Genomic DNA, 53,362 nt, shown 5'->3' on the forward strand with positions numbered 1-53,362 from the left:
TGCCTAAGCCAATAGCCGCAGACAGCATACCGCAGCCTGCTTATTCTTTTATTGTGTCAAAACAAATAAGTTAAACCTGAATAGCCGATTTATAGGCTGTTCGCAATAAAAACATTTTCGAATGAAACCATTAATCAGTATTATTATGGGGTCTACAAGCGACCTCCCGATCATGGAAAAGGCTTGTCAGTGGCTGGAAGCCTACCAGATTCCCTTTGAGGTAAATGCCCTTTCCGCACACCGCACGCCGGAAGCTGTCGAGATCTTTGCCAAGGGGGCTAAAGCCCGCGGCATCAAAGTGATTATTGCCGGAGCCGGTATGGCTGCGGCACTGCCGGGCGTCATCGCTGCCTCTACCCCTCTACCCGTTATCGGCGTGCCTATCAAGGGAATGCTCGATGGACTTGATGCCATGCTTTCCATTATCCAGATGCCTCCAGGCATTCCTGTAGCTACTGTAGGCGTCAATGGCGCTAAGAATGCTGCTATACTCGCCGCTGAAATGATCGCTCTAGGGGATGAGAAAATAGCCGAAAAGGTGGATGCCTGGAAGGCTGGCCTTGGCGAAAAAATAGAAAAGGCAAACAAGGACCTGGCTGAAATAAAAAACTATAAATTTAAATGTAACTGATCCAACAAACTTTAATTACATTGATTCTAAAATAATATTCATGAGTTTGGACTTATTCAATTATCATCGTCGGGAGACGAACGTCATCCATGTAGGTACTCTGGATATGGGCGGAAATAATCTTATCCGTATCCAGTCCATGACGACAACCAGTACTGATGACACTGAAGGCTCCGTAGCACAGGCTGAACGCATCATCAAAGCTGGTGGAGAACTGGTCAGACTGACGACACAGGGCAAACGGGAAGCAGAGAACCTGAAAAATATCAAAGCAGGATTACACGCTGACGGCTATGATACGCCTCTCGTGGCTGATGTCCATTTCGTGGCTGACGTTGCCGATGTGGCTGCCAGATATGCTGACGGCGTGCGGATCAACCCGGGGAACTATGTCGATCCTGCGCGCAGATTTATTAAAAAGGAATATACTGATGAAGAATACGCCCGGGAACTCAGGAAAATTGAAGACCACTTCATTCCGTTTCTGAATGTCTGTAAAAAGAACTGCACAGCCATACGTATCGGCGTCAACAACGGTTCTCTCTCTGACCGTATCCGGAATCGATATGGAGATACCCCGGAAGGTATTGTCGAAAGTTGTATGGAATTTCTCCGCATCTGCCAGAAAGAGCATTTCGAGGATGTAGTCATCTCCATCAAGGCTTCCAATACGGTCGTCATGGTACAATCCGTGCGCCTGTTGGTATCCCAGATGGAAAAGGAGAAGATGAAATATCCTCTCCACCTGGGGGTAACTGAAGCCGGAGACGGTGAAGACGGGCGGATAAAAAGTGCCGTAGGCATAGGAGCACTGCTGGCGGATGGCATCGGCGATACCGTGCGGGTGAGCCTGAGCGAGGAACCTGAGGCGGAAATACCGGTAGCCCGGCATCTTGTCAATTACATCATGATGCGTTCAGGACATGTGCTGATCCCCGCAGGCCAGGCGAAAGAATTCAACTGGTTGAACCCGGTCCGGCGGCCGACGAAAGCGGTGGAAGATATTGGAGGAGATCAGGTACCTGTCGTCATAGGAAAAAGTACTAAAGCGGACTACTGGTATGTCGGCTCAACTCTCCCCGGCCACCCTGCACCTCAGCAGAAATATATCATAGATTATAATCTGTTCGGAGAACTACAGGAAAAGGGCAAACTGGCAGAATGGGAGAAAAACGGTACAAAAATCTATCCGATCTTCCCGGTAAATGCCATGCCTTTCATGGCAATGATAAAATCACCGTTAAAATTCTTAGTCCTCCAGTTCGGAACTCCGGCATCCGAATATCTGACATGCCTGAAATACCACCCGGAAACCGTGGTGGTCTGCATGAGCCACCACCGGAACCGCCTGGGTGACCAGCGTGCCCTCGTACATGAGATATGGGCTGCAGGCTTGAAGAATCCCGTCATCTTTTCTGAGATGTACAGCCATTCCCAGAGCGAAAAAGAAGATTTCCAGATTGAAGCAGCGGCAGATATGGGAGCACTGATGATGGATGGCCTCACAGATGGGATATGGCTGTTGAATGACGGTGATCTGCGGGATGAGGACATTGTGTCCACCGCCTTTGATATTCTGCAGGCGGGCCGCTTACGCACCTCCAAGACCGAATATATCAGTTGCCCGGGATGTGGCCGTACCTTATACGACCTTCAAGGCACGATCGCAAAAATCAAGGCAGCCACCAAGGATATGAAGGGCCTGAAAATAGGCATCATGGGTTGCATTGTCAATGGTCCTGGAGAGATGCACGATGCGGACTATGGATACGTCGGTGCCGGTTTCAACCGGATCTCTCTCTACCGAAAACAAGTATGTGTAGAGAAAAACATACCTGAAGAAGAGGCGGTAGACCATTTGCTGGCGCTCATCAGAAAAGACAGGGAACCACAATCCTGACCTGAAGTCCCCTTGAAGGGGACTTCAACTTCAAAAAAGAAAAGACGGGGAACAGCATGTTTACAAGAAATCTGTTTTGAGAATATGAGAATACAAGAACTCATGAAAAATGTCCGTTTCGACGAGATCAAACCAATATTGGAACAGTCGGAACTAAAATCACAGAATCTTCAGGTGTATGAGAACACTTTCCATACATTACGGGACATTCAGCCCACCTTTGACTATTTTGATATGGCCGTAGGAATAAAAAGGATGAACGGACGTGTAATGGTGACTAATACCCACATCGGATCTATCAGTGATCTGGCGGGCAGGACCATAACCATCAGTCCCAAAGACCATTTTACACTGCCGGAAATAGCAGCACACCTCCTCTACCAGATTACGGCACACGGGTATGACACCGACCGTTATAAAGACCATCTGGAGGATTGGGATGATGACATGATGACGGATACTGACGGAAAATAAGTTTTTTCTTCATTTAAGGCGACTATCGTCACTGACTCTCACGATCATAGTCGATCCTCATCGATATGGTGCATTTTGACCCCCCGAAATGGTTCATAATGATATACCAAAATGCACCATAATGCACCACGATGAATCTGCTAAACATTACCCAGATAGATATACTTGATGCCTGCATGGGCGGCAATGTCCCTGGCAGCATAAAGGTCCGCCAGCGGTGTAGGACCATTATCCTCCATCTTGAACATTGGAAAACAACGGCTGAAATGCAAGGGACAGTCTGCAAATCCGTTTTTTACCAGCCACTCACATAACCGCAAGATAAGATGAGGATCAGTATTGACACCAGGCACGAGGAGATTTGTAATTTCCAGATGTACACCGGCTGCCAGAAAGATTTTCAGAGCCTCAAGGACAGGTTCCAGAGTGGCCCCGTTCCATTCCCGGTAGATTTTATCACTGAAAGACTTCAGGTCAATATTAGCGGCATCAATGTAAGGAATGAGCCAACGAAGAGGCTCTGGATTAACATAGCCGGCAGATACCAGGACATTATAAAGATGATGGCGATGCGCCAGTCGGGCTATATCATGGACATACTCAATGTAAGTAAGCGGTTCGGTATAGGTATAGGCAATCATTGGAAGGTGGTGTTGTAAAGCTATATCGACAATACTCTCAGGTGAGTATTCACCGTTAGGTACGTCCTGGGGAGAAGCCTGTGAAATATCAAAATTCTGACAGTTCTTACAACGCAGATTACATCCTGTACAAGCCAGGGAGAGGCATCTGGTACCAGGATGAAAGCGTAATAGCGGTTTCTTCTCTATAGGATCATCAGCCAGTGCGCAAGGCCGGCCATAGACCATGGAATAAAGCCGGCCACCGATATTTTTCCGGCTTCTGCAGATACCGGTATGTCCCTCTGCAATCAGACATTCATGCGGGCAGAGCAGGCAACGGACTTTACCAGCATCCTTCTCCCGAGAAGTCTCGACAGAAGCCTCGTCAGCCGTAGCCCTGGTACACGCAGGAGACATCCTGCCCGGAACCACGACTTTCTCATAAAATCTTGCTTCGTGTAACCTCATTTCTCATCCTTCCTTGTTCCCATCGATTTCTCACTGAAAATAATGGCATCATAGGTATAAAGTTCGGCATCTTTCCAACCGTCCCAGCCTATTCCCGCCTTATCCTGAGCACAATGTCCAAGAAATTCCTCCTTTGTCCAGTTGACTTCATCAGCTACCTGTGGCAGGAAAGTCCCACTATGGAAACCTTTCCGCATGTAAATGCCCTGTTTCCCATATTGGAACTCACTGATATGAGTAATCCTGTGAAGTGGTGTGAGAACCGATATTTCGATCTCAATTTGCGGAAACTCATCCTTGCTGACCGGTGGGAAACGAGGATCTTCAAATGCAGCAGCCCTTGCCATTTTCCAGATGACATCAGCCAGAGGAATATCTTCACCGAAATGGCCGATACAGCCCCGGAGATGTCCGTTTTCATTCAGTGTTACGAAAGCCCCGCACCTGCGCATGAGTCGGGCAGAGAGGTTTGCTGGAGGAGTCGCTGAATCCGAAGAAATACTGTTCCGGGCCAGAATCAGCAAGTTTTTTTTCTCCTCAGCTGTCAGGAATTCATCAGAAGAAGAGTCCTTGACGGCAACATCATTCCCCTTGATGGTCTGGCAGAGCGCATAATATCCTACCACTTCTTTCTTTTCTCCGTATGGAGAATCGCCGGAATTCAAATAAAGGAGTTGGTGGAGTTGCAAATCCGGATTCCCTTCACTCATCATCAGCAACACGGCAATGCCACATTGTCCACAAGCACTGGTAGCCAGATTATGAAAACCCATGAAACAGTTTTCTGACAACGTCTTGATAAATGTCTCCAGATTTCCTGAAGCTATGGCATCACCGGTACGATGATCTGCCTTTACAGCATCCTGATAAGGAGGATAATGGGAAAAATCACTACTGATGACAAAGAGATTATGAGCATTAAAATAAGGCTTCAGAGCCCGGGAAATCTCACGCAGACGATGAATATCCTCAGTCCCGATGATGATGGGAACAATCGGAGCGACCTCTTTAAGATGATACTGCAGGAACGGCAATTGAACTTCCAGACAATGTTCCCGGTCATGAGCCTCAGGCAGATACTGGAACACCTTATTTTCTGAAATAAGTCGATTGCACAAGGCCGTGTCCACATCCACCCTGCCCAAGGGTGTGGCATAACCTGCAAAAGCACTGCAGACGGAAGCCCCGTCGAAAGCGACATGATGAGAGGGCCCGACGAGAAAGATATGATCGTAGTGTGCTTCCGGAGAGATCTGAGCAAAGGCCTCTGCTGCCACACGGCCGGAAAACACATACCCTGCATGAGGAACGATCACAGACTGAATATGCTGATCGGAAAAAAGCACCTTTGCACTGGCAAAATATGACTTCAAATAGATACTCAGTTCACGTTGATCCCTGGGATAGAACTGACCGGCAACCGCCATCGGACGTACTGTCGTCCCCTTTTTCATTCCATTCATAGCCTTACCTCCTGTTACAAAAACAAACAAAAACAATAAAATGTCTGTCAAAAATTTCGACAGACATTCCCTTTTCTTTTTATCAGGGATATTCTGCATTACTTTAGAATTTTAATCCCTTCTCACCCACTATTCCCCACCATGAAGACCATAGTGAGAACAGAGGATTCCTTTATCTTGTACTCTGATCCAGAATAACTTTGCCTTTGATAGATCTTACATCATCGTGAACGGATCCTATTTATCTAATTTCCAGGTAGCTCCATCCTGAGTATCCTGAATCTCAAATCCATCCTGCTGCAACTCATTACGGATCTGATCACTTGTCTTCCAGTCCTTGGCATCCTTAGCCTTGGCACGAAGGTCAAGGACCATGTCTACCACCTTACCGAAAGATTTTTCACGCTCACTGTTATTTACGCCCGTTTCACCCTTCAATCCGAGAATATCAAAGGTAAAAAGATGCATCGTATCCGCAAGCTCCTTCAAGTCTTCAGAACCGATTTTCGCCTTATGATCGATCACGGTATTGACTAGATGACAAGCCTCAAACAGATTACTGATCACTGTCGGGGTCTGCAGGTCATCATTCATCGCATCATAACATTTCTGCCTGAAGGTACTTACAAACGCCTTTGTGCTGTCGTCACTGGCCTTCGCTGTCTGGATACGCTTCAAGTCGTTAATGCCGTCCATCAGGCGCTTATAGCCCTTCTCGGCAGACTGGAGGGCTTCATTCGAGAAATCAACCGTACTGCGATAATGGGCAGAAAGGATGAAGAAACGGATCGTCATCGGGCTGTAAGCCTGGTCGAGGGCAGGATGATTGCCGGTAAAGAACTGTTCCAGAGTAATGAAATTACCCAGGCTCTTCCCCATCTTCTGCCCATTAATAGTAATCATGTTATTGTGCATCCAATAATGAACCATCTGGTCACCCTGGCTGGCGACAGCCTGGGCGATCTCACATTCATGATGGGGGAAAATCAAGTCCATGCCGCCTCCATGAATATCAAAATGATTACCCAGGTATTTCCGTCCCATCGCCGTACATTCACAGTGCCACCCAGGATAGCCTACACTCCATGGACTGGGCCAGCGCATGATATGTTCCGGTTGAGCTTTTTTCCAAAGAGCAAAATCACACTGATTTTTTTTCTCGCCGACTCCATTCAGCTCCCGGCTGTTATTGATGATGTCCTTCAGATTACGGCCGGAGAGAATACCATAATGGTATTTTTGGTCATACTTCACGACATCAAAGTAGACGGAGCCATTACTGATATATGCATAACCATTATTCAGAATCTCCTTTGTCAGCTCTTCCTGCTCTATAATATGTCCCGTAGCATGAGGCTCAATGGAAGGAGGAAGAACATTCAAGGCTTCCATGGCATGATGATACCGGATCGTATAATGCTGGGCGATCTCCATGGGCTCCAACTGCTCCAGACGGGCCTTCTTCTCTATCTTATCCTCACCTTCATCCGCATCATGCTCCAGATGCCCTACATCCGTAATATTCCGGACATAACGGACCTTATAACCCAGATGAGTCAGGTAGCGGAAAAGGACATCAAAGGTAATTGCCGGACGCGCATGCCCCAGATGCGGATCACCGTATACGGTCGGCCCACAAACATACATCCCTACATGCGGTGCATGCAAAGGTTTAAAAAGCTCTTTCCTGCGAGAGAGCGTATTATAAATTATCAGTTTTTGTTCCATCATTCATCTGTTTTTCTAATATGCAAATATATGATTTTTATGGCAGAGGACAAAATAAAAAAACAATTTTACTATCCCTGCTGCCAAATTTTAAGTAACTTTGTAAATAATCATCAAATCGTTATTCATAATATGAACAGATATGCCATCTTCAGTGATATTGACGGAACATTAGTAAGTTTTAAAACTCATCGCGTACCGGAATCAGCCGTCCAGGCGCTTACAGAAGCTCACAAAAGAGGGCATAGGCTTTATATATCCACTGGCAGGCCTAAATGTTTTATCATCAATTTAAAGCAGATAGAACATCTTATTGACGGCTATATGACAACCAATGGAGCCTATTGCTATATAGGAAAGCAGGAAGTATATTGCCGTTCCATCTGTCCCAAAGACGTACAGACATTGCTGCACTTTTCGGATCAGCTAGGTTTCCCTTGTGTCGTCGTCGGAGAAAAGAACGTGGCTGTATATCATAATACCCCTGAAGTCAATGATATATTTTATGGCCAACTGGGAGTACCGGGACTTGACAAGGCACCCTCAATAGATGCCTTGAAAGGACAACGCATTTTACAGTTGACCCCGTTTATCTCTCCTGAAGTGGAAAAGCAGATCATGCCACACCTTCCACATTGCAATGCTGGCCGGTGGACTCCGAGATTCCTGGATATTACTGATGCAAATGCAGATAAGGGAAAAGGATTATTGAAAATGGCTGAACATGAAAAGATAGCTATCAGCCATACCCTTGCCTTAGGCGATGGGGGGAATGATATTTCTATCATCAAACAGGCAGGAATCGGCATTGCCATGGGAAATGCTTCCGAACATACAAAAGAAATAGCCGATTTTGTTACTCATGATGTGGATGATAATGGCTTGGCATACGCGCTGAGACATTATGGACTGATCTGATTAAGGGAAAGAGAAAAGAAAGAGAGAACATTAAAAGTCAGTTCATCCACACAAAATAAAAACGGTGATTCCACTCTTCCAAAGATAAAATCACCCTCATATTTCTTTTCCTTCCTAATATAGAAGAAAAGTAATAGAAAATGCTATACCGGTCCACCCCTTGGGTCTTTTCCCAAAGCCAGCAGGACAAAACACAGCCCCCTCTATCAGTCTACGGCATCCTTGTTATCGACAGCACTATAACCTTTAGTAGAGTTACGACGGATCAATTCGTGAATGTCCATCTCATGATAACCCCCATTAGCCTTGTCTGCGGCAGCCATTTCCTCTATTTCCTTCTTCTCAGCTTCAGAATGGGTAAAAGTGGATTTGGACTTCAGTTCACATACACCCCACCCAATCAAAGCTACAACAACAAAGAGTAAAAATGCCAATTGAATACTCATGATTTATAATGTATTTGAATTCCAGATGCAAATTTACACATTTCTTCCGAAATGACCATCATATCAACCTTATTTATTTTATTTCCGATCAGAAAACGGAATTCGACCATTCCTCCCTTTATCAAAGAGAAAACCTATCAGCATATCAAATCATCTGACCAAAGGCTATCTTTAAGTAAAAAATATTGAATATTTTAAGACTACTATCATCCATAGGTTCTTTTTTCTCTTATTATCATAATGAAATCCAAAGAAGATTTTTCTGAAATAAATATATTTATTTCACCTTGTTTTAACTTAAATATGTTTATCCAATTATCAATATGTCATTCATAACGTTCATTCTTCTTCAAAACTGTTTTTATGTGTACGCACACAACAACATTGATTCACATCAAGAAAAACAACAAAAAATACGAATATAATTCCGATTAATATGTTGTCATGCACAAAAGGACTATCTTTGCAACGTCGTTTAGAGAGAGCAAACCCGAAAGGCAAACGATCAATGAAAGATAAGGTAAAAAGAGAAAAGCCCAGAATAGACGGGCAGGATAAATGTAGGATTAAAACCAAAGGCGAAAGCGCTTCAGGCAATAGGTAAAAAGAAAGGAAAAAGATTATGTTGACAGGTTTGAGTGTGATGTGCTTTGCAGTACTTTTCTTTGTATTTGCAGGTGTAATCAGTTCAACTATCGAGCATCGATAAACTTAAGACAAATTCAGAGAAGTTTAAAAATCAAGTTGGAAATCGCAACAATCTTCAGAGGTTGTTGCGATTTTTCTTATATAACTGTTCTGCTTGATTTTCTTGTGAAGGCCATTACTCTTTCCGGGAGTTCTGACCAGACGATATTGCCTGCGGAGCAATATCTTTCACCTGGAAAGTGAAAAAATTAAGTGAAAAAGCAGGAATCACCAGTTGATGAACATCATTGACAGTTCTGGTCTTTCCAGGAACGACATGACGAGGATCATCCATTGTATTCTCATCCGTTCCCCTCTTACTGTCATAGCACAACACCTGCCCACCTATCACATTCATATTCTTGAAATCCATCCTGAGTGTATGAGACTGCGCATCAGGATTGACAACCTTTAAAAAGACTTTCCCCTTTGGCACATCGATTTGAGCACTCTGGTAAAGGAGTTGTTCCGGTGGCAGAACCGTACTATTGATGAGTTGTCCATTGAGGTAACACTTGATGCTGTCGCCATTTACATCCACTTTCAAACGATACCACTGTCCTGTCTCCACGGAGCCACGGGAAGAAGAAACCGTATATGTAGCTCCATCCTTACAGATCTCAATACCATTACTGGTATTTCTCCATCCGCCGACATTCCAACAGGCATAGTTTTTAGCATCCTTATAATTAAAGACAACCAGAAAGCCTTCATTTCCTCCATCTTTACGAGCCTGCAGAGAATAGATATAGTGCCTGCTATTTATTTTTTGATCATTGATAGAAAGGCATTTATCCGCATTGGCCGTTTCCTTCCGGACACCATCTGTAACCTTCCATGATCCAGACGGATCTGTCCAGTTCTTGTCAACTGGAAGAATTTCAACCGAAGAACGTATGGAGTTCTTTCCAGGGATTATTCTTCTGCGACTCCTTACATTTCTAACGGATTCAGCAGCAGCAAGTGCATCTTGAGATTCAGTCCTTACAGAAAAACCCCTATAGCTGGATTGTGTTTCCCAAGTCCCTACTCCAACCTGACTGGATCCCTGGTCATCAGGCTCAATATTACCGGTTTCCGTCCATAATAAATTCTGTTTGCCAAGGTATTCCGGCATCAACTTCTGGACATAATACGAAGGGGTACAAAAATAGCGGGCCGCATCAAAATGAATCATATCATAAGGCCACGCAGGATTATGCACATTGGTAAATATAGGGGCAAAACTAGCCATACGGCACACCTCCGAATTGCGTTCCATTCCCAGCATATAAATTGCCTCTCCCAGAGCACTGTTCATGTCACCATATTTCCCGTAAGTTCCGGCACTATTGGCAGCATATTCACCATTATAAACATGAATGGTACGGTTATAATGATCATATTTACGATAATTATCACGCATCCAGTTGAAACTCCGGTAATAGTGCTCATCCTGCAGATCCACAGGATAATGATTTCTCCATGATGGATGATCTGTACCCCATGCCTCTACATTTCCAATAATCTGAATAGATGGATATTTAGACTTGATAGCAGTATAAAACTTGATATAACGTTCAGGATAATCATCACTCTGTGAGCCTTTTGATACATTCTGATAATTCTCATTTCCCACCTCAATGAATTTCAAATGATAAGGTGCTGGATGACCGTTTCTAGCTCTGACAGCTCCCCATTTTGAAGTAACCGGGCCATTGGCATATTCAATGGCATCCATCGTATTGGTAACCAGAGAATCCATTTGATCTAAAGGAATCACATAGCCATGACCAAGTCCTACATTCACGACAAACAGTGGAGCAGCTTTCATGTCTTCACACAACTGCAGGAACTCATCAAATCCAAGTCCATCAGAGACCCGATACCCCCAATTAAGATTCAGATGTCCTGGGCGGTCCTCTATCCGGCCAATGGTCTTCTTCCATTGAAAGGCATTATCATAACTCCCCTGCCCTTCAACATAACAGCCACCCGGAAATCTCAGAAACCTAGGATGAGTATCTGCTAAAAGTTGTGCCAGATCGGAACGCAAGCCATTCGGATGGTTTTTCCAGGTATAGGGAAAAAGAGAAACGACATCCATATCCAATATTCCTTTGGCTGAAGACAACAATACAAAACGACCTTTGTTAGCATTTCCTGTAGCTTTGATAGCAACTGATAATTTTGTCCAGTTCTTACCTACCTTACCGCTGATTACAGTTTGTCCACAGACAGAATGATCAGAAGATTGCAGTTGGGCCGTCAACTTTCGAGTGAATTTCCCTTTTACAGCCTTAGCCCATAAAGTAAGATGATAGGTAGAATCCTTCACAAATTTCATGCCCCAAAAACCCTTATTAGCTACCCCCTCAGGATTTTTCTTAGAAGCAGAAGGAAAAGTGGCCTGTAAAGCTTGATACTGAACCCTGTTCAATAAACCACTGCTGATGATCTTCAAATCTGAATTTCCTACAGCTGACCAGTTGACCGGCGTCCTGCCATCCTCAAAAGAACGATTCCGGATCAATTCAGCATACAAGCCACCATCACCGGCATGATTGATTTCTTCAAAAAAGAGTCCATACTGATAAGGACTGATCTTTGGACCTCTTTGCGTGGCATCAAGTGTCATGCTCACTTGTGCAAAGGAAGTCCCAGTGCATAGCAAAGAGACTAAAAATAAGATAGATTTAATTTGTTTCATGAACTTTACTTAAACAAAATATGAAAGAGTGTATTATAGACACTATCCTTTAAGAATACAAAGATAGATCTTATTTAAGCAAAGAAAAATGGTTTATTCTTATTTTATGTTAAAAAATCGACTATCAGAAACATTATTTCTCATAGCCGATATTTATAATTTGAAGGAAAAAGGAATAGACTCATATTGATTTGAGATCCTACATCCTACAATATAAAAAAGACGTACTTCTCTCATTCTAAGCACGTCTGGATGTTTCAAGGTTTAATCCTGCGGAGAAAACTGGTCTTTTCCGACACCGCAAAGTGGGCATACCCAGTCATCCGGAAGATCTTCAAAAGCTGTTCCTGGAGCTACACCATTATCTGGATCACCATTTGCTGGGTCATAAACATATCCGCACACGTCACATACATACTTTTTCATAATGCTTTAATATTTATAAGTTAATAATTTGTACTAGCCCCCAAAGATACTATATTTTTTTCAAAAAGTGCTTAATTAACACAATATTTTTTTATATCTTTGCACATTAAATCATGCACACTGGCCAGTGTGCATATCCATAAATTGTAAGTATAAAAATCAGTTACATAAGATGAATTACGACTTCAGAGAGATTGAAAAAAAATGGCAGAAGAAATGGGTTGAAAATCAAACCTACAAGGTTACTGAAGACAAAAGCAAAAAAAAGTACTATGTACTTAATATGTTTCCTTATCCTTCAGGTGCAGGACTCCATGTCGGCCATCCATTAGGATACATTGCCAGTGACATCTATGCCCGCTACAAGCGTCTGAAAGGATTCAATGTTCTGAATCCTATGGGCTATGATGCTTATGGTCTGCCCGCAGAACAATATGCCATCCAGACCGGACAGCACCCGGCAGTGACTACCGAACAAAACATCAATCACTATAGGGAGCAACTTGACAAAATAGGATTTTCCTTTGACTGGTCACGCGAAATCCGCACTTGTGATCCACAATATTACCATTGGACCCAGTGGGCCTTTGAAAAAATGTTCAATAGTTTCTATTGTAAAAAAGAACAAAAGGCCAGACCCATTGAAAAACTGATCCATCATTTCTCTGAAAAGGGAACGGAAGGCATCCATACAGCCCAAAGCACGGAACTTTCCTTCACAGCAGAAGAATGGAATTCATGGGATAACAGGAAAAAGCAAAATATCCTAATGAACTATCGGATTGCCTATCTGGGGGAAACGATGGTAAACTGGTGTGCCGGTCTGGGGACGGTCCTGGCCAATGATGAAGTAGTAAACGGAGTAAGTGTCCGCGGAGGTTATCCTGTAGTTCAGAAAAAAATGCGTCAGTGGTGTCTTCGTGTCTCTGCATACGCACAGAGACTTCTTGATGGCCTGGATACCATTGACTGGAGTGATTCGATCAAGGAGACCCAGCGGAACTGGATCGGTCGTTCCGAAGGAACTGAAGTCGTATTCAAGGTAAAAGACAGTAACGTTAAATTTACTATTTTTACTACCCGTGCTGATACCATGTTCGGTGTCACCTTCATGGTCCTGGCTCCTGAATCTGATCAGGTAGCTCAGGTAACCACTTCCGGACAGAAAAATGAAGTTGAAAAATATTTGAGCTATGTGAAGAGCCGCACAGAACTGGAACGGATGAGTGATCGAAAAGTCACAGGTGTTTTCACTGGTTCTTATGCTATAAATCCTTTTACCCAAGAAGCTATTCCTATCTGGATAGGTGAATATGTGCTGGCAGGATATGGAACAGGTGCCATCATGGCTGTACCTGCCCACGACAGCCGTGACTATGCCTTTGCCCGTCATTTCCATTTACCAATTATTCCTCTGATCGAAGGTGCTGACGTCAGCAAGGAAAGTTTTGACGCTAAAGACGGGATCGTAATGAATTCTCCTGCCCCTGGAAAGAAAGGACTCGATAGATTTTCCCTTAATGGACTGACTGTGAAAGAAGCCATAGCTGCCACTAAAAAATTTGTAACAGAAAAGGGTATCGGTCGTGTGAAAGTGAACTATCGCCTTCGTGATGCCACTTTTTCCCGACAGAGATACTGGGGAGAACCATTCCCGGTATACTATAAGGATGAAATGCCATATATGATCCCCGAACAATTCTTACCATTGACTCTTCCTGACATTGACCAGTATAAACCAACGGAAAACGGCGAGCCCCCTTTAGGTCGTGCAAAAAAATGGGCATGGGATACACGTAACCATCAAGTAGTCGATAAATCACTCATTGACCAGAAAACGGTCTTTCCTATCGATCTCTGCACCATGCCTGGATTCGCAGGAAGTTCAGCCTATTATCTCCGCTATATGGACCCTCATGATGATCAGGCCCTGGTAAGTCAGGAAAGAGACGAATACTGGCAAAATGTAGACTTATATGTCGGAGGTACTGAGCATGCAACAGGACATTTGATCTACTCTCGTTTCTGGAATAAATTCTTGTATGATTACGGTTATTCCTGCAAGGAAGAACCTTTCCAGAAACTCATTAATCAGGGTATGATTCAAGGCCGCAGCAACTTTGTCTATAGGGTAAATGAAGAAAGTTCGAAAGAAAAACCCGTATTTGTAAGTCTGAACCTCAAAAAAAACTACAAGGATGTCACTCCTATTCATGTTGACATCAACCTCGTAAAAAACGATATTCTCGACAGAGATGCTTTCAAGGCGTGGAGACCTGAATACCGTAACGCTGAATTCATCCTTGAAAACGATAAATATATCTGTGGATATTCCGTAGAAAAGATGAGCAAGAGTATGTTCAATGTAGTCAATCCAGATGATATAGTGAAACAATATGGTGCAGATACTCTCCGCCTTTACGAAATGTTCCTGGGACCGGTAGAAGCCAGTAAGCCATGGGATACCAATGGCATTGACGGCTGTCACAGATTCCTAAAAAAGTTCTGGAACTTATTCTGGGACAATCGGACAGACCAGTTTTTGGTAAATGATGTTGAACCGGGCAGAGACTCCCTGAAATCTACCCATAGACTGATCAAGAAAGTAAGTGAGGATATTGAAAAATTCAGTTATAATACAGCCATTTCGGCATTTATGATTGCAGTCAACGAACTGACGCAGCAGAAATGTCATAATCACGGACTATTGAAAGATCTTGTTATCTTAATTGCTCCCTTCTGTCCTCACATTGCAGAGGAACTCTGGCAGAAACTTGGAGAAAAAGGATCTGTCTGTGATTCACAATGGGTCACCTATGATGAAAAATACCTTGTAGAAAATGAGATTCAGCTTACGATCTCTTTTAATGGAAAAGCACGGTACCAAAAAACTTTTAGTGCTGATACAGATATTGAAAGTATTAAAAAGGCCGTAATTTCGGATGAAAAAAGTCAAAAGTACATAGCCGGAAAGAAGATCATTAAGATTATTGTTGTTCCAAAAAAAATCGTCAATGTAGTCTTTAAAAACTAAAAGTTATTTTCATCATCACTCTATTCATTTAAAAATCACAAATGATAAATAATAATTAATTAGCATAAAATTGACAAAGGTGTTGACCATTCGTTAACACCTCTGTCTCTCAATCGTATGAATAAAAAAATTAGTCGTAATGTCAAAAATGAGATTAAGGATTATGCTTATATTACCTTAGGTCTTATACTTTACACCTTTGGATGGACGGTATTTCTATTGCCATACAGTATTGTAACGGGTGGTGTAACGGGTATTTCAGCCATTGTTTTCTATGCTACTAAAATACCTATTGCCTATACTTATTTTATCATCAATACCATCTTATTGATCTTTGCATTAAAAATTCTTGGACTAAAGTTTCTCATTAAGACAATCTATGCCATCATTGTCTTATCCCTTCTGCTCAGTTTCAGTCAACAGGCCATGACTTTACCTGATCATACTATGTATCAGATACTGGGAAAGGGACAGGATTTTATGTCCTTGATCATAGGATGTTCCATGACAGGCACTGCGCTGGCTATTGTATTCTTACATAACGGTTCCACAGGAGGCACTGATATTATTGCAGCCTGTGTCAATAAATACCGTAATATATCACTCGGTCGTGTCCTTGTCTTTGTAGATATATGTATTATCAGCAGTTCCTACCCTATCTTCCATGACTGGAGAAAACTGGTATTTGGCTTTTGTACAATGGTTATAGAAAACTTTGTTCTTGATTATGTTATGAATGCTCAGAGAGAAAGTGTACAATTCATGATTTTTTCTAATAAATATCAGGAAATAGCAAACGCTATCGGAACGAAAATGGAACATGGTGTAACCATCCTTGACGGGCATGGCTGGTATACAGGAAATGAGGTCAAGGTGCTTTGTATCCTGGCCAGGAAAAGGGAAAGTCCCAGAATATTCCGACTAATCAAAATTATCGATCCGAATGCTTTTGTATCCCAGTCTTCTGTCATTGGTGTATATGGTGAAGGATTTGATAAAATGAAAGTAAAAATTCCTAATCAGGAGAAAAAATCTATCATCCAGGCATCCCTGACTCAACCTCCTGTGAGCTCAATGACTCAAAACAATAAAAATGATTGATAAAAATGATCACAATTGTATTTGCTACCAATAACCAAGACAAACTCCGTGAGGTCCGCGAAATTCTTAGTCCGGAATTCAATATCTTGTCTTTATCTGAGATAGGCTGTCATGAAGATATTCCAGAAACAGGATCTACTCTGGAAGAAAACTCCCTGATAAAAGCCCAATATGTCTATGAACACTATCATAAAAGTTGTTTTGCAGACGACACCGGACTGGAAGTAGAGGCACTGAATGGAGAACCAGGCGTACATTCAGCCCGATATGCTGAAGGTACTGACCATAATAGTGAAGCAAACATGAAAAAGCTCCTGGAAAAATTAGGGACCAACCCTGATCGTAAGGCAAAATTCCGTACCGTAATCACACTTATACAAAAAAAGGGCGACTGTTCCAACAAACTTGAAAATAAAAAAATCATACATTGTTTTGAGGGGAAAATATCCGGTACCATTGCGACGAACAAACAAGGCAGATCCGGATTCGGATACGACCCTTTGTTCATTCCTCAAGGATACAGGGAAAGTTTTGCGCAAATGGGAGATCAGGAGAAAAACAGAATATCACATCGTGCACAGGCCGTTGCTAAATTAGTTGACTTCTTACAAGACTCTCATTCATAAAAACACCATTCTCTATTTTGATCGTCCCTATCACTATTTTATAACCCCACAAGCGTCTTGAATACGTTTGCGGGGTATTATATTAAACGTATGTAATACGATCAAAGAGCCCTGTTCTATCCAGTTATATAAAAACATCTGATGCAACTGATGATTATACCAAATCAGTGCTGTACGATGTTACTGATTCTATAATCCTATTGTTTAACAGTAACAAAAACCATAACAGCATTACCTTCCCCTGAAATGAATAAAACAGGCAATATGATAGTATCGGCTTTATCGGTACCATGATGTTACCGATAAAGCGCTATCGTCAGCAATACTCTATTTTATCCATTTCTCTTATGAATTCATTTATTATATTATTATCTTATCTATTTATTTAAAAATAAAATGATAAAGTATAATATGCTGTGAATATGTGAATAACTTTTAGTTAATTTTTCTATCTATTCAGTTATCATTATCATTAGTTATTTTATGCACTGTTTTAAAGTATTGGATCTTCTTGATTTTTAAATACTTAATCTATTTATCCACATATTCATAAGGTTCGTGCAAAGGAATAAGTTGATAGTCTTTTAACAAATAATATTATGGAGAAAAGCCAATCAACTTTCTCATAAACCATGCAATATCCCCAGTCAGATAATTGATTTTTATGGTCTATGGATAACTCGTCTTTTATGAATAAGTTATTCCATAGATTTCCTCTTAGTTTTCCATAGTGATTGTTGAAATGTTAAACGAATAATGCCTGATGATAAAAAGCATCGTTATTACTTTTTATCATCAGGCATTATTTTACATTAAAAGACATAGATAAGATCATTTCTTTCTTAGCAGGTTAATGTCTATCCTATCTGCAATCATCTCCGGTGGAATATTTTTTAGACAGGCATAATCTCCTCTGAAACAAGATTTATTTCCATATATACTACAAGGACGACAGGAGAGATCTAGTTGTACGGCATTATTTGGATTTTGCCCCCATCCCATAAAACCGGCGTATGGATGAGTTGCTCCCCAGATGCTGACAACAGGCGTATGGACCAATGACGCTAAATGCATATTAGCACTATCCATGCTGACCATTACGTCAAGATGACTCATAAGAATCAGTTCTTTTCTTAAATTTTTTAAAAGGGCGGAAGCATTTACGCAACAAGGATATGTCTTACTCCACTTGTCTAAGTCTTTTTTCTCGTTATTGTCTTTTCCACCAAACAGAAAGATTCGGCATGAAGGGTGCCTGAAAATCAAGAGTTGGATGACTTTCTCCATCAATTCGAACGGATAAGTCTTTGCTTCATGAGCAGCGAAGGGAGCAATACCGATCCATTGTTGAAATCCTTTTTTGATTCCAATACTTTCTTTTGGCAAAAGTCGGAGGTTTCCTCCCTCAGGTGGAAAGATAGAAGTAAATTTTACTTGTATAGGATAACCGAGTTTTTTTAAAACCTCAGCGTAATTTTGCGTTTCTGTCGGCTGTTGTATAAGTTTTTTTCTATCTTGTGCAATTAGTCTTCTTCTTCCGTCACGATGCTTGTCAATATGCTCCACCCTCAGGTGATCCATATTAAAACGTAAACGGAGATAATTAGATCGTAAGACTTGATGAAAATCAGCGATGGCTGTAAATTGTTTAGCTGCCAATCGGCGATAGAGAGCATTCAGACCTTTTATTCCACTGTATTCACCCTTTACATCAGCTCCCATAAAACTGACATTAGGGGCAAGATTCTCAAAGAAAGATTTTGCAAAGGGCCTGCTGAGTACGGTAATCCTTAATTGAGGGTATTGATTTGCTAAAGAATAGACTACAGGAACAGTCATGGCCACGTCGCCAATTGCAAAAAAACGAATAATCAGAATATGCTCAGTTTTCATGAAAGATCACAATTTAGCTTCTTACTTTTCTTTCTTCTTATAAAGGACAGGATTGGTATCCTTATCATTGTACATCTTCATTTGACGGTATACTTTCATCAATTTCTTACCCTTCTGAATATCCTCCAAAAGTTGGTCGATGGCCAAACTCAGATCCTTTTGTTGTTCCAAGAGAATATTGAGTTTGTTTCTGCATTTATCCTGATGTTCTGATGAAGCATCTTTCCGTTCTACCTGCTCTTTCATGTGGTAGATTTTCACTGTCAGGATACTCAGACGGTCAATAGCCCATGCCGGACTTTCCGTATTGAGTCGAGCATTCTGCTGTACTTTTACATCCTTATAGTAATTTCTGAAATAAGAATCAATCTGTTCTACCAGATCCGTCCGGTCCTGATTACTTTTATCGATCCTATGCTTGAGTTTCATTCCCTTTTCCGGATCAATGTTCGGATCCCGGATGAGATCTTCAAAATGCCACTGCACGGTATCAATCCAACATTTCAGATAGAGACTGTTTTCAATAGTATCCTGATGATATGGATTATGAATAGGAGCATCAATGTTATCTTTAACATGATAATCCAGGATAGCCCTATTAAAAATATGGTTTGCTGTTTCGGTAAATGACATCAGTTTAATGAGTATTTATTAATTGCGCAAAAGTAATTAAATTATTCTGAATATCCAACTAAAACTTGAAAAAAGGCTCCGAAAAGTGCACAATATCAATAGGTTTGTGCAAAGTAAAGTGCTTTTTTATTAAAAAAGTTTGCTAATGTGGGGAAAAATTTGTTTCTTTGCACCCGATTTTTAATTAGAAATTATTTATAAACATTTTTTAAAGGTTACAATTATGTCAGAATCAGAAATTGAAAAGAAAGTAAAAACCATTATCGTGGACAAACTCGGTGTTGATGAGTCTGAAGTGAAACCGGAAGCAAGTTTTACCAATGATCTCGGTGCTGATTCTCTGGATACTGTAGAGCTGATTATGGAATTTGAAAAAGAATTCAACATCTCTATTCCTGACGATAAGGCTGAGAAGATTGCAACTGTTGGCGATGCTATCAAGTACATTGAAGACAATGCTTCTGCCAAGTAATTTGTTACTTATCTGCTATAGATGGAATTAAAGAGAGTAGTAGTAACAGGAATAGGTGCTGTGACACCCCTGGGCAATACTTCCGATGAAACGTGGAAGAATATTGTTGCAGGAAAAAGTGGAGCTGCACCTATTACCGAGTTTGATACGAGCAAATTCAGAACTCATTTTGCATGTGAGGTAAAGAATTTGGATGTCAAGGATTATCTTGACCGTAAAGTAATTCGTACGACAGATCGTTACACCCAGTTGGCTATGATTTCTGCCATTCAGGGTGTAAAGGATGCTGAAATTGATTTGGAGGCTGAAGATAAAAACCGTATAGGCGTCATTTATGGTGTTGGAATCGGGGGTATCCATACTTTTCAGGATGAAGTAATGTACTACGGACAGAATATGGATAAAGGACCAATGTTCAGTCCCTATTTTATACCAAAGATGATTGCAGATATAGCTGCTGGTCAGATTTCTATTCATTTTGGCTTTCATGGACCTAACTATACTACCACTTCAGCCTGTGCTTCATCCAGTCATGCATTGGCAGATGCTTATAACCTGATTCGTTTGGGAAAAGCAAATATCATTGTCAGTGGCGGTGCTGAAGCTGCCATTTGTGATTGTGGGGTAGGAGGATTCAATTCCATGCATGCACTGTCTACACGGAATGATGATCCAGAGCATGCTTCACGTCCATTCAGTGGAAGTCGTGATGGCTTTGTGATGGGAGAAGGAGCAGGTTGTCTGGTTCTTGAAGATCTTGATCATGCCAAGGCCCGTGGTGCTCATATTTATGCTGAAATGGTAGGTGAAGGTATGAGTGCTGATGCTTATCATATTACAGCTTCTCACCCTGAAGGATTGGGAGCAAAACTTGTCATGAAAGCTGCCCTTGCCGATGCTGGCATGAAGCCTTCTGAGATAGACTATATCAATGTTCACGGAACAGCCACCCATGTTGGTGACCTTTCTGAAGCAAAGGCTATTAAGGAAATTTTCGGAGAGAGTGCTTATCGGGTGAATATCTCTTCTACAAAGTCGATGATCGGTCATCTTCTGGGAGCTGCAGGAGCTGTAGAAGCCATGTTCTGTGTATTGAGTATTCGTGATAATATCGTTCCGCCAACGATCAATCACCAAGAGGGCGATGATGATCCTGATCTGGATTACAGGATGAACTTCACGTTTAACAAGGCTCAGAAGCGTACGGTGAATGCTGCTTTGAGCAACACATTTGGTTTCGGAGGTCATAACTGTTGCGTGATATTCAAAAAATATGTCAAATAATTTTTTAGATAGAATAGGGCTCCTTTTCCGAAAGGACAGGGAGTTCTATTCCTCTCTATATCGTGTTCTTGGCTTTTACCCTCATGATATTACGCTTTACAAAATGGCGTTGATGCATAAAAGTGTTATGCATCGGAATGCAAAGGGGAAGTTAATTAATAACGAGCGGCTGGAATTTTTAGGTGATGCCATTCTTGATGCAATTGTAGGAGATATTGTTTATCGCCATTTTCCGGGAAAAAGAGAGGGGTTCCTGACCAATACACGCAGTAAACTTGTACAGCGAAACACACTGAATAAGTTGGCTGATGAGATGGGCATTAACCAACTTATCCTGTCGAGTGGTCATAGCATCTCTCATAATAGTTATTTGGGTGGAAATGCCTTTGAGGCCCTTGTGGGGGCTCTTTATCTGGATCATGGCTATGATGCTTGTATGAAATTTATGCAGAAGCGTATCTTAGCACAGATGATAAATATCGATAAGGTAGCTTATCGGGAGGTCAACTTTAAAAGTAAATTGATAGAGTGGAGCCAGAAGAACAAAGTCAGATTGAATTTTAATATCCTTACTCAGAGCAAGGACAAGAACGGGAGTCCTGTCTTTCGTTATCAGGTGATCATGGAAGGTATTAAGGGTGGGGATGCTGAAGGTTACACGAAGAAAGAGAGTCAGCAGAAAGCATCTAAATTCACTTTGGACAGACTTCGTACCGATACTCAATTTATTGATTCCGTGTTTACTGCTAAGGGTAATCGTACCAAAATGGAAGAGGAGCCTGTTGAAAATGTTCCGGATACGGATCAGAAGACAGATTTCATTATTTCTCAGAAAGGTTCAGAAGATTCCAAGAAGCACAAGAGTGTTTTTCAAGAAGAAGTCTTTGTAGACGAATCTGGAAAAAATTCGCGTCATACTCCTATGTATGCTTCCGACAATGAAATGGCAGAGAAAAAATCAACGGAAGTAGAAAAAAAGAAGGAAGATTCCCTTGATTTAAGTGATATTCATATTGACTCTGAGTCATCTTCCAAGGCAAAAGAAAATATTATTGCAGCTGCAGAAGATGCAGCTTTTGATAAGGCAGAATAATGATGTATTGTCGTATCTCCGGAAGGGAAGAGGATTGTCATTAATACCCCTCTTCCCTTCCGGAGATTTTGTGTTTATGAGCAGATTTCTGATGTGATGGATTGCATGGTTCCGTTACAGACCATCAACTTCTGTATTCCAATTATTAAAATTCGTGAAAACTTCATCTTTATCAAAAGTTTAAGTTACTTTTGTAACTTAAAGTATAATTTTGCAACAATGAGTCTAACAAGCATAATAAGACCATTATTTACGCCCCGCATGAAAGACTTGGAGAGGCATTACGGTAATCCTGAGGGATTGCAGCAGAATGTTCTTCGTCATTTGATTTCAAAAGGGCAGAACACGGAATATGGTATTAAGCATCTTCTTAATACAACCAATAATTATGAACAGTTTGTTCAAAATGTACCACTTAACTCTTATGATACCCTGAAGGGTGACATTGATCGTATGCGTCATGGAGAAAGTGATATACTGTGGCCAGGGGTAGTGAAATGGTATGCTAAATCATCTGGAACGACGAATGACAAAAGTAAGTTCATTCCAGTTTCTAATGATGGTTTACATCGGATCCATTATAAGGGTGGGGCAGATGTGGTGACACTCTATTTGCATCTTCATCCAAAGAGCCGTCTTTTCGACGGGCGAAGTCTGATCTTAGGAGGCAGTCATGCCTCCAACTATAATCTGCCAGGCAGTCTGGTGGGAGATTTGAGTGCAATTCTCATAGAAAATATTCATCCACTGGTCAATCTGTTTCGTGTTCCGAAAAAGGGGACTGCTTTACTGAGTGACTTTGAAGTGAAGCGTGACCGTATTGCCCGTGAGACCATTCATAAGAATGTAACGAATATCTCGGGAGTACCTTCCTGGATGCTATCTGTTTTAGTCCGTGTTATGGAACTTTCCGGGAAGAAACATCTGGAGGAGGTATGGCCGAACCTGGAGGTCTTCTTCCATGGGGGCATAGCGTTTACTCCTTATCGCAAACAGTATGAAGAGTTGATCACATCTCCCAAGATGAATTATATGGAAACCTATAATGCCAGTGAAGGTTTCTTTGGAATACAGAACGATCCCAGAGACCGTTCAATGCTTCTGATGCTTGATTATGATGAGTTTTATGAGTTTATTCCTATGGATGAATTTGGTAATGACCAGCCTACGGTCGTCCCTTTATGGGGAGTAGAAGTAGGGGTCAATTATGCCATGGTTATTACTACATCCTGTGGACTTTGGCGCTATACGATTGGTGATACAATACAATTTACGAGTAAGGATCCTTATAAATTTGTGATCACCGGTCGTACGAAGTATTTTATCAATGCTTTTGGTGAAGAGTTGATCATGGATAATGCAGAGAAGGGACTGGCCTATGCTTGTGAAAAAACCGGTACTCAGGTTTCTGAGTATACAGCTGCCCCTGTGTATATGGATAATAAAGCTCATTGCCGCCATCAGTGGCTGATAGAGTTTTCTAAGGAACCTTCAAATCTACAGGAGTTTGCGATGATCCTTGACAAGCGTCTTCAAGAGATCAACAGCGATTATGAGGCGAAGCGATTTCATGATATTACCCTTCAGCCTTTGGAAATCATCAAAGCCCGTCCTAATCTTTTCAATGACTGGCTGAAATCTAAGGGCAAACTCGGCGGGCAACATAAAGTACCCCGTTTGAGCAATAGCCGTAAGAATATGGATGAGCTTCTGGAGATGAATAAGGATTAGAATTGTTGGCACAAGAAGCATAAGCGGTAAAAAAGATATAAGATCATTTGGTTCATGTTAATATCCGAGTATCATCATCTAAGACAATCAGTCAGACGACAGTTATTTTCAATCTTCAGTTTGTTGTCTTTGTCTGTCCTCTCCTTTATGGTCAACAGCTGTGCAAGGATGGGACAGCCTGATGGGGGATGGTATGATGAGACTCCGCCTAAGGTCGTAGGTGCTCATCCGGCTGATGGAGCAGTCAATGTGAACACGAAGAAAATCAATATTTATTTCAGTGAGTTTATAAAGTTAGACAATGACCAGAGCAAGATCGTCGTCTCTCCTCCACAATTGGAAGCTCCTGAAATTAAGAGTGAAGGGAAAAGTATCCGGGTAACATTAGCTGATTCCTTGAAAGCGAATACTACCTATACAATTGATTTCAGTGATGCTATCAGTGATAATAACGAGGGGAACCCACTGGGCAACTATACCTATAGCTTTTCTACCGGTGATCATATTGATACGCTGCAGGTCGCAGGATATGTGTTGGATGCTGAGAATCTTGAACCCATTAAGGGTATACTGGTAGGACTATATCGTAACCTTGCGGATTCTGCATTTATCAAACTTCCTATGCTGCGTGTGAGCCGTACGGATAGCCGTGGAAGATTTGTTGTCAAAGGTGTTGCTCCGGGTTCTTATCGTGTCTATGCCTTGCAGGATGCTGACGGTGATTATAAATTCAGTCAGAAGAGTGAGAAAATTGCATTTTCTCATGAAATAATAGTTCCTTCCTGTAAACCCGATACGCGTCAGGATACCCTTTGGACGGATTCTTTGCATATTAAGGATATTACGCGTGTGCCTTATACTCATTTCCTGCCCGACCAACTGTGTTTCAGAGCTTTTACGGAAGAGACAACTGACCGTTATCTACTGAAGAGCCAGCGACAGAATGCTGATCATTTTGTCTTGTTCTTTAGTTATGGAAATCCCGAGCTTCCAAAAATAAAAGGATTGAATTTTAATGAGAAGAATGCCTTTATTGTAGAGCCTTCTGAGCGTCAGGATACGATCACTTACTGGCTTCGGGATTCGGCTCTTGTCAATCAGGATACCCTTCGTATGCAGGTCAACTATCTTGCGACAGATAGCTTAGGAAAACTCAAGAATAAGACAGATACGCTTGAGATCCTTTCCAAGGATCCGTATGCTAAACGGATGAAACGGGAGCAGCGGACTTATCAATCCTGGCAAAAACAACAGAAGAAATTAAAGGATAAGGGAGAACCTTATGATTTAGTCATGCCTAAAGCGGCAATGAGTGTAGAGGTTAATATCCCTTCAAATATGGCACCCGACCAGAATATCCTGTTCACTTTCCCTAAACCTTTGGCAAAGATGGATACTGCTGCGATTCATCTTTATGCCAAGCATGATACACTTTGGTATCGAGCGCCCTTTGAATTCAAGAAGATAAGAGACCGACAGTATAAATTGTTAGCTGGCTGGCGGCCCGGAATAGAGTACTCTTTGGAGGTCGATTCTGCGGCTTTTACGGATATTTATGGTGCTGTTTCAGGAAAATACAAACAAGGGATCAATATCCCTTCCGATGATCAGTTCAGTTCTTTGTTCGTTACCATAAACGGTATGACAGATTCCACGATAGTGGTACAACTTCTCAATCAGTCGGATAAGGTCGTCAAGGAGGTGAGCACGAAGAGTGGAACGGCTGAATTCTACTATATCGCCCCGGGGACTTATTATTTGCGGATGTTCGTTGACCGGAATAAAAACGGCCGTTGGGATACGGGTAATTATACTACTGACCTGCAGCCCGAACCTGTCTACTATTATCCGGAATCTGTTGAGTGTCGTGCTAAATGGGATGTCAGCCGGGACTGGAGTCCTTTAAGTCGCCCTCTCTACCAGCAGAAGCCCATGGCAATTACCAAGCAGAAACCGGATGCAGAACGGAAGATAAAGCATAGAAATGAGGAACGTGCCCGTAAACTCGGCATTCCGTATAATCCTCCGAAATCATAATTCTATTTTAAGTCGTAAATTTTTTAAAGGCAATGGTTATGAAAAAACTTAGATATTTTACTTTCTTAAGTCTGTTATGGGTGACCTTGTCAGTTTCTGCACAGTGTGGCTTTAGAAACACAGCATTTAAATCTGGTGAATTTCTGGTGTATAATATGTATTACAACTGGAAGTTTGTGTGGGTCAAAGCAGGGACGGCCAGTATGTATACCGTAGCCAGTCGTTATGACGGTCAGGAAGCTTATCGCAGCAGTCTGACGTGTAGAGGCAATCACCGGGTAGATGACCTTTATGTATTGCGGGATACCCTTTTATGCTATAACACTTTGGATTTAGCACCATTGTATTATCGCAAAGGTGCCCATGAAGGGAAAAGGTATACCGTAGATCAGGTGTTTTACTCTTATCCGGATGGCAAATGTCACGTCCGCCAGCATCGTCTCCATCATGATGGAAAGTCAGAATGGTCCAGTCATACTTATAATGATTGTGTCTATGATATGTTGAGCATCTATATGCGTGCCCGCAGTTTTAATCCTAAAGGCTGGAAAAAGGGGCATGTGATCCGGTTTCCGATCGTCGATGGAAACAGTCGCGATACAGCTGAATTGAAGTTTGATAGAATCGCAAACATAAAAGCGGATGATGGTCATGAATATCGTTGCCTTTGTTTAGCTTATCTTGAATGGGATAAGAACAAGGGAAGAATGGAACGTATCGTTGACTTTTATGTAACAGATGATCAAAATCATTTACCTGTGGTATTGGATATGTATCTTCGGTTTGGGCATGCAAAAGCCTACCTTGTAAGCATGAAGGGCATTCGGAATCCAATGTCTGCGCAGATCAGGTAATTGTATAATGAAATGAAGAATATCGGTTCAAATAATATGTTTTTTTTAACGATAAGAAAGATCATAGTCACTGGTTCTTACGACTATAGTCAATTGTGACCGATATGGTGCATTTTGCTTCTCAATGAGGATTCCGCCCGGAATTAGGCGTCAAGGTCAGAGACTTTAAGGCCTTAAAATCAGAATAGATACGGTAAAAAAAACAATGATGTTATTTGAGTTTCCTTATTCCTGGAACATAATAAGATGGTTAAAACCCAACTTTACAAATGATCCGGAATATCATTTACAATGCACACACACCAGGGAATAATACGATTCGCATTATTCCCATGGCGTGTGATCCGGTTTCCCGGCGCTCCTATTGAAGTTGGAGTAGAGGAACTTTTTGAAAGGTCAAGGACAGATGTTCAGCCTGTCCTGGGAACATAAGAAACGAAAATCATTTTCTGACATGTTTCCCCTTCTTTTTCTTTTCCCTTTCATCATTGTGTTTCTTCCTGTTTTTACCAGATTTCTTGTCAGCCTGCGTTTTCTCTGTTCTTGTCGCTTTTCCATCAGGACTTGTCCGGTCATTCAAAAGCAGAAAATCGAGTTGTTTCTTCTCCAGATTCGCTTGAGCAACTTGTATTCGGACCGGGTCGCCTAATTGATATTTATGGTGATGGTGTCTTCCAATCAGGCAGAAGTTCTTTTCATCAAAATCATAATAGTCATCATCCAGATCACGCATGGGTACCATACCTTCGCAGTGGTTTTCGTTTATTTCGGCATAGATGCCATAGCTGGTGATGCCACTGATCCGGGCATCATATTTTTCTCCCAGGTGTTCACCCATGAACTCGACCATTTTATATTTAATGGAATCCCGTTCTGCATTCTGAGCAATGATCTCCATATCCGAGCAGTGCTCACACAAGTCCTCATAATGTTTCTCGTTGGCACTGCGTCCGCCGTTGGCATAGCGGGTGAGCAGCCGGTGTACCATTACGTCCGGATAGCGCCGGATAGGTGAGGTAAAATGGGTATAATATTCAAATCCGAGACCGAAGTGGCCGATATTATGAACACTGTATTTAGCTTTCATCATGGCTCTCAGGGCGATGGTCTGAATCAGTTTTCCTTCCGGCTTATCTTCCACATCGTCCATCAATCTGTTTAGGCTACGTGCGGTAGCTCCCTTTGTACTGCTGCTCTTCATGCGGTAACCGAACTTTACCACGAAGTCTTTCAAGGTTTCAAATTTTGTAGGATCAGGATTGTCATGTATACGGTAAGGGAAAGTCTTGGCCTTTTTCCCTCTTGGCACTTTACCGACACTTTCCGCAACTGACCTGTTGGCCAGCAGCATAAACTCCTCTACAAGTTTATTGGCATCTTTCGAATGCTTGTAATAGCACCGGATCGGTTTTCCTGTTGCATCAACGTCAAAATGAAGTTCTTCCGTATCGAATTTTACAGAACCCTCCCTGAAACGTTTAGCCCGCAGTTTCTTGGCGAGTCGGTCAAGGGTGATCAGTTGTTCGGCATATTGTCCCTTATAACCTCCTGCAGGGGCTGATGGAGCCGGTTGGCCGGTGCCATCGATAATGCCGTTATCTTCGAGTAGCTGTTGTACCTCTTCATAGCAGTAGCGGCGGTTACTTTTGATGAGCGTATGAGCTATATGAAATTTCCGGATATTTGCTTCATCATCGAGTTCAAAGATGGCACTGTAGGTAAATTTTTCTTCATCCGGGCGCAATGAGCAGAGAAAATTGCAGAGTCTTTCCGGGAGCATAGGAATGGTGCGGTCTACCAGATATACGCTGGTAGAGCGTTTCCGAGCCTCCCGGTCGATAATATCTCCCTCCTTGACGAAATGAGAGACATCAGCGATATGGACGCCTACTTCATAGAGTCCGTCTTCAATTTTTCGGAACGACAAGGCATCGTCGAAATCCTTTGCATCTTTTGGATCAATGGTACATGTCCAGACGTTGCGGTAGTCTTCCCGTTCTTTCAGGTCCTGAGGAAGAATATCCCCGGAGATTTTGTCTGCTGCCTGTTCTACCGCTTTAGGATAGATGTAAGGTAGTCCATATTGTGCCAGGATGGAATTCATTTCTACATTATTATTGCCTGCAGGCCCCAGGACATCAAGGACCTCTCCGATAGGGTTTTTATGATTGGCATCCGGCCATTGGGTGATCTTAACGATAGCCTTATCGTTTGACCTGCCCTCTTTGAGTTTCCTTTTCGGAATGATAATATCATTCGTGAAGATGGTCTGAGGGGTGACGAGATAAGACAAGTCCTTGCCCACCTTCAGTTTTCCCACGAAAGTCTCTTTAGCCCGTTTTAGGATTTCGAGGACTTGTGCTTCCTTGATCCGGTTAGGACGGCGGGCCATGATAGAAACTTTTACCCGGTCATTTCCCATGGCAAAAAGAGAATTGCGCTCAGAGACAAAGACGGGTTCCTCACCACCATCAGGGATAAAAGAGTTTTTACCATTTGCCTTTCTGACAAAAGTGCCTTCCTGTACCTGACCATTTTGATTCAGTTTATAACTGGAATCATTTACCTTTGTGAGATAGTCATCATAGGATAAATTATCCATGGTATCAATGGCCAGCATTTTAAGAGGGTGAGTATTGAGTTTTAAGTCCTGGAATATTTCCTTTAAAGTGAAAGTCTGGCCCGGCTCACTGGAGAAAAAATTTTCCAGAAGTTCAACCATTTGTTTTTTCGACATTCTTTTGCCGCCTTTTTTGTTTTTTCCCATAGTAAGCGTGTTTTAATTTTTTGAGACAAGTGTTCGGTTCATGAAAACAAATGTCTTGTCATTTCAGAAATAAATGCTTTGAGGGTAAGAAGCAAATCGTCCTTTCTTTTGATATTACAAATAAACAAAATTATTTGCAAATAACTTTGTTTTGTTACGATATTTTCACATTAAATTTGTGTTTCACAACAATTTGAACTATCTTTGTCGCTAAATTTGTGTGTAGATGAAGATATTGATAACGGGTGCTTCAGGTTTTATCGGTAGTTTTATCGTTGAAGAGGCTTTGAATAGAAATATGGAAGTTTGGGCTGCTGTCAGAAAGACTACTAACCGGTGTTACTTGAAAGATTCACGTATTCATTTTATAGAACTTGATCTCTCTTCAGAAGAAAAACTGGAGAAGGAATTATGCGGGCATGATTTTGATTATGTCGTGCATGCTGCAGGTGTAACAAAAGCTTTGCGTGCTGAAACGTTCTATCGAGTGAATACAGAAGGCACGAAGCATCTTGTTCAGGCTATCCTGAACTTGAAAATGCCAGTCAGACGATTTGTCTATATGAGCAGTTTAAGTGTTTTCGGCGCAATGAAGGAACATCAACCTTATCAGGAAATAGAAGAGACTGACAGCCCGCAGCCGAACACGAATTATGGCAGAAGTAAGCTCGCTGCGGAGTGTTTCCTGGATTCTCTGGGAAATCGCCTTCCTTATGTTATCCTGCGTCCTACAGGAGTGTATGGACCGCGTGAAAAGGATTATTATCTGATGATGAAGAGCATCAGAGAGCACGTTGATTTTGCCGTTGGATTCAAGCGGCAGGATATTACGTTTATTTATGTAAGCGATGTCGTACAGGCTGTTTTCCTGGCCCTTGACCATGGAAAAACAGGAAGGAAATATTTCCTCAGTGACGGGAATGTTTATAATTCCCGTGATTTCAGTGATTATATTCATCAAGATCTGGGGAATAAATGGTGGATTCGGATTACAGCTCCGGTGTGGTTGTTGCATATCGTCACTTTCTTCGGAGAATATATGGGAAGGATAACCGGTCAACTTTCTGCACTGAATCATGATAAGTACCCGATCCTCAAGCAGCGTAATTGGCGGTGTGATATTCGGCCGGCTGTCCAGGAACTGGGCTTCGAACCGCATGTCCAGCTCCGGGAGGGGACCAGGCGTGCCATTGAGTGGTATAAGAAGAACGGGTGGTTATAAGAGGAAAGGATGTTTCCTTTCCTCTCAATAGACTAAGGTAAAAGCATTTTAAGGTAATGATGACCATAAAAGAAATGTTCAAGTTAGAGAAGAATCCTCGTAAAGGGTTGTTTCCGGTGGAATGGGCTACCCTTATCTATCTGGTCTTGACACTTTTGTGGGTATTGTTCGCTTATACGAAAATGGTGAATCCTTATTCCATGCTTTGGCTGCGGATCCGTATTGTGGTAACGACCTTTGCCTTGTGGGTAGTCTATCGCCTTTTACCTTGTCGTTTTACAGAGATGGTCCGTGTTCTCGTACAGATGCTGTTTCTGGCACAATGGTATCCGGACACTTATGAACTTAATCGTATATTACCCAATCTTGATTACTTCTTTGCCAGTTGGGAACAACTCATCTTTGGTTTTCAGCCCGCACTGGTCTTTGCTAAGCATCTGCCGTGGATGGTAGTGAGTGAACTGATGCACTTTGGCTATTTCATGTATTATCCCATGATTGCCATTGTCTGCTTTTACTATTATGTTACTGACTATAGTGAATTTGAGCGCTGTTGTTTTATTATTATAACAGCCTTTTTCATCTATTATGTCATCTTTGACTTCTTGCCGGTTGCCGGTCCAACTTATTATTATAATGTAATTGGGGAAGACAGTATTGCCAAAGGCATATTTCCTCATTTAGGTGATTATTTCAATACCCATACCGATTGCCTTCCATCTCCCGGTAATCCGAATGGCTTTTTCTATCGTCTGGTGGAAGATGCCCGTGCACAGGGAGAACGTCCGACGGCGGCTTTCCCCAGTTCACATGTCGGCATCAGTACCATCTGCATGCTGCTGATCCTCCATTTACGGAACAAGAGGTTCTTCTGGTGGATGTTTCCTGTATATGTCTTTCTCTGTATGGGGACCGTTTATATCCAGGCTCACTATATGATAGATGCCATAGCTGGATTCCTGACTGGAGTGACATTCTTCTTGATCTTGTTTTTTGCTACAAGACAGATGATCGCAAGGGATCGTACTACTTGAAAAAGGTAAAGCCAGATGGTTGTGGGACTACTTTGTCAATAACCGGATATTTTTTCGTACCTTTGTACACTTGATGGATATAAGATTGTAGGTACATTCAATAGGAATAGATAATGGAAAAAAAACTGTATATAGAAACTTATGGTTGTCAGATGAATGTGGCCGATAGTGAGGTGGTGGCTTCAATCATGAAGATGGCTGATTATGATATCTGTGATCATGAAGAGGATGCGGATGCAATTTTCCTCAATACTTGCAGTATACGTGAAAACGCAGAGAATAAGATTTATAACCGGCTGGATTCCCTGCATGCAGAACAGAAAAAGGGCAGGAAACTGATCCTTGGTGTTTTGGGTTGTATGGCTGAGCGTGTGAAGGATGATTTGATCCGGAATCATTATGCTAATCTGGTGTGTGGCCCGGATAGTTATCTGGACCTTCCGGATATGATTGCACAATGTGAACTGGGACATTCGGCTGAAAATGTCCAACTTTCAACTACGGAGACTTATCGTGATATAATGCCATTACGTATCGGCAGCAATCGTGTCAGTGGTTTCGTGAGTATCATGAGAGGCTGTAATAATTTTTGCCATTACTGTATTGTCCCTTATACGAGAGGACGCGAGAGAAGCCGTGATGTGGAGAGTATATTGAATGAAGTTCATGACTTGCGTGATAAGGGGTTCAAGGAGGTGACCTTGCTAGGCCAGAATGTAAACAGTTATGGACTTTCTCCGACGGGTAAGCGTGAAGATGGGAACACTTCTTTTGCCGAATTACTGGGGAAAGTAGCACATGCCGTGCCCGATATGCGCGTCCGCTTTACGACCTCAAATCCTGAAGATATGAGTGAGGACATTCTTCATGTTATGGCAGAGACCCCGAACCTCTGCAAGCATATTCATTTCCCCGTCCAGAGTGGGAGTAATAAGATCCTCAAGTTGATGAATCGCAAGTATACTCGTGAACAATATCTGGAAAAGGTGGAGGCTATCCGGAGAATTCTTCCCGGATGCGGACTTACCACGGATGTGTTCTTAGGCTATCATGATGAGACGGAGGAAGATTTTGAACAGACTCTCAGTTTGATGGAAGAAGTGAAATATGATTCTGCTTTCATGTTTAAATATTCGGAGCGCCCGGGAACTTTTGCTGCCAGGCATCTTCCTGATAATGTTCCTGAGGAGGAGAAGATCCGCCGGCTGGAGATTCTGATAAAGCTGCAAAATGAAATCAGTGCCCGACAGTATAAAAAGGACGTGGGAAAAACTTTTGAGGTACTGGTGGAAGGTTTTAGCAAAAGGTCAAGAGGCCAACTTTGCGGACGTACGGAGCAGAATAAGATGGTGGTTTTTGACCGTGATAATTGTCATGTCGGTGACTATGTGAAGGTAAGGATTACCGATTCAACTTCTGCCACCCTTTTGGGAAGGGTGTATTCTGAATCCGGGGATAGCAGCGGGAAGTGATTTAGAGTTTGATGGATAGACCGATACGTAGGACAAGGATCATCTCTCTGTTCGAATTTCAAGATGAGAATGTCCTAAAAGGATTTTTCTTCGTCCTATATGTATCCATCAGTTAAAGCAGTTGTATAAAAACTGAGAATCATTTTGTAGTTTTATATTTTTCTATTATATTTGCAACATCATGAAGGAATTCCTGCAAGTACTAAGGCGTTTTATACCTCCCTACAAGAAATATTTGGTATTGTCGATTGTGTTTAACATTCTCTCAGCAGTACTGAATATATTTTCATTTGCTGCCATTATCCCATTACTTCAGATCCTTTTCAAAACAGAAGGAGCTGTAAGGGCTACGGTACTTATGCCTTGGTCGCTCAGCAAAAAGGTTCTGACGAATAACATGAACTATCTCGTAGAGGAAATGGTGAAATATTTTGGCTCTTCTTCTACTTTACTGATCATCGGCCTGGCCCTGGCCTTTATGACTTTTCTGAAGACCTCTTCTTATTTTCTTTCTTCGGCCAGTATTATCCCTATCCGTACGGGTGTGGTCCGGGATATTCGTAATCAGATGTATAAGAAAATTACGGATTTATCCTTGAGCTTTTTCAGTGAGGAGCGTAAAGGAGACATCATTGCCCGCATGAGCGGTGATGTCCAGGAAATAGAGAACTCGATCATGTCTTCCCTTGACATGTTGTTTAAGAATCCTATTCTTATCCTGTTTTATTTTGCAACAATGCTTGTGGTCTCCTGGCAACTGACCCTTTTCACTATTGTCTTCGTTCCTATCTTTGGCTGGTTTATGGGATTTATAGGCAGGAAATTGAAAGCCCAGAGCATGAAGGCACAAGGACTCTGGAGTGATACAATGAGCCAGGTAGAAGAAACACTGGGCGGCTTGAGGATCATTAAGGCTTTCTGTGCAGAAGGCATCATGAACAAGCGTTTTAACCAGATTAATTCTGCCTATCGGAGTGATGTCATGAAGGTTAATATCCGTCAGCAGATGGCTCATCCGATGAGTGAATTCCTGGGTACGGTGATGATCGTTATCGTCCTTTGGTTTGGTGGTATGCTGGTCTTAAATTCCCAGACATTGAGTGGACCTGTTTTTATTTATTATCTCGTCATTCTCTATAGTATCATTAATCCGCTGAAAGACTTTTCCAAGGCGAGTTATAATATTCCTAAGGGACTTGCTTCCATGGAACGTGTGGATAAGATCCTGAAGGCAGAAATAGAGATTAAGGAAAAGAAGGATCCGGTCATCCTTCCATCCTTTGAGCACCAGATTGAGTTCCGCCATGTTTCTTTTGCCTATACGGATACGAAATCACAGGAACTGAGGTATGTCCTCAAGGACATCAATCTTATTATTCCTAAAGGTAAGACGGTGGCTCTGGTCGGGCAGAGTGGGAGTGGAAAGTCGACGATGGTTGACTTGATACCACGCTATTACGATGTTCAGAAAGGCGAAGTGCTGATAGATGGGGTGAACGTAAAGGATATGGGAGTGCATAATCTTCGTTCTTTTATCGGAAATGTCAATCAGGACGCCATCCTTTTCAATGATACTTTTAAGAATAATATCAAGTTTGGTTCTGAAAAAGCAACGGATGAGGCAGTGATAAAGGCTTCAAAGATCGCAAATGCATACGATTTTATCATGGAATCAGAAGATGGATTTGATACGAAGATTGGAGATCGTGGCTCGAGGCTTTCCGGAGGACAGCGTCAACGTGTCAGTATTGCCAGGGCGATTCTTAAAAATCCGCCTATATTGATCCTGGATGAGGCAACATCTGCACTGGATACAGAAAGTGAACGACTGGTTCAGGATGCTTTGGAGAAATTGATGAAAACACGTACGACCATCGCAGTCGCTCATAGACTCTCTACCATTAAAGATGCTGATGAAATTTGTGTATTGCATGAAGGGGTTATTGTAGAGCGGGGTACACATGATGAATTGATCAGAAAGAACGGCTACTACAAACGGCTCCACGATATGCAACAGGTGTAATAATTAAGTGGTTGTCTTTTCATACAATGCCAATGATACGGAAAGATTAAAGAAGAAAAACAAAAAAGAACAAGATATGATAATGACGAAGATCGTATATGGCTTTTTTTACCTGGTTTCACTACTCCCTTTCCGGGTGCTGTACGTTCTCTCTGACATCGAATATCTTATCGTATATGATCTGCTGAGATACCGCAGGAAAATTGTGCGGAAGAATCTGGTCACTTCTTTCCCTGAGAAGTCTGAGACAGAAATACTTCAAATAGAAAAGGGATTTTATCATTGGTTTTGTGATTATTTTTTTGAGGCCGTCAAACTTCTGAGTATTAGTGAAGAGCATCTGAAAAAACATTTTAAGGTTAATAATGTGGAGGAAGTTGAGGATTGCTTTGAAAATGGACAGAATGTAGCGGCAGTGCTGGGACATTACTGTAACTGGGAATGGCTCTCCTGTATGGGGCTTTACTTTCCTGATAACCGTGTAATGGGGCTCATCTATCACCCACTGGCTAACAGACCTTTTAATGAACTTTTCAAGAGAATTCGCTCTTCTTGCCGTAATGGTGTGGTTATTTCCAAGCAGCATATTCTCCGCAAACTTGTGGAGTATCACCAGAAGGGTTTGATGAGCCTTTTTGGATATATTTCTGATCAGGCTCCCAAATGGGAAAATATTCATCTGTGGCTGAATTTCATGCATCATGATACCGGTGTCTTTACCGGGGCAGAACGTATTATGAGAAAGGTGAATGATGCCGTTTTTTATGTGGAGATGAGCCGGCCAAGACGGGGATATTATACTGCTACTTTCAAATTGATTACAAAAGATCCCAATAGTCTTCCTGAGCATGAGATTACCTGCAGGTTCTTTGCCCTTTTGGAGAATACGATCCGTAAGGATCCCCGATATTATCTGTGGAGCCATAACCGGTGGAAGCGGTCTCATAATGAATTTAATCGCAGGTTTGAAGTGGTGAACGGAAAAGTGCTTGAGAAATCAGACTTTGACAGTTAGGTGTATTGAATAAAAAAGTAATATCATGAAGATACTTGTTATACGGTTTCGACAGATGGGGGATGCTATTCTTGCAACATGTCTTTTCAATACGATCAAGCGTAATGATCCTGGAGCGGATACTACTTACGTCCTGAATGAACGATTGGCCCCACTCTTTAAGGACCATCCCGCTATCGATCATCTCATCACCTTTTCTGAATCGGAAAATTATACTTTCTGGCGTTATTTGGAGAAAGTATGGCAGGTCGTCCATCAGAATCATTATGATGTTATCATTGATATGAGATCAACGGTCAAGAGTATGTTCTTCACAGTTTTTTCTCCTTCGACTAAATATCGTATCGGACTGAGAAAATGGTATACGCATTGTGCTTTTAATTATCTTTTTGACAGAGCCAGAAAGAACGAATGTACAATCGATCATGATCTGATGCTGCTGTCTCCTTTGAATTATACGGTTTGGGATCAAAGTTTTGCCCTTCCTGTTACGGTTAAAGAGAAGGATGATTTCCGGAATTATATGCTTCGTATGAAGATTCATTTCTCCAGACCGGTTGTTCTCATGGGAGTGACCTCAAAACTTCAGAATAAGACCTGGTCGCCTGAAGGGATGGCCTATATTGTCAGAAATCTGATCCAGGTTTATCCACAGGTCCAGATTATCTTTAATTATGCTCCCGGTAAGGAAGAGTGGGAGTCACGTCAGATTTATGAATTGTTAGATAGGGATCCCCATATTTTTATTAATATCCGGGCAAGTACCCCACGGCAGTTGGTCGCATTGTCTTCATGGATCACCTTATATTTTGGAAACGAGGGTGGAGCACGGCATATCGTGCATTCACAGGGTAAACCTTCTTTTGTGATTATGGCTCCTCAGAACAGCAAGAGAATGTGGCTGCCCAAGAATAATATACCGGCTGAAGGGATCAGTGTGGAGGATGTTGCTTCCGAGAATGAACTTGCAAAAATACCACTTGACCGGCAATATGCTTTAATCAAAAAAGAGACCGTATGGGAACGTTTTTTAGAATTTATCAATAAATACCATATTCTTTAAGGGTTTGAAGAGAATCGTAACCCCTTTTTGGGTAGAGGATGTGAACCTTGATTATATGTAAAATGAGAATTACGAAATTTTTAGTTAATCCTAAATATGCAGCACTGAAACCAATGATCATTCATCTCCTTTCCGTTTTCGAGAATGAGGGTGAGACGATCCATCGTAAACGGAACCTGATTAAGGTCTTTGATATGAATGGATTAAAGGTAAACGTGAAACGCTATCATATTCCTTCTTCGATCAACCGGTATGTTTACTCTTATGGCATCCGTAAACCTAAGGGACTGCGTGCATACGAGTATCCTGCTATTCTCCTGGACAGGAATATAGAAACGCCTGAACCGATAGCTTATATAGAGTATCGCAATCCTGCCGGATTGCTAGGCTATACCTACTTCCTGAGCGTCCAGTGTGATTATGAGCATACTCTTTATGAAGTTGGAAATGCGGAAAGGGGTACTTATGAGGAGTTAGCTAAACAGGTAGCACATTTTGCAGCGCAGATGCACTTGAGAGGGGTTCTGCACAAAGATTTTACCCCGGGGAATATTCTGTGGAAAGAGGATAACCAGGGTTATCACTTTTGTGTTGTTGATATTAACCGGATGTATTTTGGAAGGGTGAGTGCCAGGAAAGGACTGTTGAACTTGAAGAAACTTTGGGGTCCTAAGCTCTTTATTGAAATATTGGTTCGTGAATATGCCTGTGAACGGCATATTGATGAAAAATGGGCCTTATCTGTTGTCATGTCTGCCCGGGCACAATTCTGGAAAGAATATGGAAAGAGGCATGAAATCCCCTTTCAGCTGGAGATATGAGCGTTATGAAGAAATACTGACGTGGAATATCTGAAAAATTATATTGGTCTTATTGCGATTGTTTGAGTATTTTTTTATATCTTTGCGGTATTCAGATGGTCAGATGGTATTTTCATGGAAAAGCAGGTTCCTGATGATTCAGGTGAAAACTTTCTGATTTCAATAAGAGTTGATAATCTGTTTCGTATCTGTTGTGTGATGAATTTAGAGAGTTGATGGAGATCTGGCTTTATCAAGTGGCAAGTTCAGATCTGAATGTTGCGAATGGAAAATCGGTACAGGAGAATATAATGATGGCCATGAAATGTTAAAAGAATTAAAAAGACTTTATTTGGGAACAAGATATTAATGATCTGTCATTTAAATTTTAAAAGGTAATCCGTAATTATGCTAAATAGGCTTTGTTATATATCCCGCAATTATAGAGGTGTTACGAGTTCTGGAAGTAAGGCGAAGACTGACAATGAAATAACACTGCGTGAGATGGGGGCTCATAACCTTGGGCTGCCTTCTACTTATTATCGAAGTATGATTATTACTTTTTTTTTGGACTTATTGGGCATTGTCAAGTTAATGGTAACGATGAGATCAGATGATGTCCTGGTACTTCAGTATCCAGTAAAAAAATATTTTTCCTTTATTTGTAATCTTGCTCATTCGCGTGGAGTAAAAGTCGTGACCGTGATCCATGACCTGGGCAGTATGAGGCGTAAGAAGTTGACGGTAAATCAGGAGATACATCGTCTCATGCACAGTGACTATGTTATTGCATCTAACGAAGCAATGGCTTCCTGGCTTCGTGATCATGGATACAAGCATCCATTAAGGGCATTGGGACTCTTTGACTATCGTAGTAAGGCTTCCTCTGCTCCTCCGGAAGTGACCGATGTAGACCCGAAAGCCTTTACCCTTGTCTATGCCGGTAGTCTGGCCATGCGCAAAAACAGTTTTCTTCTTAAGATACAGCCTGAGATCAAAAACTACCAGCTTCAGATCTATGGTAACAAGGAAGGCCTTCCTGGGTTGAAAAGTTCTGGCCATTTGCATATTAATGGTTTTATGGATTCTGAAGATTTCATAAGCCATGTAAGGGGAGATTTCGGACTTGTCTGGGATGGTGATAGTTTAAATACGTGTAGCGGTTCTTTTGGGGAGTACCTTCGTTGGAACAGTCCTCATAAAGTATCATTTTATCTTCGGGCAGGATTGCCCATCATTGTCTGGAGGAAAGCGGCTGTGGCGCCCATTGTAGAGAAGGAGAAAATAGGTATTTGCATCGATCACCTGTCTGAGTTGAATGAGCTCCTTTCTGAGTTGTCTTCACAGAAGATGTTTCAGATGCGCAGGAATGTATACCGCATTAGTGAGAGACTTCGGAAGGGGGATTATTTGAGAACGGCGCTGGATGGTGTCTTAACCCTTTAGTCTTTAGAGAAGGGTAGTTCTTGCGGAGAAATATAGATAATGGTCTTTCTTTAAAGACTGATTTTTGAATCTTACATTTGGAGAAATCTATAAAAAAGAACCTTTAGAATTGGAAAGTCTTGTTGAATTGTTTTTTTTCATGCTATCCGGTCTTTATCTTAATAATTTTAAGTAAGTTTGCATCAGTAAAATGAAGACATGATGGTATCCTCTGCGAAGAAGGTGTAAAAGATATAAGTAAATATTGAAATGATAAGATTATCAAAGTCGGTTGTCGGAAAAGCAGAATCTGCTGCTGTAGCTCATGTCATCAATGATATTGGTTATCTGGGCATGGGTGAAGTTGTAGGACTCTTCGAGAAAGATCTGGAAAATTATATTGGCGGAGGCATGAAATGTATCTGTGTGAATAGTGGCACGGCTGCATTGCATCTCGCCATCCAGGCGGTCACAAACCCTGGGGACGAAGTGCTGGTGCCTTCCTTTACCTTTGTTGCTACCTATCAGGCGATCACAGCTGCAGGATGTAAACCGGTAAGTTGTGATATTGATTCTGAATCCCTTTTGCTGGATCTGAACGATGCAGAACACCGGATTACTCCTCGGACAAAAGTACTGTTACCCGTTTATTTTGCCAGTAATCTGACTTCTATGGATGAGTACCGGGAGTTTGCCCGCAAGCATCATCTCCGTCTGATAGAGGATGCAGCGCACGCCTTCGGCTGTCGTCATAATGGACAATTGACCGGTTCGACAGGTGATATCGTTTGTTTTAGTTTTGATGGCATCAAGAATATCACGTCAGGAGAAGGAGGGGCTGTCTTTACGGCAGATCCAAAGGTCATTGATGCAGTGAGTGATGCTCGTCTGCTGGGAGTCATGAAAGATTCTGAAAAACGTTATAAGGGACAGCGCAGCTATGTCTTTGATGTCGTCGCACAGGGGTATCGTTATCACATGAGTAATATATTTGCTGCTATCGGCCGTGTGCAACTCTCGCGCTTTGAAAAGGAGTTTGCGCCTAGAAGGCAGCATGTTGCCAAACTTTATACCCGTCTGCTTTGTCATAATGAAGATGTCCGCCTTATTCCCATGAATTACGATGAGATCGTACCGCATATCTTTCCGGTCCTGATCCTGAATGGAAAGCGCGACGAACTGATCAGACAACTTTCGGAACATGATATTCAGTATGGTATTCAATATCGTCCAAATCATCTTTTGACTTATTTTAAAACGGATTATTCGTTGCCGGTGACGGAAGAGGTCTATTCTAAAATCATTTCTCTTCCAATGCATCCAGAGTTGAGTGATGCTGATGTTGAATTGATCTGCTCTATTATCAATCAACTGTCATAAAGACAATAACGGCTTTACCTGTAAGAGATGGAATCAGAGAATATGAAAGTTAAAATGAATATTATCAAATAAAATCATCTTATCCATGAAAGTTGTGATCTTAGCAGGAGGATTCGGAACTCGTTTGTCGGAATACACGAAGTTGATTCCCAAACCGATGGTGGAGATAGGAGGGAAGCCTATTCTCTGGCATATCATGAAGCATTATTCGACCTATGGCTATAAGGATTTCATTATTGCATTAGGTTATAAGGGGGATGTGATCAAAAATTATTTCCTTCAATATTATACCTTAAGTAATGATTTTACGATTGATTTAAATGGAAATCATATCTCTTATATCAAAGAAAGACCGTTGGACTGGAAAGTGTCTCTCGTGGATACGGGTGAGAGATCAATGACGGGTGGCCGAATTCTCCGTCTGAAAGATCTGATAGGGAACGAAAACTTCATGCTTACATACGGTGATGCAGTGTCTAATGTTAATATTCGGGAACTCGTGGACCGGTATCATCAATCAGGAAAACTGGCTATGGTCACAGCTGTGCACCCTACAGCACGGTTTGGAGAGCTTTCGATTGACGAGAACAATATTGCTCATAGCTTTAAGGAGAAGCCTCAGGTGAATCAGGGTTGGATTAATGGGGGCTATTTTGTGCTGAGTCCGAGGATCTTCAATTATATACAGGACGATTCTACCGTTTTTGAAGGAGAACCTCTTGAATCTGTGGCCAGAGAGGGTGAATTGGCCGTGTATAAGCATGAGGGATTCTGGCAATGTATGGATACTGTCCGTGACCGGGATTATCTGAATCATTTATGGGATGAAGGGCATACTCCCTGGACACAACCTTATTCTTCTGAAAAATAGAATATTAATATGGCAAACTATGAAATAAGGCCTCTGCAGATGCGCATGCTTGATATTATTACCGTTTTGGACAAGACTTTGTCGGAACATGGATTGCATTATGGGATGTTTGCAGGTTCTCTTATTGGAGCTGTACGCCATCATGGCTTTATCCCGTGGGATGATGATATGGATGTGCTCATGCCTCGGCCGGACTATGAACAGTTTATCCTGCACTCCAAGGAATGGCTTCCTGAGCAGTATGAATTTGTGTGTGCTGAGAATGATCCTGATTATCCTTTGCCTTTCGGTAAGATTCAGGATGCTGAGACAACGCTTATCGAACGCCCCTATTTCAGGTATCTGGGCGGGGTCTATGTAGATGTCTTTCCTTTGGATGCTGTACCCAGCAACAGGCTTGCCCGTCACTGTCAGTATGCCCGTTATGAATTTTACAAGCAGGCTCTGTATCTGGTTCATCGGGATCCGTATAAGCATGGCCATGGCTTGAGCAGTTGGATACCTTTGCTGATCCGCCGCCTGTTTACCATGGAGGGATTACAGAAGAGGATCCGTCATCTGCTGACTAAATATGATTATCATCAATGCACGCTGGCAGCAGATTATACGGATGGACTGCGTGGGGTGATGAAGAAAGAGATCAATGGCGTCTATGGTCCTTATCTCTTTGAGGGGAGAAAATTGCAGGGCATTAAGCGGTATGATGAATATCTTACTCAAATCTATGGTGATTATATGAAAATCCCTGATGGTGAGCATCAGCGTCAGCATAATTTCTTTTATCTTGATCTGAATAAGCCTTATCGGGAATATACGGGTAAATATTGATCCTTTAATCCATTTGATTTATAAAAACTTATGCTAATGACGATATTGGAAAAAGATTTTGACCATACTTTGAATGGTCTGTCCACTCAGGAAAAAGAAAAGTTGAATGGCGCTACCATTCTGATTACGGGTTGTGCTGGATTTCTGGGCTATTATTATATGAATTTCTTTCAGGCTAAGGCTGAAACTTTGGGACTGAAACGGGTAATCGGACTGGATAATTTCATGCTGGGCTATCCTGATTGGATTGATCATCTGAAGAAAAACCCTTTGTTTGATGTTCGTAAGTTTGATATTATCAAAGATAAGATAGAAGATATTGACGGTGCGGAACAGGCGGACTTTATCATTCACATGGCCTCAATAGCTTCTCCTGTCTTTTATCGGAAATATCCGATTGAGACCCTTGACGCGAATGTCTGGGGACTTCGGTCACTTCTTGACTTCTATAAGGATAAGCCGATCAAAGGTTTCCTGTTTTATTCATCCAGTGAGCTTTATGGTAATCCTGATGCTGCTCATGTTCCTACCTCTGAGGACTATTATGGCTATGTGTGTGCTACGGGACCTCGTTCTTGCTATGATGAATCGAAACGTTTTGGTGAGACAATGTGCATGCTGTTTGCACAACGTTACAATATGCCTGTTGATGTGGTAAGGCCCTTCAATAATTATGGCCCGGGGATGAAGATTAACGACAAGCGCGTACCCGCTGATTTTGCCCTTGACATTAAAGAGAACAGGAATATTGAGATTCTTTCCAACGGATCTCCAACACGTACTTTCTGCTATATCGCTGATGCGGTATGTGGCTATCTGAAGGTGCTATTACATGGAACTTATGACTATTTTAATATAGGGATGGATCAGCCGGAAATTCGCATTTCCCAACTGGCGGAGATCTATGTTACTGCCGGACGGGACATTTTTGGTTATACCGGAAAGGTGATCTATGCTACTTCTCACGAGAAGGAATACCTGACCAATGATCCACAGCGCCGCTGTCCGGACATTGTTAAAGCTCGCCGTATTCTGGGTTATGCTCCCAGTATCTCAGTTGATGAAGGGGTACGGCGTTTTCTTACTTTCATCAAGGAAAGTAAGGAGCGGGAATATCAATGGTAAAGATAACCTTTATTACTTATAAAGAGAAGAGATGGTAATTACAGTATTTGGATTAGGCTTTGTAGGACTGACTACGGCTTTAGGATTTGCAGAATATGGACATACGGTCTATGGTGTGGAGATGGATATGGAACGGCTTGATACGATCAGGGCTGGTCATTTGCCTTTCCTGGAAAGAGGACTGGATAAGGCTCTTGAAAGGCACTTGAACCATCATTTTCATCCCATCGCACCTGATGGGTTAGGTGCGGCCATTTCTCAAAGTGATTGTATCTACTATTGTGTGGGGACTCCCTATGGCAAGGATGGACAGGCAGACCTCACCTATCTCTTCAATGCAATAGACGAGACCATAGACTTGATCCGGGATGATCGTTTCCGGGTATTGGTCGTAAAGTCCACAATTCCACCTTCTACCACCGAGAATCGGATTGTTCCGCATATTAGGCAACGAGGGATTTTTGTCGGCGAACAGAAAGGATATGATCCTGCTTCTGGTAAAATACATTTAGGAATAGCCAATAATCCTGAATTCTTACGTGAGGGACATTGCTGGGACGACTTTATGAATGCTGACCGTATCGTACTTGGCATTTCTGATAAGGAATCTGAAAGAAGGCTACGGGAAGTCTACGCTTCAACTAATATCCCGATTTTTTGTGTTTCCTTGAGCACTGGTGAATTCATTAAATATTTATCCAATACTTTATTGGCAACCCTCATCAGCTATTCCAATGAGATGTCAGTCATTGCAGATGCAATCGGTAATATTGATGTTGCCAAGGCCTTTCATATCCTGCACATGGACAAGCGATGGGGAGGAGCACCGATGTCTTCATACGTGTATCCAGGTTGTGGCTATGGTGGTTATTGCCTGCCTAAGGACACGAATGCTCTTTATGCGATTGCAAGGGCTGCGGGGGCTGATGCTCCGATCCTGAAGAATGTCATTGCCACAAATGACGGTATGCCTGCTTTCATTGCCAAACGTATTATAAAAGTCGCTGGTGAGAAGGGACAGGACACAAAAATTGCCTTATTGGGCTTATCCTTCAAACCTGGTTCTGATGATGTGCGGGATACTCCAAGTGCCAAGATTATCCGTCAATTGTTGGGACAAGGCTATAAACACATTCTGGTCTATGATCCTGTAGCGAATCTAGAATTCAAGAAGCATTATGATTTTCCGGTGGTCTATTACAAGCGTTATCAGGATATTTTAAGAGAGGCTGATATTCTGGTTATTGTGACGGCATGGAATGATTTTAAGTCGATTCATTCGATGACGGACAAACCGGTAATTGATTGTAGATATATGCTGGATTAATATTTGGACATGGAGACGAAACGACATCTGATCATCGGCTATGATGCTAAGCGTATGATGTGCAATGACACTGGTCTGGGAAATTATTCCCGTAATCTTGTCAATGCACTGATCAAGGCTGATAAGGATACAGAGTTCAGATTGTATTCTCCTTGCGAAGGCAGAGAGGATCTGAAAGCGCAGATCCTGCCTGCTAAGAATATAAGTTTTATCTTTCCTCGTTCCATGCATTGCCGTATTCGTCGTGATCTTTGGCGTGCCGGAGGAATGGTAAAGGATTTATTACGGGATAAGGTACATCTGTTTCATGGCCTGTCAGGAGAGTTGCCTCATGGACTGCATAAAGCGGGCATTCCGGGAATCGTAACGGTCCATGATCTCATTTTCTTGCGGCATCCAGAGTATTATCATTGGATTGATGCAAAAATCTACGCCCGTAAATTTTATGTTACCTGCCGGGAGGCTTCACGTATGGTAGCTATAAGCGAGTGTACAAAGCGGGATATTCTTGCCTACAGCCATTTCCCGGAGGACCGTATAGATGTGATCTATCAGAGTTGTGGCACACAGTTTAAGGCAAAAGTAAGTGAAGGTGAGAAGCAGCGTATAAAGACTAAATATGAGTTGCCTGATCGTTATATCCTGAATGTTGGAACCATAGAGAAGCGAAAGAATGTCTTGTTAGCCGTCAAGTCTTTATTGAGACTTCCTGAATCATTGTCTTTGGTCATTGTCGGCAAGGCAACCAAATATGTGGATGAAGTGCAGGCTTTCATCATAAAGCATCAGTTGGAAAGTCGTGTCCGGTTCATGCATAATATTCCTAATGAAGACTTGCCTGCTATTTATCAATTGGCTTCAGTCTTCGTTTACCCGTCGCGTTATGAGGGCTTTGGCCTTCCCGTCATAGAGGGCATCCAGAGTGGCCTGCCTGTCGTGGCTTGTACCGGGTCGTGCCTGGAAGAGGCTGGAGGTCCGGATAATCTCTATGTAGCTCCTGATGATGATGAAGGTATGGCAAATGGGATTGCCTTGTTTTTAGGTGATGCTTCATTCCGCCAGCAGAGTATAGGCCGTAGCATGAGCTATGTGAAACGCTTTGAAAATCAGGATTTAGCTCACCAGATGCTGCAGGAATATCAAAAACTAATTTGAGTCTTAAAAATATATAAGGGTAAAAAAATCTTTCATGTATACTATCCTCTGGACGGCTTCTTCCGCAATGAGGGATACCTATTACATGAAAGCAATTCTTTTATTTGGGCTGAACGGTAAATTCTCCGTTTATCGTATCCGGTTTGTCAATAAAGTAAGCATATAAGGCAAAAACAAGGATTGCAATAGCTATCAGGACAAATAGGCGGGAGGACCATTTGTTGATCTTTTCTTGCCTGGCATGTCGTCTTTCATCTTTATGAAATTCTTCTCGTGCATCTTCAGGTTCCGAAGATTTAATTCTTGATTTTAACTTCATGATTCGTATATAAGTATTTCTGTTGTTTTCTGCAGTGGGATTCTACAGATATTGATCTATACCTTTGGGGGCTCTTATTATGCCGAGGGCGTTGTTTGAGTCAAATATTTTCTGGTTGGCACTCATGTCTTTTTTCGTGTTTGCCGCGGGATGTTCTAAATGGTATTCAATAGCCTTGAACTTGACCAGTCGTTTCTTAATGCCAAGTCGTCGAAGACGCGCCGGCAGATCAATATCCTCGAATCCGTAGCCGATGATCCTTTCATCATAGCCATTAACGGAAAAAACATCTTTCTTCCAAAAAGCCATGTTACATCCTCGTTCTTTCTTGTTTTTCTTATAATAGTAAAAGAAAATGGTGAGTAAAGGACAACGAAGAATATTCAACTTACGATGCACGCCTTCTGAGAAGAAAGAGAAATGATAATCTTTCTCCCTCAGGAATTTATCGGTCAATGCTTGAGAAAACTTTCCTCTGCTGCCGTGTACATAATAGCCCGGACGGGCTTCCGATACATGATCGGCGATGAAATGCCTGTTAAGGATAATATCACCGTCAATTTGGACAATATAGTTACCTTCACAAACGGCAAAGGCTTTATTCAGAACGATGGTCTTCCGGAAGCCTTTGTCTTCCTGCCATATATGTTTGAGTCTGAAAGGCAAATGTGGCTTGATCTGGTTGATCATTTCTGTAGTGTCCTGTCGTGACCCGTCATCAGCAATGATCACTTCATAGGGTAATAGTGTTTGCCTGGAAACACTTAACAAACTTAAATATAAAGCTTCTTTCCAGTTATAAGTTGAAATGACAAGACTGACTTTTATCATTGTGTTTATATTTAAACAGGGTATTTCTTTTAGTTAATAGCAGTTATCATCAAATAGAAAAATAATCTTTCTATAACTTATCTTTCCGAGATGACAGATGCATATATTTACAAAGGTCTTTCTGAGTGAAGAAAAAGTAATAGATACCCAATCGTTCTGCAAAGGTGCTTTTCTGAGCCATTTGGTGGAAAAGTCTGATAAGGTCTGGCCTGTAGCTGATCTCACATTCACGATATATTTTTCGCAACAAGTGGAAGATCAGTTTTTTTTGTGCTTTCTTGCAAAAGGGATCAATATTCTGTATGAAATTGTCAAGGATAATTATCCATGAATGGGCATCTAACCTATGACATAAATGCATGACAGAATTGGGATTGTTCACATTATAGAAGTAGGTATCTTCAAAATAAAAAGCAATGGTCCTGACGTGCTTTGCTAGATGATAGGTCCAGGCTTCGTCTTCATGCCGGACACCATTTATAAAATATAAATCGTACTTGCGAATAAAATCCAGTCGGATAAGTTTATTCCATGGCGTTACCGGGATCGGTTTACGACGCAAAATAGCTTTCTTGATCCATTTTCTGTCAGACGAGTATTCTGGTGTATATTTTCTGTTATAGGTTCGAGGTGATGGCTGATGGTCTGTCTTTACTCCTCCTTGTACGATGGTTACTCCAGGGTATTTGAAAACTAATTGAACAAGACGTTCTATGCACGTGTGACTGATAAAGTCATCACTATCTATAAAATAGATATAGTCACCTGTTGCCAGGTTTAGTCCATGGTTACGGGCAGAGCTGGATCCTCCATTCTTTTGTGAATGGATGGAGATGCGGGGATCATCTTTGGCAATCTCCTGACAAATCTGAATACTGTTGTCCTCAGAACCGTCATTGATGATAATGATTTCTAAATTCCGGTAGGTTTGATTCTGGATGGATAACAGACATTTCTTGATATATCTTTCTGCATTGTAAACGGGGAGAATAATGCTGATTAAAATATTATCTGTCACTTTTTTACTCTGAGTTTTATAAAGATCCATTGACGTTAGTATCTAAACTTTAGTGATGAGTGGGACGCTTTCCTTGATTAGACTGCAAAGTTACGGACATTTACAGTTAAAAACAAGGAAGATGTCTTTTTTATAGTGATTCGAATATGACCTTTGTCCTTTATAGAAGGAGGAAGCCCCATATATGGTCTATAAGACAAGGCGTCCTGTTTTATCTGTTTGTTTATTAAATACAGGAATGGGGATAATCTTGCTTACAGAGGATATGTTTTATAATAAATGAAGAAAAATAAGCAACTTAAAGGGATGGGGATTTATTTTTTACGATTGATTTTTATTCTATATACCAGACTGATTTCCTTTCCTTTTCCTGCAATGATCAGGATAACTGCGGTGAGGACCAGTATGATACCGATAATAATTCTGGTGGTAAGGACTTCACCAAAAACACAACAACCGATGATAAGGGCAGTGATCGGTTCCAATGCTCCAAGTATGGCAGTTGGGGTAGGACCGATATACTTAATGGCCTTAGTCAGGAAAATAAGGGAGATGACGGTCGGGAAGATGCCTAAACCGATAGCATCTATCCAGAGACTTGGTTGTGGAATAGGTTGTAATCGGGTACAGCCATGGAGATTGATAATGTATAGTAAGGACCCGAAGAGGATGGCATAGAAATTAAGTTTCAAATTGGGTAATTTATTCAATGATGTCTTGTCACAGCCGACAATATAGCAGGCATAGCTGACTGCTGAAAGAAAAGCGAGGGAAAATCCGGTGAAATTTAGTAATTCTCCATTGGGCGTTTTTCCGGTCATGGAGATGCCAATGACTGCAAGACTGATGGACAGGATCGTGGTGAGGGTCATTCTCTCATGGAAAAACACGGTCATCATAATGGCGGTTAATATGGGATAAACGAAAAGTATGGTTGAGGCTATCCCTACATCCATATAGTCGTAACTGGAGAAAAGAAATAAGGAGGACAAACTGAAAAGGAGTCCCATAATGACTAACCTGGTCAGATCTTTATGGCTGATTCGGAAAGAAAGATAGTGGAACACCATTAATAGTGACATAAACACGACGGCGATGGTGTAACGGTAAAACAATACAGAGTTTACGCCCATGCCCGATTTATAGAGGGGCAGAGCGAAGAGAGGATTGGTTCCGTAACTTGCAGCAGATATAGCTCCAAAAATATATCCTTTAGTTTGATGGTTGATTTTCATCTTTCGTTTGCAAAATTACATCTTTTCTCATAAAGGGCAAAAGAAATGTAATTCTTATTAAGATAGAGGTTCCATAGAGTTTAAAAGTGAATATCTGAAAAATAGGATTTGGCAAATCCGGAAATTATAAGTAACTTTGTCGATTCTTTGAAGTTGTTTAAATATAAAACTTTTCCTATGATACGTAAGAAGATTTTATCATTGACTTTACTTTGTTGTCTTTGGCTCATGAGTTCAGGCTTTTCCTGGGCTTCAGCGGCAGAAAGTGGTGTCCCTGGCCGTCGGGTTTCTGATCGTGCATTTCCTGTACGAATGCTTGAAGGACGAACGGATCATAGGGCAACCGTCAGGAAGGGATCTGGATATACCTCGTTTGCCGTTGGTAACGGCACTTTCTTGCTTAACGGCAAACCGTTTGTGATCAAGGCTGCCGAAGTTCATTACCCGCGTATCCCGCGAGCCTATTGGGAGAACCGGATTGAGATGTGTAAGGCCTTAGGAATGAACACTTTATGCTTGTACGTGTTCTGGAATCTGCATGAACCACAGGAGGACCATTTTGATTTTACAGGTAATAAGGATGTTGCAGCTTTCTGCCGTCTGGCACAGAAGCATGGGATGTATGTCATTGTCCGTCCCGGACCTTATGTATGTGCCGAATGGGAGATGGGTGGCTTACCCTGGTGGCTCTTGAAAAAGAAGGATATCAGGCTACGGGAACAGGATCCGTATTTCATGCAGCAAGTAAAGATATTTGAAAAGAAAGTTGCTCAGCAGTTGGCTCCTCTGACCATTGCGCATGGTGGTCCGATCATCATGGTGCAGGTAGAGAATGAATATGGCAGTTATGGGGTGGACAAACCTTATATCCGGGCCATCCGGGATATGCTGAAGACCGACTGGGGGAAGGTGGTGCTCTTTCAGTGTGACTGGAGTTCTAACTTTGAGAAAAATGGTTTGCCGGATTTACTGTGGACAATGAATTTTGGTACGGGTGCAAACATTGATCAACAGTTTGCTCGTTTAAGTCGGCTCCGTCCAAACTCTCCTAAGATGTGCTCTGAATTCTGGAGTGGATGGTTTGATAAATGGGGCGCACATCATGAGACTCGTCCTGTCAGTGAGATGGTAAACGGCATCGAGCAGATGCTTTCCAAGGGAATCTCTTTCTCTCTCTATATGACACACGGAGGAACCAGTTTCGGGCATTGGGCAGGGGCTAATAGCCCCGGTTTTGCCCCGGACGTGACTTCCTATGATTATGATGCTCCAATTAATGAATATGGTTTGCCTACTGAGAAATACTGGGCTCTCCGGAAGGTGATGCAGAAGTATAGCACCGTCAAACTCCCGAAAGTTCCTAAACCGGTGGCTCGGTTAATATCTGTTCCTCCATTCCGGCTTACAGAACATGTTCCTTTGGTCAATGGCGTAGATAGCATGAGTCCTGGCATAAAGACTTTTGAGGATATGAATATGGGATGGGGCAGTATGGTTTATGTTACTTATCTCCCTTGTATGAAGCATCCATCCATCCTTATGGTCAATGGCGTTCATGATTATGGCCAGGTCTTTGTCAATGGCAAGTGGATGGGTAAGATAGATCGTGTGAGAGGTGAAAATTCGATTGCCTTGCCTGCCCTGAATGGAAGCAAAAACCAACTGATGATTGTGGTAGAAGGAATGGGGCGGATTAATTTCGGTCATGCGATCAAGGATTATAAGGGGATTACAGGTTCTGTCACCTTGAACAGCACTGATCAATTCGGTACCTTGACTTTTACGCCGGAACACTGGATAAGTTATACGATACCGGATGCTTATTCGGATGCCCTTCGGGCCTTTCGGACTCATCAGGGTTTATCTCTTGTCCCAGAATGGGAGAATACAACAGATGAGAATCGAATGGGATATTACCGAGGGTACTTCAAGCTGAGGAAGACTGGGGATACCTTCCTTAATATGGAAGCTTTTGGAAAGGGACAGGTTTATGTCAATGGACACCCGCTGGGACGGTTCTGGCATATCGGACCGCAGCAGACACTTTATCTTCCTGGTTGCTGGCTGAAGAAGGGGCGTAATGAAGTGATCGTTCTGGATATGGTCGGTCCTCAGGGGGCTCCTGTCTGCTATGGGCAGAATCACCCTATTCTGAATCAGCTGCATCTGGAGAAATCCATTGCTCATAATCAACCGGGTGATCGGCCGGATTTAAATTCACAGACTCCTGTTGCCTCAGGTAATATGAAACCGGGAAATGGCTGGCAGATGATACGCTTTCTACAACCTGCCAGAGGGCGTTATATGGCTCTTCAGATTCTGGATAACCAGGATGGGAAAGAGATAAGTTCAATAGCCGAACTTTATCTGAGGGATGCAGGTGGCAAACGTATTGGCCGTGAGAGCTGGAAAGTTAAATATGCTGACAGTGAAGATGTGATGGGCAATCATACGGGTGAGAAGGCTTTTGACTTGCAGGAGAGTACGTATTGGAGTACTACTGAGGGACATCCTTTTCCTCATCTTCTTGTGATTGATCTGGGAGGTCAGCAGACTATTACTGGACTTGATTATTTGCCTCGTGCAGAAGAGGGTGCTCCCGGAAGCATAAGGAGTTATAAGATCTTTATTTATTAAGGTCTTTTTGTGCCAGACTCCTGTAAGATTGATGGAGTCTGGGCACATTCTTATTTATCCTTTTGTGAGGTAAAGTCTTTGGGTAGAACATGAAATGCTTTCTTAAAGCATTTGGAGAAATATTGTGGAGTGTTAAATCCTACCTTGATGGAAAGTTCCTGTATAGGGATATGGGGATTTTCTTTGAGGATCCGATAGGCTTCTTTTAAACGGATACTTGTAATGAATCCGACAATACTCTGACCCGTAAGGGCACGAAGTTTATTATATAAGGTGGAGGAGCCTACCATCATGTCCCTTGCGAAGGCATCACGATTGTAATTGGTATCTGAAAGATGTTTTCTGACACAGGATATTGCTTTCTCAAGAAACAAGGTATCGGGATTGCTGTAATGTTGCTTTTTAGGCTGGAAGTCCGTTTGAGATTCAAATTTATCCAGGATACGTTGCCGGTTGATGATGATGTTATCCATTCTGATTTCCAGATCCTTCATTTTGAACGGTTTGGTCAGATAGTCGTCAGCACCGGAGTTATAGCCGATATTCTGATCCTCCTCGCTCGTCTTGGCAGTGAGGAGAATGACTGGCAACTGTGCGAAGTTCT

General features: G+C 42.0%; 42 protein-coding genes. 28 read left to right on the forward strand and 14 right to left on the reverse strand.

Annotation, left to right across the window (positions count from 1 at the left end; genetic code table 11):
• Nucleotides 1–121 precede the first annotated feature (121 nt).
• The 3 genes from purE (at nucleotide 122) to ACYRYG_RS10695 (ending at nucleotide 3,005) form a co-directional block, all read left to right on the forward strand.
• On the forward strand, nucleotides 122–631 hold the full coding sequence (gene purE, locus ACYRYG_RS10685; RefSeq protein WP_293416337.1) for a 5-(carboxyamino)imidazole ribonucleotide mutase: 510 nt from the start codon (nucleotides 122–124) through the stop codon (nucleotides 629–631).
• Nucleotides 632–671: 40 nt separating this feature from the next.
• Entirely contained in the window at nucleotides 672–2,531 is a 1,860-nt protein-coding gene (locus ACYRYG_RS10690; protein ID WP_293416339.1) for a 4-hydroxy-3-methylbut-2-en-1-yl diphosphate synthase, read from the forward strand.
• An 84-nt stretch (nucleotides 2,532–2,615) separates the two neighbouring features.
• Nucleotides 2,616–3,005 carry a hypothetical protein gene (locus ACYRYG_RS10695; RefSeq protein WP_293416341.1) on the forward strand — a complete coding sequence of 130 codons (390 nt, stop codon included), beginning with the start codon at nucleotides 2,616–2,618 and terminating at the stop codon, nucleotides 3,003–3,005.
• A gap of 140 nt (nucleotides 3,006–3,145) precedes the next feature.
• Here the strand turns inward: ACYRYG_RS10695 and amrS are convergent, their stop codons facing one another.
• The 3 genes from amrS to cysS all read right to left on the reverse strand — a co-directional run bounded on the left by amrS (nucleotide 3,146) and on the right by cysS (nucleotide 7,287).
• A complete protein-coding gene (gene amrS / locus ACYRYG_RS10700) occupies nucleotides 3,146–4,096 on the reverse strand; it encodes an AmmeMemoRadiSam system radical SAM enzyme (protein ID WP_460198135.1) in 951 nt (316 codons plus the stop codon).
• Nucleotides 4,093–5,559, reverse strand: a complete 1,467-nt coding sequence (gene amrB / locus ACYRYG_RS10705; RefSeq protein ID WP_293419371.1) for an AmmeMemoRadiSam system protein B — start codon at nucleotides 5,557–5,559, stop codon at nucleotides 4,093–4,095. Before amrB ends, amrS begins: the two co-directional genes overlap by 4 nt.
• 237 nt (nucleotides 5,560–5,796) lie before the next feature.
• On the reverse strand, nucleotides 5,797–7,287 hold the full coding sequence (gene cysS, locus ACYRYG_RS10710) for a cysteine--tRNA ligase (RefSeq protein ID WP_460198146.1): 1,491 nt from the start codon (nucleotides 7,285–7,287) through the stop codon (nucleotides 5,797–5,799).
• A gap of 132 nt (nucleotides 7,288–7,419) precedes the next feature.
• Between cysS and ACYRYG_RS10715 the strand changes: the two genes are divergently transcribed.
• Nucleotides 7,420–8,205, forward strand: a complete 786-nt coding sequence (locus tag ACYRYG_RS10715; protein WP_460198136.1) for an HAD family hydrolase — start codon at nucleotides 7,420–7,422, stop codon at nucleotides 8,203–8,205.
• A 206-nt stretch (nucleotides 8,206–8,411) separates the two neighbouring features.
• On the opposite strand, the gene ACYRYG_RS10720 is transcribed toward ACYRYG_RS10715, so the two are convergent.
• From ACYRYG_RS10720 to rd, 3 genes are all read right to left on the reverse strand, one after another.
• Entirely contained in the window at nucleotides 8,412–8,651 is a 240-nt protein-coding gene (locus ACYRYG_RS10720) for a hypothetical protein (protein WP_293419377.1), read from the reverse strand.
• Between the two features lie 823 nt (nucleotides 8,652–9,474).
• On the reverse strand, nucleotides 9,475–12,027 hold the full coding sequence (locus ACYRYG_RS10725; RefSeq protein ID WP_293419380.1) for an alpha-L-arabinofuranosidase C-terminal domain-containing protein: 2,553 nt from the start codon (nucleotides 12,025–12,027) through the stop codon (nucleotides 9,475–9,477).
• A gap of 264 nt (nucleotides 12,028–12,291) precedes the next feature.
• Nucleotides 12,292–12,453: a rubredoxin gene (gene rd / locus ACYRYG_RS10730; RefSeq protein WP_293419383.1), complete on the reverse strand. Its 162-nt coding sequence runs from the start codon at nucleotides 12,451–12,453 to the stop codon at nucleotides 12,292–12,294.
• Nucleotides 12,454–12,625: 172 nt separating this feature from the next.
• On the opposite strand from rd, the gene leuS reads away from it, so the two are divergent.
• The 3 genes from leuS (at nucleotide 12,626) to ACYRYG_RS10745 (ending at nucleotide 17,214) form a co-directional block, all read left to right on the forward strand.
• Entirely contained in the window at nucleotides 12,626–15,487 is a 2,862-nt protein-coding gene (leuS, locus tag ACYRYG_RS10735) for a leucine--tRNA ligase (protein WP_293419386.1), read from the forward strand.
• A 117-nt stretch (nucleotides 15,488–15,604) separates the two neighbouring features.
• Nucleotides 15,605–16,588: a YitT family protein gene (locus tag ACYRYG_RS10740; RefSeq protein ID WP_460198137.1), complete on the forward strand. Its 984-nt coding sequence runs from the start codon at nucleotides 15,605–15,607 to the stop codon at nucleotides 16,586–16,588.
• Between the two features lie 8 nt (nucleotides 16,589–16,596).
• Nucleotides 16,597–17,214 carry a non-canonical purine NTP diphosphatase gene (locus ACYRYG_RS10745; RefSeq protein WP_293419394.1) on the forward strand — a complete coding sequence of 206 codons (618 nt, stop codon included), beginning with the start codon at nucleotides 16,597–16,599 and terminating at the stop codon, nucleotides 17,212–17,214.
• A gap of 831 nt (nucleotides 17,215–18,045) precedes the next feature.
• Here ACYRYG_RS10745 and ACYRYG_RS10750 read toward each other — a convergent pair.
• A complete protein-coding gene (locus tag ACYRYG_RS10750) occupies nucleotides 18,046–19,107 on the reverse strand; it encodes a glycosyltransferase family 9 protein (RefSeq protein WP_293417639.1) in 1,062 nt (353 codons plus the stop codon).
• A 21-nt stretch (nucleotides 19,108–19,128) separates the two neighbouring features.
• A complete protein-coding gene (locus ACYRYG_RS10755) occupies nucleotides 19,129–19,740 on the reverse strand; it encodes a DUF4254 domain-containing protein (protein ID WP_293417642.1) in 612 nt (203 codons plus the stop codon).
• Nucleotides 19,741–19,963: 223 nt separating this feature from the next.
• Here ACYRYG_RS10755 and ACYRYG_RS10760 point away from each other — a divergent pair, with 223 nt between their 5' ends.
• The 6 genes from ACYRYG_RS10760 (at nucleotide 19,964) to ACYRYG_RS10785 (ending at nucleotide 27,211) form a co-directional block, all read left to right on the forward strand.
• Nucleotides 19,964–20,212 (forward strand): acyl carrier protein, encoded by a 249-nt coding sequence (locus tag ACYRYG_RS10760; protein WP_252760985.1) that lies wholly within the window; start codon nucleotides 19,964–19,966, stop codon nucleotides 20,210–20,212.
• Nucleotides 20,213–20,233: 21 nt separating this feature from the next.
• Nucleotides 20,234–21,496, forward strand: coding sequence for a beta-ketoacyl-ACP synthase II (gene fabF, locus ACYRYG_RS10765; RefSeq protein ID WP_293431299.1), 1,263 nt, complete (start codon nucleotides 20,234–20,236; stop codon nucleotides 21,494–21,496).
• Nucleotides 21,486–22,589: a ribonuclease III gene (gene rnc, locus ACYRYG_RS10770; RefSeq protein WP_293417648.1), complete on the forward strand. Its 1,104-nt coding sequence runs from the start codon at nucleotides 21,486–21,488 to the stop codon at nucleotides 22,587–22,589. The genes fabF and rnc overlap by 11 nt, the downstream gene beginning before the upstream one ends.
• Nucleotides 22,590–22,808: 219 nt before the next feature.
• Nucleotides 22,809–24,320 carry a GH3 auxin-responsive promoter family protein gene (locus ACYRYG_RS10775; protein WP_293417651.1) on the forward strand — a complete coding sequence of 504 codons (1,512 nt, stop codon included), beginning with the start codon at nucleotides 22,809–22,811 and terminating at the stop codon, nucleotides 24,318–24,320.
• Between the two features lie 54 nt (nucleotides 24,321–24,374).
• Nucleotides 24,375–26,357, forward strand: a complete 1,983-nt coding sequence (locus ACYRYG_RS10780; protein ID WP_460198138.1) for an Ig-like domain-containing protein — start codon at nucleotides 24,375–24,377, stop codon at nucleotides 26,355–26,357.
• Between the two features lie 38 nt (nucleotides 26,358–26,395).
• On the forward strand, nucleotides 26,396–27,211 hold the full coding sequence (locus ACYRYG_RS10785) for a DUF3108 domain-containing protein (protein ID WP_293417658.1): 816 nt from the start codon (nucleotides 26,396–26,398) through the stop codon (nucleotides 27,209–27,211).
• 442 nt (nucleotides 27,212–27,653) lie between these two features.
• Here ACYRYG_RS10785 and rnr read toward each other — a convergent pair whose 3' ends face one another.
• Nucleotides 27,654–29,978: a ribonuclease R gene (gene rnr / locus ACYRYG_RS10790; RefSeq protein WP_460198139.1), complete on the reverse strand. Its 2,325-nt coding sequence runs from the start codon at nucleotides 29,976–29,978 to the stop codon at nucleotides 27,654–27,656.
• Between the two features lie 226 nt (nucleotides 29,979–30,204).
• Between rnr and ACYRYG_RS10795 the strand changes: the two genes are divergently transcribed.
• The 14 genes from ACYRYG_RS10795 (at nucleotide 30,205) to ACYRYG_RS10860 (ending at nucleotide 46,718) form a co-directional block, all read left to right on the forward strand.
• Nucleotides 30,205–31,200, forward strand: coding sequence for an NAD-dependent epimerase/dehydratase family protein (locus tag ACYRYG_RS10795; protein ID WP_293417664.1), 996 nt, complete (start codon nucleotides 30,205–30,207; stop codon nucleotides 31,198–31,200).
• A 56-nt stretch (nucleotides 31,201–31,256) separates the two neighbouring features.
• On the forward strand, nucleotides 31,257–32,234 hold the full coding sequence (locus ACYRYG_RS10800) for a phosphatase PAP2 family protein (RefSeq protein ID WP_460198141.1): 978 nt from the start codon (nucleotides 31,257–31,259) through the stop codon (nucleotides 32,232–32,234).
• A 113-nt stretch (nucleotides 32,235–32,347) separates the two neighbouring features.
• Nucleotides 32,348–33,706 (forward strand): tRNA (N6-isopentenyl adenosine(37)-C2)-methylthiotransferase MiaB, encoded by a 1,359-nt coding sequence (miaB, locus tag ACYRYG_RS10805; protein WP_293417667.1) that lies wholly within the window; start codon nucleotides 32,348–32,350, stop codon nucleotides 33,704–33,706.
• Between the two features lie 181 nt (nucleotides 33,707–33,887).
• Nucleotides 33,888–35,729, forward strand: a complete 1,842-nt coding sequence (locus ACYRYG_RS10810; RefSeq protein WP_293417671.1) for an ABC transporter ATP-binding protein — start codon at nucleotides 33,888–33,890, stop codon at nucleotides 35,727–35,729.
• 76 nt (nucleotides 35,730–35,805) lie between these two features.
• Nucleotides 35,806–36,744 (forward strand): lysophospholipid acyltransferase family protein, encoded by a 939-nt coding sequence (locus ACYRYG_RS10815; RefSeq protein ID WP_460198142.1) that lies wholly within the window; start codon nucleotides 35,806–35,808, stop codon nucleotides 36,742–36,744.
• 25 nt (nucleotides 36,745–36,769) lie between these two features.
• Nucleotides 36,770–37,807 (forward strand): glycosyltransferase family 9 protein, encoded by a 1,038-nt coding sequence (locus tag ACYRYG_RS10820; protein WP_293417677.1) that lies wholly within the window; start codon nucleotides 36,770–36,772, stop codon nucleotides 37,805–37,807.
• A 62-nt stretch (nucleotides 37,808–37,869) separates the two neighbouring features.
• Nucleotides 37,870–38,628, forward strand: coding sequence for a lipopolysaccharide kinase InaA family protein (locus ACYRYG_RS10825; protein WP_293417680.1), 759 nt, complete (start codon nucleotides 37,870–37,872; stop codon nucleotides 38,626–38,628).
• Nucleotides 38,629–39,015: 387 nt separating this feature from the next.
• Nucleotides 39,016–40,053 (forward strand): galactofuranosyltransferase, encoded by a 1,038-nt coding sequence (locus tag ACYRYG_RS10830; protein ID WP_460198143.1) that lies wholly within the window; start codon nucleotides 39,016–39,018, stop codon nucleotides 40,051–40,053.
• A 249-nt stretch (nucleotides 40,054–40,302) separates the two neighbouring features.
• A complete protein-coding gene (locus ACYRYG_RS10835) occupies nucleotides 40,303–41,412 on the forward strand; it encodes a DegT/DnrJ/EryC1/StrS family aminotransferase (protein ID WP_293417686.1) in 1,110 nt (369 codons plus the stop codon).
• Between the two features lie 85 nt (nucleotides 41,413–41,497).
• Nucleotides 41,498–42,283: a glucose-1-phosphate cytidylyltransferase gene (rfbF, locus tag ACYRYG_RS10840; protein ID WP_293417689.1), complete on the forward strand. Its 786-nt coding sequence runs from the start codon at nucleotides 41,498–41,500 to the stop codon at nucleotides 42,281–42,283.
• A gap of 9 nt (nucleotides 42,284–42,292) precedes the next feature.
• Nucleotides 42,293–43,111: a LicD family protein gene (locus ACYRYG_RS10845; protein ID WP_293417692.1), complete on the forward strand. Its 819-nt coding sequence runs from the start codon at nucleotides 42,293–42,295 to the stop codon at nucleotides 43,109–43,111.
• Between the two features lie 36 nt (nucleotides 43,112–43,147).
• Nucleotides 43,148–44,236 (forward strand): NAD-dependent epimerase/dehydratase family protein, encoded by a 1,089-nt coding sequence (locus ACYRYG_RS10850; protein WP_293431308.1) that lies wholly within the window; start codon nucleotides 43,148–43,150, stop codon nucleotides 44,234–44,236.
• A 31-nt stretch (nucleotides 44,237–44,267) separates the two neighbouring features.
• Entirely contained in the window at nucleotides 44,268–45,563 is a 1,296-nt protein-coding gene (locus tag ACYRYG_RS10855) for a UDP-glucose dehydrogenase family protein (RefSeq protein ID WP_293417698.1), read from the forward strand.
• 9 nt (nucleotides 45,564–45,572) lie between these two features.
• Nucleotides 45,573–46,718 (forward strand): glycosyltransferase family 4 protein, encoded by a 1,146-nt coding sequence (locus tag ACYRYG_RS10860; protein WP_293417701.1) that lies wholly within the window; start codon nucleotides 45,573–45,575, stop codon nucleotides 46,716–46,718.
• A 100-nt stretch (nucleotides 46,719–46,818) separates the two neighbouring features.
• On the opposite strand, the gene ACYRYG_RS10865 is transcribed toward ACYRYG_RS10860, so the two are convergent.
• The 4 genes from ACYRYG_RS10865 to ACYRYG_RS10880 form a co-directional block, all read right to left on the reverse strand.
• Entirely contained in the window at nucleotides 46,819–47,037 is a 219-nt protein-coding gene (locus ACYRYG_RS10865) for a hypothetical protein (RefSeq protein ID WP_293424314.1), read from the reverse strand.
• 42 nt (nucleotides 47,038–47,079) lie between these two features.
• On the reverse strand, nucleotides 47,080–47,868 hold the full coding sequence (locus ACYRYG_RS10870) for a glycosyltransferase family 2 protein (RefSeq protein WP_293424312.1): 789 nt from the start codon (nucleotides 47,866–47,868) through the stop codon (nucleotides 47,080–47,082).
• Between the two features lie 70 nt (nucleotides 47,869–47,938).
• A complete protein-coding gene (locus ACYRYG_RS10875) occupies nucleotides 47,939–48,916 on the reverse strand; it encodes a glycosyltransferase (RefSeq protein ID WP_293424310.1) in 978 nt (325 codons plus the stop codon).
• Nucleotides 48,917–49,200: 284 nt separating this feature from the next.
• Entirely contained in the window at nucleotides 49,201–50,121 is a 921-nt protein-coding gene (locus tag ACYRYG_RS10880; RefSeq protein ID WP_460198144.1) for a DMT family transporter, read from the reverse strand.
• A gap of 312 nt (nucleotides 50,122–50,433) precedes the next feature.
• On the opposite strand from ACYRYG_RS10880, the gene ACYRYG_RS10885 reads away from it, so the two are divergent.
• Nucleotides 50,434–52,758 carry a beta-galactosidase gene (locus tag ACYRYG_RS10885; RefSeq protein WP_460198147.1) on the forward strand — a complete coding sequence of 775 codons (2,325 nt, stop codon included), beginning with the start codon at nucleotides 50,434–50,436 and terminating at the stop codon, nucleotides 52,756–52,758.
• A 50-nt stretch (nucleotides 52,759–52,808) separates the two neighbouring features.
• On the opposite strand, the gene ACYRYG_RS10890 is transcribed toward ACYRYG_RS10885, so the two are convergent.
• A partial coding sequence (locus ACYRYG_RS10890) for a response regulator transcription factor (RefSeq protein WP_294730690.1) occupies nucleotides 52,809–53,362 on the reverse strand: 554 nt, incomplete at its 5' end.

The sequence above is a fragment of the Segatella asaccharophila genome, from assembly GCF_054687055.1.

Excerpts from the sequence above, each read along its gene's own strand:
- rd (WP_293419383.1), bottom strand. The coding sequence starts at position 12,453 with ATGAAAAAGTATGTATGTGACGTGTGCGGATATGTTTATGACCCAGCA.
- ACYRYG_RS10775 (WP_293417651.1), top strand. The coding sequence starts at position 22,809 with ATGAGTCTAACAAGCATAATAAGACCATTATTTACGCCCCGCATGAAA.
- amrB (WP_293419371.1), bottom strand. The coding sequence starts at position 5,559 with ATGAATGGAATGAAAAAGGGGACGACAGTACGTCCGATGGCGGTTGCC.
- rfbF (WP_293417689.1), top strand. The coding sequence starts at position 41,498 with ATGAAAGTTGTGATCTTAGCAGGAGGATTCGGAACTCGTTTGTCGGAA.
- ACYRYG_RS10830 (WP_460198143.1), top strand. The coding sequence starts at position 39,016 with ATGCTAAATAGGCTTTGTTATATATCCCGCAATTATAGAGGTGTTACG.
- leuS (WP_293419386.1), top strand. The coding sequence starts at position 12,626 with ATGAATTACGACTTCAGAGAGATTGAAAAAAAATGGCAGAAGAAATGG.
- ACYRYG_RS10720 (WP_293419377.1), bottom strand. The coding sequence starts at position 8,651 with ATGAGTATTCAATTGGCATTTTTACTCTTTGTTGTTGTAGCTTTGATT.
- ACYRYG_RS10885 (WP_460198147.1), top strand. The coding sequence starts at position 50,434 with ATGCTTGAAGGACGAACGGATCATAGGGCAACCGTCAGGAAGGGATCT.
- ACYRYG_RS10870 (WP_293424312.1), bottom strand. The coding sequence starts at position 47,868 with ATGATAAAAGTCAGTCTTGTCATTTCAACTTATAACTGGAAAGAAGCT.
- ACYRYG_RS10855 (WP_293417698.1), top strand. The coding sequence starts at position 44,268 with ATGGTAATTACAGTATTTGGATTAGGCTTTGTAGGACTGACTACGGCT.
- amrS (WP_460198135.1), bottom strand. The coding sequence starts at position 4,096 with ATGAGGTTACACGAAGCAAGATTTTATGAGAAAGTCGTGGTTCCGGGC.
- ACYRYG_RS10785 (WP_293417658.1), top strand. The coding sequence starts at position 26,396 with ATGAAAAAACTTAGATATTTTACTTTCTTAAGTCTGTTATGGGTGACC.
- miaB (WP_293417667.1), top strand. The coding sequence starts at position 32,348 with ATGGAAAAAAAACTGTATATAGAAACTTATGGTTGTCAGATGAATGTG.
- ACYRYG_RS10860 (WP_293417701.1), top strand. The coding sequence starts at position 45,573 with ATGGAGACGAAACGACATCTGATCATCGGCTATGATGCTAAGCGTATG.
- fabF (WP_293431299.1), top strand. The coding sequence starts at position 20,234 with ATGGAATTAAAGAGAGTAGTAGTAACAGGAATAGGTGCTGTGACACCC.
- ACYRYG_RS10825 (WP_293417680.1), top strand. The coding sequence starts at position 37,870 with ATGAGAATTACGAAATTTTTAGTTAATCCTAAATATGCAGCACTGAAA.
- ACYRYG_RS10875 (WP_293424310.1), bottom strand. The coding sequence starts at position 48,916 with ATGGATCTTTATAAAACTCAGAGTAAAAAAGTGACAGATAATATTTTA.
- ACYRYG_RS10780 (WP_460198138.1), top strand. The coding sequence starts at position 24,375 with ATGTTAATATCCGAGTATCATCATCTAAGACAATCAGTCAGACGACAG.
- rnc (WP_293417648.1), top strand. The coding sequence starts at position 21,486 with ATGTCAAATAATTTTTTAGATAGAATAGGGCTCCTTTTCCGAAAGGAC.
- ACYRYG_RS10850 (WP_293431308.1), top strand. The coding sequence starts at position 43,148 with ATGACGATATTGGAAAAAGATTTTGACCATACTTTGAATGGTCTGTCC.
- cysS (WP_460198146.1), bottom strand. The coding sequence starts at position 7,287 with ATGGAACAAAAACTGATAATTTATAATACGCTCTCTCGCAGGAAAGAG.
- ACYRYG_RS10695 (WP_293416341.1), top strand. The coding sequence starts at position 2,616 with ATGAGAATACAAGAACTCATGAAAAATGTCCGTTTCGACGAGATCAAA.
- ACYRYG_RS10845 (WP_293417692.1), top strand. The coding sequence starts at position 42,293 with ATGGCAAACTATGAAATAAGGCCTCTGCAGATGCGCATGCTTGATATT.
- ACYRYG_RS10690 (WP_293416339.1), top strand. The coding sequence starts at position 672 with ATGAGTTTGGACTTATTCAATTATCATCGTCGGGAGACGAACGTCATC.
- ACYRYG_RS10815 (WP_460198142.1), top strand. The coding sequence starts at position 35,806 with ATGATAATGACGAAGATCGTATATGGCTTTTTTTACCTGGTTTCACTA.
- ACYRYG_RS10880 (WP_460198144.1), bottom strand. The coding sequence starts at position 50,121 with ATGAAAATCAACCATCAAACTAAAGGATATATTTTTGGAGCTATATCT.
- ACYRYG_RS10865 (WP_293424314.1), bottom strand. The coding sequence starts at position 47,037 with ATGAAGTTAAAATCAAGAATTAAATCTTCGGAACCTGAAGATGCACGA.
- ACYRYG_RS10715 (WP_460198136.1), top strand. The coding sequence starts at position 7,420 with ATGAACAGATATGCCATCTTCAGTGATATTGACGGAACATTAGTAAGT.
- ACYRYG_RS10800 (WP_460198141.1), top strand. The coding sequence starts at position 31,257 with ATGATGACCATAAAAGAAATGTTCAAGTTAGAGAAGAATCCTCGTAAA.
- ACYRYG_RS10810 (WP_293417671.1), top strand. The coding sequence starts at position 33,888 with ATGAAGGAATTCCTGCAAGTACTAAGGCGTTTTATACCTCCCTACAAG.
- ACYRYG_RS10760 (WP_252760985.1), top strand. The coding sequence starts at position 19,964 with ATGTCAGAATCAGAAATTGAAAAGAAAGTAAAAACCATTATCGTGGAC.
- ACYRYG_RS10820 (WP_293417677.1), top strand. The coding sequence starts at position 36,770 with ATGAAGATACTTGTTATACGGTTTCGACAGATGGGGGATGCTATTCTT.
- ACYRYG_RS10740 (WP_460198137.1), top strand. The coding sequence starts at position 15,605 with ATGAATAAAAAAATTAGTCGTAATGTCAAAAATGAGATTAAGGATTAT.
- ACYRYG_RS10725 (WP_293419380.1), bottom strand. The coding sequence starts at position 12,027 with ATGAAACAAATTAAATCTATCTTATTTTTAGTCTCTTTGCTATGCACT.
- ACYRYG_RS10795 (WP_293417664.1), top strand. The coding sequence starts at position 30,205 with ATGAAGATATTGATAACGGGTGCTTCAGGTTTTATCGGTAGTTTTATC.
- rnr (WP_460198139.1), bottom strand. The coding sequence starts at position 29,978 with ATGGGAAAAAACAAAAAAGGCGGCAAAAGAATGTCGAAAAAACAAATG.
- purE (WP_293416337.1), top strand. The coding sequence starts at position 122 with ATGAAACCATTAATCAGTATTATTATGGGGTCTACAAGCGACCTCCCG.
- ACYRYG_RS10755 (WP_293417642.1), bottom strand. The coding sequence starts at position 19,740 with ATGTCATTTACCGAAACAGCAAACCATATTTTTAATAGGGCTATCCTG.
- ACYRYG_RS10750 (WP_293417639.1), bottom strand. The coding sequence starts at position 19,107 with ATGAAAACTGAGCATATTCTGATTATTCGTTTTTTTGCAATTGGCGAC.
- ACYRYG_RS10835 (WP_293417686.1), top strand. The coding sequence starts at position 40,303 with ATGATAAGATTATCAAAGTCGGTTGTCGGAAAAGCAGAATCTGCTGCT.